The organism is Bacteroidota bacterium, from assembly GCA_016706255.1.
Classification (GTDB): domain Bacteria; phylum Bacteroidota; class Bacteroidia; order Chitinophagales; family BACL12; genus UBA7236.
The window spans coordinates 1-57,671 of record JADJJZ010000011.1; the positions used below are offsets into that span (position 1 = coordinate 1).

The following is a 57,671-nucleotide window of genomic DNA, read 5'->3' on the forward strand; positions in this document are numbered from 1 at the left end:
TTTATGGCAACCACAACATTAGTATTTCTCTAAAAACTGAAACAACTGTAATTCATCCACTTGCAGAGCAGGTTTTGAAGGAAGATGGCATTGATGCCTGGGGAGCGCATGCGGTTATTCCAAAATCGCATCAACAGCTAAAAGTATATCTGAATACCAAACATTCAGACAACAACAGCGTTTCTAGTCATCGCCACTATCATTTCGAAGATCCATTACAATTTGATGCTTACGATAAAATTCTCGCCACTTTCCGGAAAACAAGAGAAGCGATAAAAAAAGCCACTATTGAACTGGTTGGTGAAATTGTAGTGCAAAAAGATTAATCCGGCTAATATGTAAAAATGGATGCAATTAATTTATTGCATTTACAAAATGTTATCTCCCAATAAAATTTACATAAGGTAATTATTTGGATGTTAAAATAAAACGATGGCTTGTTGCTTTAATCTAAACTTTAAATTGATTAATTATTAATTGCAACAAAATAAGACGATTTATTTGTACAAACTTTACATTGTATACAAAAATCAAAAAAATGTAAATAACTACTTTACATTTTTGAACAAATAAAATCATTTTAACATAACCCTTTGTAAATCAGCCAATAATACTGTCCCTCTACTTTTGCATTTATTATTTTCTAACGCTAAATGCAATCAACAATGAAAAAATTTTTACTGGGTTGTCTTGTCGCTGCTCTCGGGTTTACGTCGGCACAAGCACAGGTAGTAACCGTAAGTGGTGAAATCACAACCAACACAACGTGGACCAAAAACAACATCTATTTATTAAATGGATTTGTTTATGTTGAAGATGGTGCAACACTCACCATTGAAGCTGGTACATTAATTAAAGGCGACAAAGCTTCTAAAGGTACTTTAATTATTACCAAAACAGGAACTATTCAGGCAGCAGGTACTGAATGTGAACCAATTGTATTTACTTCAAACGAACCTGCAGGTTCAAGAACTTATGGCGACTGGGGTGGTATCATCATTTTAGGTGAAGCACCAATTAACGTTCCGGGTGGTTCTGCTGTTATTGAAGGTGGTGTTGATACACCTGAAGGAGATGCTGCTTATGGTGGAGCTAATCCTGCAGACAACAGTGGTACATTAACTTATGTACGTATTGAATTTCCGGGTATTCCATTTTTACCGGGTAATGAAATTAACGGTTTAACAATGGGTGGTGTTGGTAGTGGAACAACTATCAATCACATTCAGATTTCTTATTCAGGTGATGATTCATTTGAATGGTTTGGTGGCCGCGTAAACACAAAATACTTAATTGCTTACCGTGGTTTTGATGATGATTTTGATACTGATTTTGGTTACAGAGGAAAAAACCAATTTGGTTATGCATTACGTGACCCTAACGTTGCTGACGTTTCAGGATCAAATGGTTTTGAACAAGATAATGATGCAACTGGTTCTACTAACTCACCTTTTTCAAAAGCAATTTTTACCAATTACACTATTGCCGGTCCTAAAGTAAATACAGGTGATGTAGTAAATATTAACTACAAAAGAGGAGCGCACGACAGAAGAAATACACAAGCTTCAATTTATAACTCAATTATTATGGGTTACCCTGAAACAGGTTTAAAAATTGAAGGAACTAACACTTCTCAAAATGCAATGAACGATAGCTTACAATTTAAAAACAATATTCTTTCAGGAAACGTTGACGATTATATTTGTACAACATGTGATGTTGGATTTAATATTGATACTTGGGCTGCTGCTAACAGCAACCAAACTTATTTAACTAATGCATTAGTTGGTTTAGTTGATCCGTTTAATTTATCAAACCCTGACCCACGTCCAACAGCCGGTTCAGCTCCAACAACAATTGGTACTTATTTTTCAGGTTTATTAAGTGATCCTTTCTTTACATCAACTTCTTATACAGGAGCATTTTCAACTTCTGATAACTGGACTGATGAATCATGGGTAAACTGGGATCCGCAAAATACACCATATACTACACCAGGTATTAATAATTATCCTGTAGTAACTGCAGTAGTTACCAGTTCAGGTTGTGCCGGAACAGGTGCTATTAACGTATCTGTATCAGGTGGTGCAGGTGTTTATACTTATGCTTGGAGCGATGGTCCAACAACTCAAGACCGTTCTTCTTTAAATGCAGGTTCATACACAGTAACTGTAACAAGCAATGGTTGTTCAACTGTTAAAACTTATACTGTTACTGATGTAACAGTTTCTAAACCAACAGGCTTAGCAACATCTTCAGTTACACATTGTTCTGCAAAATTATCATGGGGTGCTGTTGCCGGTGCTGCTTCTTATGAAGTTCGTTTCCGTATAACCGGTGGCACTTACTCTGCTCCGGTTAACGTTGGTGGTGCTTTAAACTATACATTTACAAGTTTAGCAGCTTCTACAAGCTACGATTTCCAGGTTCGTTCGGTATGTGCCGGTGGAACTGAAAAAAGTGCTTATACTAAGAAAACTGCTTCTACTGTAGCTTGTGGTGCTCCAACATCAATGACTGCTACAGGAATTACCAGCAGCTCAGCAATTATCAGCTGGACTAACGGTTGTTCTGTTACAAACTATACTTTACAATACAGAAAAACTGGAACTAAACCTTGGACTTCTGTAACTGTAACACCTGCTACTTATACATTAACAGGCTTGTTACCAAGTCAGTCATACGATTACCGTGTGAGCAGCAATTGTGCAGGTGGTGCCGTTTCTACTTACTTACCTTACCAGGCGTTCACAACTTTACCATTGCGTTTAGATGGTTCTTATACAACCGACGAAAATGCATTAATGGTTAGTCCAAACCCTGCTAGCGATAATGTTGTAATAGCAATTACCGCTAATGAAAACGTAAACGTTGTAATTACCAATATGGTAGGTCAAATTGTTTATGTAAACAATAATGTTACTGTTAACGGAATCGAAGAAATTAGCCTTTCTTTAGAAGGTTTCGAAACCGGTATTTACATGGTAACTGTTAAAGGTGACAATACCAATGTTACCAAACAGTTAGTAGTAAGTAAATAAATTTTTAATTGCAGTTTAATATAGGGCTCCCTGAGTAACATCAGGGGGCTTTTTTGTTTACATTGGTTTGAAGTTAAACTAATGTTACAATAATCATTAGGTAACATTGCAAGGTGACCTTTGCATATAAATTCTTACAATATGCAACGGCTTACTTATTTATTTCTTTTTTTAATTTCTTCAGCATTTTCGGTCAATGCGTTAGCCCAGTCGGGGTCAATTGCCGGCGTGGTTATAGACGGTTCTAACACCGAAACATTAGTGGGTGCTACCGTTTTGGTTGAAAATTTACCGGGTAAAGGTGCAAGTACTGATATTGATGGCAGATATCGTATCGACGATTTACCGGAAGGAACTTACACAATTAAAATAAGCTATATCTCCTTTAAGCAAAAAACCATTTCCGGAATTGTGGTTAAGGCAGGTGCAGTTACTACAGTTGATATTGCCATGGAAACTGATTTTCAAAATGCACTTGGTGATACAGGAATTGTAATAATTAGAGGTGTTGTTAGCCAGGAAACTACTAATACCGTTCAAGCCTTTCAAAAAAACAATATAGCACCTTCAGAAGTAATTTCACAAGCAATTATTAGTAAAGGACCTGATAAAACTACAGGCGAAGTTTTAAAACGTTTAAGCGGTACAACTATAACTGATGGAAAATTCGCAGTAATCAGAGGTTTGAGCGACAGATATAATATTGCTTTAATTAATGGTAATATTTTACCAAGCTCAGAACCGGACAGAAAAACATTTGCTTTCGATTTATTTCCGTCTTCTATGCTGGCGAATTTAATTGTGGTAAAAGCAGCACAACCTAATTTACCCGGCGATTTTGCAGGTGGTATTATTATGGTAAATACCCGCGATATTCCTGATGAAAATTTTATTTCTGTTGCGGTTGGCGCAGGCTATAATTCTATTTCTACTTTTAAAGAATATTACTCTTATACCGGTGGTTCAAAAGACTGGTTGGGTATCGATGATGGCACGCGTCAATTACCATCTGCATTTCCGGCAAACAGAAATGAGTTTTTAGATTTAACACCAACAGAAAAAGCAAATCTCGGCAAAACTTTTGCGCCTTGGGGCACATTCAGCAACCCATCTACGCCGCTTGATCAAAGTTATCAGATAACAGGTGGTATCGTTAAAAAAGTTGGGAAAATTGGCGAATTCGGTGCTATTGGTGCAATTACTTATAGTAATGCCAATGTTACAAATTTTATCGAGCGCAACGATTATGATAATGAAATTACCCCTTTATATGAATATACTGACAATCAATATAAAAATAATATTTTATGGGGTGGATTATTGAACCTGAGTTATAAGTTAAACGACAATAATAAATTCAGTTTTAAAAATTCTTATTCAGTAAATTCATCTGATATCACCACTTTACGCAGTGGTTTAAATTATTCACGTGCAGTTGATGTGAAAAATGAATATTACGAATTTAGTTCTAACCAATTACAATCATCAACACTAGGAGGGGACCACTTTTTTTCTGCATCCAAAACAAAATTAAAATGGTCGGCAGGGTTAAATACTTTAAAACGTGATCAGCCTAATTACAGAACAGTAAATTATTTTAAAAATATAACGCCTGCGTTTGACGGCGATACTGTTTATCAAATGTCACCTTCTCCGTTTGCCTCACCTGATAACTTAGGTATTTTTTATTCTTATATGGATGAAAAAACGTATACCGCAAGTGCAGATGTTACTATTCCATTTTTAATAAACGATAGCAAACAATCATTTGGTTTTGGGGGAAGTTATTTAACAAAAGACCGCACCTTTAATGCACGCATCATGGGAGTTGCAGCATCAAATGATATTTATTTTAATCCGAATTATTATGAAATTGTTGTGCTGCCTGTAGGTGATTTATTAAGCCCTGATAATTTTGCGGACAGTTTATTTTATATCGATGAAATTACCAACCCGAGTGATTACTACGCTGCAACACAGGAAAATAAAGCAGTATATGCAATGTTCGATAATAAAGCAGGTAATAAACTGCGTATTGTTTGGGGAGCAAGAGCTGAATTTTTTGCACAAACAATAAGCTCGTTTGAATACGGTGGAGCAACTGAGCCAATTCCTTTAGAAGTAGATACGAAAGAAACCGATAGTGTAGGATTAAAATTCGATTTATTACCATCAATTAATATTACTTATTCACTAACTGAAAGAACGAACTTACGATTGTCTGTTTATAAAACAGTTGCCCGCCCTGAGTTACGTGAATTAGCACCATTTGGATATTATGATATCGAAACAAATTCAAGTATTACCGGTAACCCAAGTTTATTGGCAACCAATATTTATAACGCTGATGTAAAAGCTGAAAAATTTATGGGTGCAGGCCAGGTAATTTCTGCCAGTGTGTTCTACAAAAAATTCTATGACCCTATTGGTCAGCGTTTTTATTTCGGAACCGTACGCGAATTAAAACCAATTAACGATTCGCTCGCAACCGTTTATGGTGCCGAATTTGAATTGAGAAAAAATTTAGGATTTATTGCCCGTGATAAACAATGGTTGGAACGTTTCACATTTAACACCAACCTTGCATTAATTCGTTCAAATACATTATTACATGTTGCGGACACTGCTATTGCAGGTGCTGCTGAACGCCAGTTACAAGGACAAAGCGACTATGTTATCAATTTCGGATTCACTTATATTGAACCGGAAAAAGGTATGTCGTTTACCTTATTATTTAATCAAATTGGCCGACGCATTTCTGAATACGGTAATGCACAATACGATGACATTTACGAAAACCCGCGCCCATTAGTGGATGGACAAATTTCAATTCCATTTAACGGTACAAAAGGAACTGTGAAATTAAACTTTACTGACATTTTAAGTAAGGATGCAATTTTTTATCAGGACCTTGATGCTGATGGTGGTTACGATGAAACTATCGATAATACCATCCGCAAAATTGATACCGGTGCGAAGCTTTCATTATCAGTTAACTATAAATTTTAAAAACAATAATTATGAAAAATCTGCAATTAACTTTAACAATTTTAATCACGCTGGGCTTATCTACAATAGCCCATGCACAATTGCCGACTGCAACATTGTCGGGCGAAATTTCAGGAGGCACGCGCAACCTCGTAAAAGACACAGTTTATATTTTAAACGGATTTGTTTATGTTGAAGATGGCGCAATTTTAAATATTCAGGCCGGAACAATTATTCGTGGTGATAAAGACACTAAAGGTTCTTTAATTATTACCAGAGGTTCAAAAATTAACGCAACCGGAACACCGGATCAACCAATTGTATTTACCAGTAATCAGGCTGAAGGTGCCCGTAATTATGGCGACTGGGGTGGTGTTATTATTTTAGGTAAAGCACCTATTAACGTTCCAGGCGGTACTGCTGTAATTGAAGGTGGTGTTGATACACCGGAAGGCGATGCTGTATATGGTGGTGTTGATGCTGCAGATAATTCAGGTGTTATGACTTATGTGCGTATTGAATATCCGGGTATTGCCTTTGTTCCGGGAAATGAAATTAATGGATTAACATGTGGTGGTGTAGGTTCAGGAACTGTACTTGATCACATCATGGTAAGCCGCTCAGGTGATGATGCTTTTGAATTTTTTGGCGGAACAGTTAATGCTAAATATTTAATTGCACACAATACTTTAGATGATGACCTGGATACAGATTTTGGTTTTTCAGGTAAAATTCAGTTTGCTGTTGTAAAACGTGACCCAAACTTTGCTGATGCTTCAGGTTCAAATGGTTTTGAAAGTGATAACGATGCAACAGGTAGCACCAATTCACCACAAACAAATGCAACATTCAGCAATATTACTGTTGTTGGTCCTATTCAAAATACAGGTGATTTAATCAATGTAAATTATAAAAGAGGTGCTCAAATTCGCAGAAACTCATCTGCTGATATTTTTAATTCTGTAATTATTGGTTACCCAAGCGGAATTATGATTGATGGTGCGTTATGTGAAGCAAGTGCTTTAGCTAACACATTAAAAGTTCAAAATACAGTTATTGCAGGTCATAATAATGATTTTGAAGTAGCAGTAGGAAGTACTTTTGATGCTAATGCATGGTTTACTACAGGTGCTTATGCAAATACAATTTATGATTTAAGCAGTGATGTAATGTTAACCGATGCATATAATGTTACTTCACCAAACTTTTTACCAGCAGCTGCATCTCCAATTTTAACCGGTGCTTCTTTTGTCGAAGCAGAATTAGTTGGTTTAACACCAACAAATTATCGTGGTGCATTTGGTAATTTAGATTGGACATCATGTTGGGCAAACTGGGATCCGCAAAATACCAATTACGGTGAAGTTCCCGGAACAATTGCACAGGCAATTGCTTCATTTACTGTTTCAAATGAAGATTTAATGGTAACATTTAGTAATACTTCATCTAATGCAGTTTCTTATACCTGGGATTTTGGTGATGAAACAACTTTATTGGATGTTAGTACTGAAGCAAATCCAACTTATACTTATCCTTCATTAGGTGTTTATGATGTTGTTTTAGTTGCAACAGGAACTTGTGCTGATCAAAATACAACTGATCAAACTTTAGATTTATCTGTAGCTATTACAGATTTAACTAACATCAACAATATTAGTTTATATCCAAACCCTGCTAATGAAAATGTTCAATTAGTAATTAATGCGAATGTAAATACAGATGCAATGGTTAATATCACTGATTTAACAGGAAGAAATGTAATTCCTGCTCAGTTTATCAACTTAGTAAATGGAAATAATACAATGCAATTAAACACTGCTGATTTAACAGCCGGTTTATACTTAGTAACTATTTCAAATGGCGTTGAACAAACAACAATGCAATTAATCATAGCTCAATAAGATTCATATTGTAAGAAAGGGGGTCGCCGCGAGGGGGCCCTTTTTTTTTGCCATTAGGTCTGCTAAATTTTAATCAATGCTTACAATAAAAATTACCTACTTTTACATGCATCACTAAAATTTCAGGCATGATACAAAGTGAACAACTCATTCATACTTTTTACACGGCATTTTTAGCCAGAGACTATAAAACGATGCAGAACTGCTACACCAACGACGCTACATTTAGCGACCCGGTGTTTCAAAATTTAAATGCCGCGGAGGTTAGGGGAATGTGGGAAATGTTTTGCAAACGGTCGAAAGACATGCACCTCACGTATTCCATCCAGGTTGCTGATGAAAATCATGTAGAGGCTACCTGGATTCCGGATTATACCTTTTCCGCAACAGGCAAACATGTAACCAACCACATTAAATCGCGATTTACAATTAAAGACAATAAAATAATTCGCCACCAGGATTATTTCAGTTTCTACAAATGGTCTAGTCAAGCCTTGGGACTACCGGGTATTTTATTAGGATGGACACCACTCATAAAAAACAAAATTCGCAAGGCAGCCAACAGCAACCTCCAAAAGTTTATGGCTTCGAATGAATTAGCAAATTAGCCGATTAGCTGATTAGCAAATGTGGGTTCGGAGTTGGAATGAAATTTTTGATCAAAATGCGGCTGTTTAATTTGCATCCGCCGCAACTTTGTGTTCTCTGCGGGCTGTTTCCTTTGGGTTTTCTCTGTGGTTTCGGCTGTTTAATTGGTGCGTTATACGTTACAGCGCAATGGGCAGACACATGGGTCTGCCCCTACATGTGCTCCGAATGAAATTCTAACTCAAAATCGGCTGTTTAATTGGTACATTGGTACATCAACACATTGGTACATTAACACATTGGTGCATTAAATTGGAGCATCACCATCCCCCTCCGTATCAAAATCGCTGCGGGCTTTTCGCTGCAACAAGCCATTAATTAAATTTTCAATCAAAACCGGCTATTCCATTGGTACATCGGTACATTCTCACATTGGTACATTAGCTTGTTTCCGCTACAATCCCGGCTAGGAGTTGCTGCATCGTTCTATTCAACAAAAAATTGGTGTGTCGTAAAATTGGGGTTTGCAGATTTTGTTTCACCCCGGATGGGGTTTGGTGAATCGTTTAAATTTCATTCTAAAAATATGCAACCCCTGCCTCGTCCGGCAGGTAAACCTAAAGGGGTTGGTGATTCGTAGCATTAGATTATAGTAATTAATTGGCACATCGATAAATTGGTACATCATCCGGCTGTTTAATTAACACATCAGCACATTACCACATTAATTATTTTTAAGCACAACCCCGATAGCTATCGGGGGCACAAAGAAACAACACACAAATTTCACAGAGAATTTTGTCTGAAATTGAAATTTCAACTATAAATTATCATTATTAAGAATAATTAAAATATTACTCTCTTTGTGGTCTCTGCGGGCTGTTTCCTTTGGGTTTTCTCTGTGGTTTCGGCTGTTTAATTGGTGCGTTATACGTTACAGCGCAATGGGCAGACATATGGGTCTACCCCTACATGAGCTCCGAATGGAATTTTTACTCAAAATTCGGGTGTTTAATTGGTGCATCATCACGGGTTAATATTGATTAACCCCTACGGGAGCTCCGATTGAAATTTTCACTCAGAATTCGGCTGTTCCATTGGTACATTGGTACATTGGTACATCCTCCTGCTGTTTAATTATATCATTATCAGGTAAGGTACAACCAGGCTTCCAAATTAAAATCCCACTCAAAACCGGCTGTTAATCAGCACATTACCACATCACTGGTGTCCGGTAAAAAATAATTATAAATAAAGGAGCTCGAAGAACTCCCAATAAGTGTTAGTTTTGATTTGCGACCAAAACTAAACTTATGCGCAAAGTCTTTTTACGGACAGCGGTATTCAATCAACTACTTTCTTTAATACCCGGGCACAAATCGAGCGTTTGTCTAAACTGCATAATGCAAATCGATATTGCAAGAAATTTATGGCATATGACCATTTGATCACGATGTTATATGGTGCTTTTCAATGCCACCAATTTGCGTGAAATCACTACAGGAATGCAGGGTTACGGCCTAAATAAACTCAATCATTTAGGGTTGCTGGATACACCAAAAATGCGTTATCAGAAGCAAATCAACGCCGTCCTGCCAAATTCTTCGAAAGTGTGTATCACATGCTTTATGATACCTATTTCGGTTTACGGACAGCCGCCGTCCATTAAATATCGATGATGACTTATTTATCATCGATTCAACAACATTTAGTCTCTTTAATTCAGTGATGCGCGGTGCCGGGACCGCTAAACAAAATGGAAAAAGAAGGGTGGTGTTAAAGCGCACATGATGATAAATGCCAAGCATGATTTACCTGCATTTGTTTTTATTAGTGAAGCAAAGAACATGATTTAACTTTCTTACACCAACTTAAAGTGCCTGATAACTCTACTGTGTTGTTTGATAAAGCCTACACCAATTACAAGCAGTTCGCTGAATGGGGTAATCACGGTATTAGATGGGTAAGCCGACTTAAAAGGGATGCTTCTGTAAAAGTGCTGGTGCACCGCCCTGTGTCGGAAGCAGCCTATGACTCAGGTGTCCGCTCTGATAATTATGTGGAATTAGGTCGGCCAAGTAATCGAAAAAAAATCCCCTTAATTAAAGCCCGAGTAGTTGAATTTTGGGATGAGGAAAAGCAACGCATGTTTCAATTTGTTTGTAATGATTACACTAGCGATCCGAAGTCATTGCAGACTTGTATAAGCGCAGATGGCAAATTGAAACATTATTCAAGCGCATAAAACAACGTTATCCATTAAAATATTTTTAGGCGATAATCCCAATGCAATAGAAATACAAATATGGGCAACTTTGATATGTGATTTATTAGTGAGAATAATACAAAAAACAGTTAACCAAACAGGAAATAAGCATTGGGCTTATTCTACAATATCAGGCATGATTAGGCAACATCTGATGAACTATTTTAACATCATTGATTTTTTAATCGACCCCGAAAAAATGCTTAGCATTTATAAACCACCATCACCACAACTGTCTTTTAACTTCCTAAGGGCTTCACCTTGAAAAAGCAACTATCTGCAACCTAAAACCACCGTAAATAAACAACTTCGTAAAATCATATGAGTTTTACCGGACAACAGTGATTACCACATTAGCACATTAGCACATCAATCCCCCTCTGCATCATTTAAAATCACCCCCGGAAGCGACTTCTTGCCCTGCACACCTAATCTTCTCAACTTCTCTGCCTGACCAATTAAATTGCCGGAGCCTTCTTTTAATTGTTTCATGGCTTCATCGTAACTTTTTTGAGAGTGGCCAATGCTGTCGCCGATGGATTGGAGGTTTTCTACAAAGCCGACAAATTTATCATATAATTGTGCACCACGATCAGCAATAGCGAGGGCGTTTTTATTTTGCTCATCTTTTTTCCATAATTCAGCTAGCAATTTTACCGCTGCAATTAAATTAGTTGGAGAAATTAATAATACTTTTTTACGATAAGCATAATTCCATAAATCGAGATCTTTTTGCATAGCAAGCATGTATGCCGGCTCAATCGGAATAAACATCATAACAAAATCCAGCGACTTCGAAAATTGCTGATAATTACGACGATATAATTCATCAATATGCTTTTTTACAGCATTTAAATGGGCCTCAAGTGCTACTTTTTGTTCAACTTCATCATCCGACGAGCTATATCTTTCATAAGCACTTAACGATACTTTACTATCGATAATAATTTCTCTTTTATCCGGATATTTAATCACAAAATCCGGCTGCATTTTCTGATTTTCATCGTTAAATAAGGTATTTCCGGCTTCATCCCGCAAAAACTCCTGCTTCACATATTCACGGCCTTCCGACAACCCCGACTGCTGTAAAATATTCTCCAAAATCATCTCTCCCCAATCACCCTGGGTTTTGCGCTGACCTTTTAATGCTTTGGTTAAGTTATTCGCCTCTTCACTAATTTGTTTATTCAGGCTTACTAAATCTTTTATTTTTTCTTCCAGTGAAAAACGTTGTTTATTTTCTTTTTCATAAGTTTCTTCTACTTTCTTTTTAAACTCTTTTAAATCAATGCCTAAAGGGTCGAGAATTAATCGAATATTTTTCTGATTTTCTTCTGTAAATCGTTTGCTTTTATCTTCAAGAATTTCGTTGGCAAGATTTTTAAATTGTGCTGTATATTTTTCACCTAAATCTTCAATTTCTTTTTTGATGGTATTATTTTTTTCTTTCAACACATCATTTTCACCGCGCACTTTTAAAATATATTCCTTGAGTTCAGTGTTTTGATTATTCTGTAATTCAAATTTCGATTTAACTTCTGTATAATCAATATCCAATTTATCCAAAGTAGTTTTTACGGACGATAAATTAATTTGTAAATGTTCTTTTTCTTCACTCAATTGTTTTACAACAGTTTCATTAGCATGTAATTGTTTTTTGCTGGTCTGCAATTTTTTCCTGTGCAAATTTTTGTGCTGCCACTACTTGCATGAGCTCATTTTCCAATTTAGCATAAGCATCACGTGCAACCATATTTTTTTCAACCAGCAATTTTCTGATAATCCAGGCAACCAATGCTCCGGCTACTACACCAATTATTAAAAAGAGGATATTTTCCATACCGTAAATTTACTCGACTATAATGATACAAAATCTGTCTGCCACAAAAAAGAAAAGCAACCGGTCCGGTTGCTTTTGTAGCGTGGGGGAGGCTCGAACTCTCGACCTCAGCATTATGAGTGCTGCGCTCTAGCCAGCTGAGCTACCACGCCATTGGGCGGCAAAGATACGCACTTGATTTTTGAAATTAAAATAACTGTGAAAAATTATCTCAGAATAAAGACCCCACGGGCAATTCGCTCAGGGCATAATAATTTTTAGGTCGAATACCTTTATCCGTTTTTTCAAGACTGCAACATTCGTTTAAACTATCGTGTTCGAAAAACAGAAAGTGTTTCTTCTCGCAGGCTTCCTTTAAAAAGGCTTCTTTTTCTTTAATGGTGATCAGCGGTCGCACATCATAACCCATCACATAGGGGAGGGGAATATGGGCCGCGCTAGGCAGTAAATCGGCGCAATACACCACCTTGCTGCCATTATATTTTATAACCGGCAACATCATCGCCTCTGTATGTCCGTATGTCCAGATGGTGCTGAAACCCGGAAATAAATCTTCATGCTCTTCTATAAAATGTAAAACACCATGTTGCTGGAGGGGAATAAAATTTTCCTTTAAAAAAGAGGCTTTTTCCCGGGCATTAGGGTTGTTGGCCCATTCCCAGTGACGTTCGTTCGTCCAATAGCGCGCATTTTCGTATGTAGGAATCAGTTTGCCTTTATCGGTTTTTGTAACAGCTCCTCCGCAATGGTCAAAATGTAAGTGGGTTAAAAACACATCGGTAATATCTGCAGGCACTAAACCCAATTGTTTTAAAGAAGCAGCAATACTGAAATCTCCATGTGGCTCATAATGGCCGAAAAACTTTTCATCCTGTTTATCGCCCATACCACAGTCAATCAGCACAACTTTTCCCTCTGCAATTACCAGCAAACAGCGCATCGCCCAGGTGCACAAATTGTTTTCATCTGCCGGAACCAGTTTATTCCAAATCTTTTTAGGCACAACACCAAACATGGCACCACCGTCCAGTTTAAATAGTCCTGCATTTATCGAATAGAGTTGCATAGGGCTAAAGTAATAATTATTGTGTTATGATTCAACTTTCAACTGAATGATTGATACCAGGGCATCCGTTTATTCCCTTTAACAGCCATGATTACCCCATAGTTGTTTTTGCCGTAAATCCAGCGGCGTTTGATGAGTGTATTGACAAAAAATCCCCACCAGATTAACTTATGAATTCTGCGAAAACGCACTTTAAATCCATAACTCAGTAATAATTGTTTGGTTACCTTAAAATCAGGTTCACCATTAATAAATCGCGATTCATCATAGCGGCCTGTGGTAACAGTGAGTGCAATATTTTCTGCTGTAGATAAAATGTGGTGCATACCTTTTAATGCACTGTATTCAGCACCATTAATGGTAACATTAATATGACCGATTTGCTGAATGGGAATATTATTTTCTGCAACAATATGATCCAGCGTATCCATTTCAACCTGTAATTCAACACCATTATATTTTACAGATGTATCTACCGGAATATTGCGCAACTGATTCCAACTGGCTTTTTTACCAAGTAATAAAGTCATAGTGCCAGGTTCACTGAATACTGCTTTATCAATTAATGTAACCGGAATATTTTTTTTAGATATAATTTCCGCAGCAATAATTTTATTATTCGGATCAGGATCTACACCATAAACCATTCCGTTTTTTCCAACGCGGTTTGCCATTAAAAATAAATCGGATGTAACCGGTGCACTCATGTCATAGCCAAGTTGAATACCAATATCACCCGGCTGCAATGCAGGAAATTTTAATCGCTGATCAATGGCGATAAATATTTTCCAAAATAATTTTTTCATATTACAAGTAAGCCAAAATTAAATCAGCTTTTCGCGTAAAGCAGCCATTTTTAATGCAGTGATTGCAGACTCATCACCTTTATTGCCATATTTTCCACCGGAGCGATCAATTGCCTGTTGCATATTTTCTGTAGTAAGTACACCAAATACAACCGGTGTTGAATAATCCATACCTAATTGCATAATACCATGTGCAACAGCAGAAGCAATATGCATATCGTGTGTAGTTTCACCTTTAATAATGCAGCCTAAACAAATTACGGCATCTAATTCCTGCGATTCAAGCAGTAGTTGTGCTGCCTGAGGTAATTCATAACTTCCCGGAACATAAACCGTAATAATATGCTCCGATTTTGTGTGATGTTTTAATAAGGTATTATAACATCCCTGATATAATTTTTCAGTAATATCAGTGTTCCATTCCGACACAACAATGCCGAGTCGGAATGAATCACCGTTTGGTACAGTTTCTTCCCTATACAATGAAAGATGCTGATGTTTTGAAGCCATTATTTCCCACCGAGTTTTGTTTCGGCGTAAGTGATATCGAGGTCAATATTTGAACCTTCCTGAGATAAAGGATACAATTGTTTTATTTTGCGATACATTTCTAATGCACCTTTAACATCGTTTTGTTCAGACATTAAATCGCCGGCATATTTATAATAAGTCGGACTTTGAATATTATTATCAGCAGATTCAGCAGCTTTTTTATACATGCCGATTGCTTTTTCATATTCTTTTTTATCAGCGTAAGCATGACCTAAAGAAACGTAAGTTAAACCTGCAAGTTCGTCAGTTGAAGGTTTGTATTTTTCGAGGTGTTTAATAGCATTATCCAAATCACCTTTTTTCATATAACAAATACCACAATAGTATTGCGCCATATTACCTGATGGCGTATTACCGTATTTTTCAGCAACAGCTAAAAAGCCTGATACTGCACCATCACCGTTTAAAGCTAAATCAAATGAATCTTTATTGAAATAAGCTTCTGCACCCCAGATACTGTCTTTTGCTGAAACAACACGTGGTTCTAAATACAATTGTTTATAAGCAAAATATCCGCCTATACCAACTACCAGTGCTGCTAAAACACCAAGAATCAGATTTCTGTTTTTAATAAAAAAATCTTCAAAATTTTTATATGAACCCTGATCTGTTTCAGCAGCATCAACTATTTGTTTTTTTTCTTCTGACATAATATTTATTGTTGTAATTAATCTTTTATAAATGGATAATCCTGTTGAACATAAATGTCTTCAAATACTGCTGAATCATCCGGATAAGGTGATTCTTCCGCAAAGCGAACACATTCTTCAATTTCTTTTTCAATACGCTCCTGAATTTCTTCAATTTCTTTCATGGTAGCATATTTTTTATCGAGTATCTTTTGCATGGTGGTTTCTACCGGGTCACGCATTTTATACTCTTCAACTTCTTCTTTTGTACGATATTTTGCCGGGTCACTCATTGAATGTCCGCGATAACGATAAGTCCTTATTTCCAGGAAGGTTGGCCCTTCATTATTTCTTGCTTTTTCTACAGCTTCATAAATTGCTGCATGTACTGTTTCCGGTTGCATTCCATCTACAGGATAAGAAGGCATATCGTAAGCAGCACCAATTTTATACATATCTAACTGATTGGTAGTGCGTTCGAGTGAAGTACCCATTGCATATCCATTGTTTTCACAGATAAATACAACAGGGATTTTCCAGAGCATCGCCATATTGAATGTTTCGTGTAATGAGCCCTGACGAACAGCACCATCTCCAAAATAGCAAATACAAACATTGCCGGTGCCCTTATATTTTTCAGCAAAACCAATACCTGCGCCCATAGGAATTTGTGCACCCACAATACCATGTCCGCCAAAAAAGTAGTTTTCTTTACTGAAAAAGTGCATCGAACCACCTTTACCCTTTGTGCATCCGGTAACTTTCCCAAATAACTCAGCCATAGCCGCATTACAGGAAATGCCCTTCGCAATTGCCAAACCGTGGTCGCGGTAAGCAGTAATTATCGGGTCAGTATGTCTTGTCGCACTAATCGTACCTGCAGCTATCGCTTCCTGTCCGATGTACAAATGGCAAAATCCTCTGATTTTTTGCATGCCATACATTTGGCCTGCCTTTTCCTCAAAGCGACGCATCTTATACATCATCTCATACCATTGCAGGTAGGTTTCTTTTGTTATTTTTGAGCGGTCCATGAATATCCTTCGAAAAATCGAAAGGCAAAATTAAGAAAAGAGGGTTACAATTTAAACTAACAGTGTTACTACGGCGCATCAATTTGCTCAATTACAAGAACTATGGCACCTTAAAGGTGGAGTTTGACCATAAATTTAACCTGATTAATGGGCTGAATGGCTCTGGTAAGACCAATCTAATAGACAGTATTCATTATTTGTGTTTGTGCAAAAGTTATTTTACCCGTTCCGATAATAATGTGGTAAAACACGGCAATTCTTATTTCCGTTTGGATGGTTTTTTTGATTTAGATGGAATTTCTACCCAAATAACATGCAAACTGACCGGGCTTGGGACTGGTGGCGTTAAAGGGGGCAAGAAGGAGTTTTTCAAAAATGATGAACCTTATGAGCGACTGGCAGACCATATCGGGTTAATTCCGGTTGTGATGATTGCACCGGATGATATCGGGATAATTAACGATGGAAGCGAGGAAAGGCGCAGGTTTCTGGACACTGCTATTGCTCAGGTAAGTCACGAATATCTTACCCGCCTCATGCATTACAATAAGCTGTTGCAACAGCGCAATGCCCTGCTGAAGCACAATCTGGCATATGGACACCTCGACAAAACACTACTCGATGTTTTAAATGCGCAGTTAGCCGTTGATGGCGATTACATCTTTGCCGAGCGAAAAGCTTATCTAGAGCAATTTAGTAAGGTTTTTGGCGAACACTACCATTTAATTTCCGGTGAAAACGAGGTTGGAGCCGTGCAATACCTGTCGCAGGCAGCCGAAAAGCAACATTTACAGCTGTTTCAAGACAATTTACGCGATGATCTTGCGGCGGGCAGAACAACAGCCGGCATTCATAAAGATGAGCTCGAATTAACTATAAATGGCTACCCTGTGCGCGAAACCGGAAGTCAGGGGCAAATAAAATCTTTCCTAATCGCCATGAAAATTGCCCAATGTATGCTGATGTTAGCTTTAAAAGGGAAAAAAAGTATCATGCTGCTGGATGATGTTTTTGAAAAACTGGACAAAAAACGATTGGAAATTGTTTTTTCCATTTTTAATCAACCGGCCTTTGAACAAGTTTTTATCACTGATGCAGATGAAAAAAGGAGCGCCGATTTTTGTTTAAATCAAATCGGGGCATTTGGTCATGTAATAATTGGTGACAATAATATTTGATAACTTTATACGATGAAAAAAAGTAATGAGCAGGGGATAGGTGATGCGCTGAAGCAATTATTTAAAAGTTATAAACTCGACGAAAAAGTTGCTGAAGTGCGTATTAAAGAATTATGGGGAGAAATAATGGGTGTAAGCATTAAAAATTACACCACCAATATGCACCTCAACAGAGGTGTGCTTACAATATACATCGAATCAGCACCATTAAAACAAGATTTGAAATTCTCAAAAGATGCAATCATAAAACGTATTAATGAAGAAATGAAAGAAATGGTTGTAAGAGAATTGGTAATTAGATAACAGGATGAGATCGATTTACTTAATTATATTATTTAATATAGTTACTGCGCACATTTATGCGCAAACCGTTAGAATTAATGAGAGCGAATTATTTGGCGTTTGGCAATATGGCATCGAATTTACAGACTTAGATACGGCAGCCAATCTTTATAATAACTCGGCCATTAGTGAATATACGTTTTTGCCATCAGGTCATTTTGAATTTAAATATTTCCGAATTACTCAAACGCATTTTGATACTTGCTTGATTTATACAACTCCGGGGAAATGGAAATTAAAAAACAATGTTTTGACCTTAACTTATAATACTAAAAAGTCGGTATTTATTGCCTCTGATCCAATGGAGCAGGAAGATAGGAGTGAAGAAGAAATCATAAAAGCAAACCAGGATAGTTTATTAGTATTTAATCCGGGATTTTATGATTTAGAAGGTTATCACAAACCAACTTATACTATTTACTACAAACGCTTAAGCGCGCCAATTCAAGCCACCGAAAATGGAAAAGACAGTTGCAACAATTTTTACACTTCGCAACCTGTTAATTTACAGCCGGTTATATTACAACCGGAAACCTTTGCCTATAAACCAAACTATAAATATTTAATTAATTCTTTGGATTCTACAAAAGTTGTAAGAATTCCTGAAGATAGAAACATTGATATTTATTACAAAGAGGAATTAAATGATTCCATATATAAATATAAATCCTTGAATGGTTTTGGGTATATCGATTCAATTTATGAGGATTCTATAATTGTTTCCTTATATGAAATGGATATTAATTTTTCGGATGAAAATGATTTCGAAAGCCTCTATACAGGAACATCAATTTATGGTGAAGCAACACCTTATATTATTACTACAATAGATTTAAACAACATGCCGGAAATTGGATTTTCAACCAATACTTCAGATGTACTTGAAAGTATATCAGCATTTGGGATGTCATTTGGTGTTTTTACAGCATTAATCGTTGCCCCATTAATCAGTATTAATTACAAATCCGGTGAATTTCGAGATCAGCGTTATTACAAAATAGCAGGTTATAGTTTAGGCGTTGCAGCAATAAGTCTGCCTTTGTTTTTATTTTCCGGATCAAAAAGTTATACAATAATCCCATCCGGTTCAGAACCTGCAGAAAATAAATGGTATTTGAGTTATTAAAAAATCAGCGCACTGCTTCCGTTTTAACCTGTGTCCTTTTCAAACACATCCCACAAAATAAGGGCGGATTCATCTAACACAAATAAATTACTCAGTTTTAATAAATCCAAATCAGCGACCAAAATATAAGCACACAACACACAAAACACATCCACAAAAAATCAGCGTCCCGCCTTCTCCATTTCAACTACATGTAAAAAATCGTTTAAATCCATCTAAAATCAGCGATCCGATTGCCGCTTCACACCGGCTTTACTCAGCATGTTGAATATCAAAATTTAATCTACCAAAAAATATCCGTTCAACCCACTCAAACCCGAATTCCTTTTCAAACACATCCCACAAAAAATCAGCGAGTATCATCCAACACAAATAAAAAAATCAGTTAACATCAGCCAAAATCAGCGACCCGCTTGCCGGGTTCAGCGTTCCCTTCTAAAATCCGTCCCATATCCGTTCAACCCGTTTAATCCGCGTTCCCTTTTCACACCCACCAAAAAATCAGTTTTAATCATTCCAAATCCGCGACCCGCTTGCCGGGTTCAGTGTTCCCATTAATGTGAGTCAATTGTTAATATAACCATCACAAAACCTTCATTTTTTCCAAAACCCATGCAACCATCCCCCAAACACCGTATATTAGCATAAATATTAGTGAAGAAATGGAAAACGGTCTCCTTACAGAAAAAATGGTCCAGGATTACACAGCTTACACACCCGAACACTTTAAAGTTTGGGAAATATTATTCGACAGACAAATGGCATTGCTTAAAGACAGAGCTGCAACCGTTTTTATGGAAGGAATTGACGCCATACACTTTACCGCAGGCGCAATACCAAAGTTCGATGAATTTAACATTCGCCTAGAAACCATTACCGGTTGGAATGCCGTGGTAGTGCCCGGATTAATTGGCAACAAAGAATTTTTCGAACTGCTAAAAAACCGAAAATTTCCTGCTTCAACCTGGTTGCGCACTATGGAACAACTCGATTATCTGGAAGAGCCCGATATGTTTCACGATGTATTTGCGCATCTGCCGCTGCTCACCAACAAAACCTATTGCGCATATTTATACGGTCTCAGTAAAATTGCACTCAGCTATATCGAAAATCCTATTGCAGTAGAATTAATTTCTCGCATTTACTGGTATACAGTCGAATTCGGTTTAATTCGCGATAACGGTCTGCTCCGCATTTACGGCTCAGGAATTTTATCCTCTCAGGGTGAAAGTATTTATTGCCTCAAATCCGGAATTCCTTCAAAACGTATCGATTATAATGTCGAAAAAATATTGGATACACCTTATATCAAAGACAAATTCCAACAACAATATTTTGTTATCGACACCTGCCTCGATTTATTTGAAAGTCTGCCCGATATCGAACAAGGTATCATAAAACGACTCGAAAATCCGGATCTGTTTGTCGCCGAATGATTTTAATATTGTTTTTACAATAAAAAATCACTGTTTATCGTTTTTCTGCTCAACATCCTGCTGAATGGATGTTATGAATAATATTATAGACAGTTGCGAAAAAGAATAGGGATTACTTATTGATAGATTACTACCTACTGAGCAGTATTGTTCTAATTTTGTTTTAGGACTTTTCTGATTTTTTATTTAAAATTTAACACGATCATTTTATGATAGGATTTTTGTTGCAAATTACAGCTCCGGTTACAACTACACCTGCTACAACAGTACCTGAAGTAGCAGACCAGAAATTATATGTTTTCGACCTTTTATTAAAAGGCGGACCTATTATGATTCCAATTGCTATTTTATTGGCAATTACAATTTATTTATGGGTTTATAAGGCAATAAAAATTAGTCAGGCCGCTAAAATCGATGAACGTATGATTCCTGCCATTAAAGACCATTTAACCAGTGGTAATATTCAATCGGCAGAAGCTTATTTACGCAATGTAAACACCGCTCAGGGACGCGTTGTTGATTCAGGTATTTCAACACTCGGACGTTCAATGCGCGAAATTGAATCTAACCTCGAAACCGCTTCCAATATTGAAATTATGGAAATGGAGAAACACCTCGGTTATATGGGTATTATCGCCGGTATTGCACCAATGTTGGGTTTCATCGGAACCATCGCAGGGGTTATTAAAATCTTTTATAATATTTCGGTTTCAAACGATATTTCTATCAGCATCATTTCTTCAGGTTTATATGAAAAAATGATTACCAGTGGTTCCGGTTTGTTAACGGGAATTATTGCTTATGGCGGTTACCATTTATTAAATATGAAAATTGACCGCACAGCACTCAAATTGCAAAAAAATGCATTTGAATTTATTCGTATCATCAATAAACCGGAATAATGAAAATAGGAAGAAAACGACATTTTGAAGCGGAAGTGTTTTCAGCATCCATGAACGATATCATGTTCTTTTTGATGCTGTTTTTCCTGATTATTTCGACATTAGCAAATCCGAATGTAATCAGAATTATGCTCCCACAAAGTAGATACTGCCGAAACAACGTATAATAAACAGGAAGTTTCATTGACTGTAACTGCCGATAAACAATATAGTATAAATGATGAAGCAGTGCCTTTCGATCAGTTGGAATCTGCTTTAGTTACTGCTACGGCATCTTCTACCGATAAATTAGTTTTATTACGTGCTGATGCTACACTTACCATTCAGGATTTAGTGGATGTATTAGAAATTGGTGCAAAAAATGATTTGCACATGGTAATGAACACCGAAAAAGGCGGCAAATAATTTATTATTACTGCATTTAATGCAATTGCCATTTAATTTATTCTAAATAGCATGTACCTTTGTGTAAATGCTTTTCGATACCTTACCATTAGCTGAACGCCTTCGTCCCCGTAACCTGGACGAATATATTGGTCAACAACATTTGGTTGGTGAAGGGCAGGTTTTACGCCGCATGATTACTACCGGCAAGCTGGTTTCCATGATTTTTTGGGGACCACCCGGCATCGGTAAAACTACACTCGCTAATATCATTGCCAATGCGGCCAACTTGCCATTTTTTTCACTCAGCGCTGTTGCTTCCGGTGTTAAAGATGTGAAAGAAGTAATAGAAAAAGCGAAAAATTCCGGCAAAATTGTTTTGTTTATCGATGAAATTCATCGCTTTAATAAAGCACAACAAGATTCATTATTAGGTGCCGTTGAAAAAGGACTCATTATATTAATTGGTGCCACTACCGAAAATCCTTCCTTCGAAGTAATTAATGCATTATTGTCGCGCTGTCAGGTTTATGTGTTGCAGGAATTTACCAAAGAAGATTTAGAGCAATTAATTGAACGCGCAATATCTAAAGATGTAATTCTTTCCAAACGAAAAATTATCGTCAAAGAAAAAGAAGCATTAATAAAATTAAGTGGGGGAGATGCACGCAAATTATTAAATCTCCTCGAATTAGTTGAAGAAACAATTCCCGAAGATCCGATTGAAATTACCGATGCCCTGATGACAAATCTGGCGCATAAAAAAACGGCCTCTTACGATAAAAATGGCGAACAACATTACGATATCATTTCTGCATTTATAAAAAGTATGCGCGGTAGCGATCCCAATGCAGCAATGTATTATTTAGTGCGTATGATTGAAGGGGGAGAAGACCCGAAATTTATTGCACGGCGTATGTTAATTCTCGCAAGTGAAGACATCGGCAATGCCAATCCCAATGCGCTTTTGCTGGCAACCAGTTGTTTTCAGGCCGTCACCATGTTGGGTTATCCTGAATGTAGTATTCCGTTGTCGCAAACCGTAATTTATTTAGCTACTTCTCCAAAAAGTAATGCCTCGTATGTTGCTCTACAAAACACCTATGAACTCGTCCGCAACACCGGCGATTTACCCGTGCCACTCGCCATCCGCAACGCCCCGACAAAATTGATGAAACAACTTAATTACGGAAAAGATTATCAGTATGCACACAACAGTCCCGGCAATTTCGCCGACATGGAATTTTTACCCGAAGAAATAAAAGGAAAAAAAGTTTACGAACCCGGCAACAACACCAAAGAAAATGAAATGCGAAAATTCTTACGCGATCGTTGGAAGGAAAAATATGGGTATTAATGATGTTAGCGCTAAAAATATTATTTCAATAAAAAATTAATCTCCAAAAAAACTGACTGCAAAAATTAGCATTAAAACCATCATAAAAAATTGTATTAATTGGAGCATCACCATCCCCCACACCATCAAAATCGTTGCCGGCTTTTCGCTACAACAAGCAGCTACTTCCAATTTCACTCAAAACCGGCTGTTCCATTGGTACATCGGTACATTAACACATTAGCACATTAGCTTGTTTTCGCTTCAATCCGGGCTAGGATAAACCGTATCCTATCTAAAAATATGTAACCCCTAAAGGGGTTAGATCTGCGTAAACTAGTCATGTTGTTATAGTTAGGTAAACTCTGATTAATCAAGTAAGTAAACCTAACACTGTCAGGTGTAGGTAGCAGTTGTGCTTACAACAGGTAATTTTCAACATCGTTGAAAATTACCTGTTGATGTTGTCGTGGAGTCTCCCGACTCCAGACGCCACACCGGTCTCCGACCGAAACGATAAATTTGAATAGAATGAAACAGGTAAATTATTAGCATCAAACCCTAAAATTAAAATCAATGCTGCACCACCAACTCATTAATCATTTTCGAAGCACCCGTATTTATCTCCACAAAATAAATTCCATCATCACAATGTAATTGCAGTGGAATGGTTTGAGCAGTATAATTTGAGAATGTTTGATGTTCAATAATTTTTCCTAATGCATCAAAAATAGTTATTTCGAAATCGGAATTAATTACTTCCGATAATTTAATTACAACAGTATTTGTTGCAGGATTCGGAAATAATAAAAAGGTATTTGGTTCGGCGATTATAATTCTTCCTTTGCGTAAGGTGTCAATCGGACAAGCGGACCACAATGGACCATCCTGATGCCAGATTTTGGCGACAGCATCTGTTGTAAAAAAATCTTTTAGCATTTGTGCTTCAATGCCTAAAGCATCTGTGGAGTCTTGTAAATGAAATCCGCCACCTGTTTCATCATCACGATATTGGTCGCAGGTCCATGATAAACCGTCATAAATACGCGGATTTTTTCCATCTGCCCAAAAATTTGGCCCCCAGCTAATCCAGGCTGCATTGGGTGAAGCACCTTTGTATTTTAATGCAGGGTCACCCATAATTTGATGTGCAATTATTTCTTTAATTACAATATTTCCCCAGTAACCATGTGGCTCAACAAAGGCATCATAGCGGAAATGATTCGGGTCCATATAACCCATGTAATGTACACCACTTAAATACACTTGTTTTAAATTTGGGAAGGTATCTTTTAATACCTGCATCAACGTAACATATTTGTTAAATACACTACTGTAATAAGTATTAAAATCAGCCGAGGTGTCTTCAAAACTTTGTTGCAGCAACCAAATTGCTTGCACCTGCTCATAACTGTCACCACGATCTTCCATTTTGCCGCGTACACTTTCCCAGTAACTGTTATCTTCAAAATCAATCATTTGGTCCAAATCTTTTCCCCCAAAAAACATCCCTTTAACATCAAGGCAATTATTCATGCCTTCGAAGTCGTAAATTTTAATGGAATCGATATATGCATTAAACGCATTTGAAGCAAGCGATGCACCCATTCCCAGAAAAATAATTCGTCCGTTATCGTAATCAATATTGCCTAAAGAATCGAGTGGTTTTATCGATTCGTTGGAGAATTTAACTCCTCGTTTGCGATGGTATAGCGGAATGTTATTTGTGCCACCCGGAAATAATCCCCCCTGATGTCCTGCATAATAACCTGTTCCTAAATCTACTAATGGAATAAGACCTGTAGAATCATTGTCACATTGAGGTTGTGCAAATAGGGTTAACCCTGCCATGCAGAGCATAACAATTAAAAGTGTGCGCATAGGTTGTGTGTGTTTGTTTTTCTTGGTTGTCTGAAAAGGATAAAAAAAAGTTGCTTGTAATGCAATATTACTGTTTAACTTTTCATTAAACAGCCTCAGTTTTCAACTTTTCTTACTTTTTATACTAACGGCCTCATTAGCAGGAATTTCGGTTGGTTTGGGTATTGACAAAATGTCGTATTTACCGAAATGGCAGTTTATTGGGCTTCTTAAGCCTTTAAAATGCCCTAAACTGCCAAAATAACCCTTTAATTACGCCAAAATTTCGGTTTAAGGGCTGAGGCACAGTTTATGACAGGGGCGGTTGACAAATCATCATAAACGATTAAACAGATTTTATATGGCAAAAAGTAAATTGACTATTCAACCCCTTGCTGATCGCGTATTAGTGCAGGCAGCAACTCCCGAAACTGTTACCAAAGGCGGAATTATTATTCCCGACACAGCTAAAGAAAAACCACAAAAAGGAACTGTAGTAGCAGCAGGCCCCGGCAAAAAGATGAACCGGTTACCGTTAAAGTTGGTGATACTGTATTATACGGTAAATATGCAGGAACTGAAATCACTGTTGATGGTCAGGAATACCTCATCATGCGTGAGTCTGACATATTCGCAATCATTTAATAACACACAACTCACTTCTAATCGAAGTAATCACTTAATCAACAATAAATATTAAAAAATCATATTATGGCAAAAATTATAAAATTTGATGTAGAAGCACGCGAAAAATTAAAAGCGGGTGTAGATGCATTAGCGAATGCAGTTAAAGTAACGCTTGGACCAAAAGGTCGTAACGTAGTTATTGAAAAAAAATACGGTGCACCTAATGTTACTAAAGATGGTGTATCTGTTGCAAAAGAAATTGAATTGGAAGACCCAATCGAAAACATGGGTGCCCAAATGGTGAAAGAAGTAGCAAGCAAAACCAGCGACGTTGCAGGTGATGGAACTACAACTGCTACTGTATTAGCACAAGCTATTGTTACTGCAGGTTTAAAAAATGTTGCTGCAGGTGCAAATCCTATGGATTTAAAACGTGGTATCGACAAAGCTGTTGAAGCGGTTGTAATTGAATTAAAAAAACAAGCTCAACAAGTTGGTAACGACAATAAAAAAATTGAACAGGTTGCAGCAATTTCAGCGAACAACGATGCTGAAATCGGTAAATTAATTGCTACTGCAATGCAAAAAGTTTCTAAAGATGGTGTTATTACTGTAGAAGAGGCAAAAGGTACTGATACTTACAGTGATGTAGTTGAAGGTATGCAATTCGACAGAGGTTATTTATCTGCATATTTCATTACCAATGGTGATGATATGGAGGCAGAAATGGAACGTCCTTACATCCTGATTTACGATAAAAAAATCAGCACGATGAAAGACCTGTTACCTATTTTAGAAAAAGTAGCGCAACAAGGTGCTCAATTATTAATTATTGCTGAAGATGTTGACAGCGAAGCGCTTACTACTTTAGTAGTAAATAAATTACGCGGAACCATTAAAGTATGTGCTGTTAAAGCTCCTGGTTTTGGCGACAGAAGAAAAGAAATGTTACAAGACATCGCTATTCTTACCGGTGGAACAATGATTAGCGAAGAGCAAGGTAAAATGTTAGAAAGTGTTGAATTAGGTGACCTTGGTCGTGCTGAAAAAGTTACTGTAGACAAAGACAATACAACTATTGTTGGCGGAAAAGGTAAAAAAGATGATATTAAAATTCGTGTAAACACAATTAAATCGCAAATAGAAACTACAACTTCTGATTACGATCGTGAAAAATTACAGGAACGTTTAGCAAAATTAAGTGGTGGTGTTGCGGTATTATATATCGGTGCTGCTACTGAAGTTGCCATGAAAGAGAAAAAAGATCGTGTTGACGATGCTTTACACGCTACACGCGCTGCAGTTGCAGAAGGTATTGTTGCAGGTGGTGGTGTTGCTTATATCCGTGCAATTGATGTATTGGAAAAATTGAAAGTGGCTAACGAAGATGAAAAAATCGGCGTTGATATTATCAAACGTGCATTAGAAGCACCAATCAGAACTATCGTTGCCAATGCCGGTATTGAAGGTTCAATTGTTGTTCAAAAAGTACGCGAAGGCAAAGCTGATTTCGGATTTAATGCAAGAACAGAAAAATATGAAAATCTGTTAAAAGCAGGTGTTATCGATCCGGTTAAAGTTACACGTGTTGCTCTTGAAAATGCGGCTTCAATCGCAGGTTTATTATTAACCACTGAGTGCACAATTGTAGACAAACCAGAGAAAAAAGACATGCCAATGGGCGGCGGAATGCCGGGTGGTATGGATGGTATGATGTAATCATATCATTTAATCTGATACAGAAAGAAGTGAAATATAAAATCCCTGTTGCTGCGGTAACAGGGATTTTTTTGTATATTAGTCGTTCATTAAACTTTGAAACGATATGCGCTGTTTTCTCCTCCTGCTAATATCGGTTTTAGGGCAACAAATCATTGCTCAAACCTATTGCCGTTCGTTTGGTGATACCGGAACCGAATATTCCGGAAAAAGTATCCAGACTTCTGATGACGGCTTTTTAATTACCGGAAATTCCAATTCCTGGTCCGGCGATTTTTTTGATTTTATATCGTTAAAACTGACTCTGCTGCAAACCAAATTTGGAGCACTGTAGTCTACACCGAAATGGAAGATGTTGCCAAAGCTGCTGTTGAATTAAATGATGGCTCGTTTTTAATTGCAGGCAGCACTTACACCGAAGTTGGTGGTTATGATGTGGCATTAGTGCAATTAAATGCTGCAGGCGAATTAATTACTGCAAAATTTATTGGCGATGTAACTAATAATATCGGCAATCAGTTAATTAAAACAATTGATGGTGGTTTTGTTGTGGTTGGTTATACCGATACGGTTGGTGCCGCACTTATTACCTATCAACCCATGATTATTAAATTAAATGCTGCACTGGAAGTGGAATGGAGTCGCCGTTTTACAGTTTGTGGAACCTGCAGTGGTGAAGCTGTTGATGTTGTGCAATTACAAGATGGAAACCTGATTGTGACCGGTTATATCCATACCGGATTTCCCGTTACCACAGGCGATATGTTCGTCGCGAAATTTACACCCACAGGCACTTTGAGCTGGTTCAACAAATCAGGTAAAACCGACAAATTTGAATCAGGACGCAGTATTGTTGCCGTTAATAGTGATAAGTTTATTATTGCCGGTTCATCTTATGATGATAATTATGATATTTATTTAAGTGAAGTGGATGGAGACGGAAATACGATATGGCAAAAAATAATTAATTCAGGCACTGCAGAAACGGCGGCACAAATTATTCGCACCAACGACAATCAGTTTGCAATAGCAGGCTCAAGAAATTCAGCAAACGACGATTATTATCTGATTAAACTCGATACAGCGATGCAAATCGTTTTTTCAGCATTTGCCGGTGACTTTGAAATTGAAAATGCAAGCGGATTGCTTCAAACCAATACAAATAACTTCTTGCTGACCGGTCATGGTGTTCCTGAAGGTGAATTGTTCGATGAAATTTTTGTGCTTCAATTCGACAGTGCTGGTAATAATTGCAGCAAAAATGATTCAGGTGGAACGGTTGAACCCTATGAAGGCACTTTTTCGCTGGCCGGTTTTGCAATGCCTGTTACATTTACTACCGATACCGGAGCAATCTGGTTTACCGGAGCCGGCTTCAATACCATTTGCGCTGATACGGCAACCGAAGACACGTCAACCATTAGTTTAGAGAAAATTAAAACCCTTGGCTAATTGCAGCCTGTATCCCAATCCTGCAGACGCTTCCGTGGAAATCAAAAATGCAAACGCCGGACTATTCACAACAGGAATATCAATGTTCAACAGCAACGGTCAATTGGTGTATGAAACAGTAATTCCAAAAGGCCAAACCACTTGTTCTATAAACGTTTCCGGGCTGCCTGAGGGTTTGTATCTGGTCAATATGTTTAATGGTAACACGTATAAAGTGTTTCAATTGGTAGTCACTCACCCGTAAACAGGTGTATTTAATGTGATTAACATTTTTAATCCGGTGTAATCAGATAGTATAAAATTTATTATAATTGCATTATAAAATTTAACTACCATGGCAAAAGGAAAAAATGCAGTAAAAGAAACTAAAAAGAAACCTGAAAAAACCAAAAAGGAAAAAAAGGCTGAAAAAATAGCCAAAAAAAATTCTAAATCTTAAAGCAAATAAAAACCGGTAATCTTTCGATGCCGGTTTTTATTTTTATACCCCTAAAACAGACTTTAATTTGCTGTATCCGCTTTTACTCACCTGCACTTTTGCTCCGGTGGTTAATATTGCTACGTGCGAATCTTTTTCATACACTTCCAAGCGGTTAATTAATTGCACATTTACAATAAAACTGCGGTGACAACGCACATAAATATTTTTATCTAAAGCATTTTCAAAAAAGGTCATGGTTTTGTGTTTCATATATCGGCCTTCAGATGTATGTATAAACACATAATCTTCCGCAGCTTCAATATAAATGATATCACTGAACGGAATAATTTTTATTTTATTATTTAATTTTATTACAACACGTTGTGGTTGTTGTTCTTGTTCTGCAATGGTTTCCAGTAGGGCAGGAGTATTGCTGCTGCGCGGCGGTTGCAGGGCTTTCCAGCGACTTACAGCTTTGTCGAAACGTTCTTTGTTAAAAGGTTTTAGGAGATAATCAATTGCGTGAATTTCAAATGCTTTTAATGCATACTCATCAAATGCTGTAGTGAAAATTACCAAAGGCATTTTATCCAGTAATTCCAACATTTCAAAACCATTTATTTTTGGCATCTGAATGTCGAAAAAAATTAAATCGGGCTCAAATTGTGTTATTGCTTTTACACCTTCAAATCCATCTCCACACTCTGCTACCACTTCAATATCATTGTATTGTGTAATATACTCTCTCACAATACTTCTTGCCAATGGCTCATCATCAATAATAATTACTTTTATCATAAATTGGGTTGTGGTATTTTAATTGTTGTAATAAATTGATTCTCTGTTTGAGCAGTTTGTAATAAATCGTTTCTTGAAAATAATAAATATAACCTGCGCTGCACAGAACTTAATCCGAATCCCGTCCCTTTTTTAGGGGGAGATGATGTTATATCGTAAGGGTTACTGACTGCTATGTGCAGGTAATTTTCCTCATATTTTGCAACTATGCTGATGGTTACCTCTTCCAATGTATCATACAAACCAAATTTGATGGCATTTTCTAAAATGGGTTGCAATAATAAGGATGGAATTTTTTTAGCACTACAAATTTCATCACAAATAATTTCAGTCGCTAAACGGTGACCAAAACGCACTTTTTCAATTTCGAGATATAAATTGACATGATGTAGTTCTTCTTTTAAGGAAACTAACTGTGCATCATCTTTTTTAATAGTGCCGCGTAAGAAATCCGATAATTGCTGAATCATTTTCCGCGCTTCTTCCGGGCGACTGCCGGCTAATGCACTAATGGAGTTTAAACTGTTAAATAAAAAGTGGGGTTGTAACTGACTTCTTAAATTATATAATTCTGCTTCCTTCGAAAGTTGTTCAGCCTCAAACCTGCGCTGTGTATTGTTTTTCTGCTCTTCTACACCTTTCACCAACATACTGATCATATTAATTATAGCAGAAAAAAGAAATGCAACGCCAATTCTAACCGGTACCGATTTATTTAAAAATGCGTAGTAATCTAAATCGCTAAATCGATACAATCCAATTATAAAATTGCTTAAAAAAGTTACTCCGGTTGCAACTATAACACCAACTAGAATGATGTAAGCTGATTTATCTTTTTTGGGCTGATAAAATTGTGTAATAAATAAATGCGCCACACAAAAATCGGCAAGAATAAAATTAAAGGTTAAACTATCGGCAATTGCTATTTTAATATCGTAACCAAGCCAATAAATAAAGCAGGCATGAAAAGCCGACCATACGAATAAACTCAGTAAGGCCGGACGAATATATTTACTGCTGAAAATCGGATTGGTGGCCACAGAAATAATTAATAGCTTTTAATTTCAATACCGCCGAATATAGAAGTTCCTCTTAACAGCACAACTTTTTTAGGGTCAGTAACCACATTGGCTGTCGGGCGATTATCTTCAGTTCCGCCAAATATAGAAACCAGTTCCGATTTAAGATCCCAGTGTGGTGGCATGATGAGTGTACATCCCCCAAAAATTTGTGTTAAATCTAAAATCACTTTCCCTTCAAAATCGGCTCCCATCAAATTTAATTCTGTGCCGCCAAAAATACTTACGGCTTCTCCGCCTTTAAATTGTTTAGTGGTAACTTTTTTCTGCACGCCGCCAAACACTGAAACAATATCTACATAATCGTCAGACATTGCATTTTCGCTTGCAAATCCTTTTTCAACGGTGTTGCGATGGTAATCATATTTGCCTTGAAATTTATTCCGCGGTCTTCTAGGTCGGAATGTTCTTGGTCCGGCCAAAAAATATAATCCCAAAATAATTAATATCGCCGGTCCAAAATAAAAATGTAAATTAATATCAGGGAAAAAATCATCCATCAAAAAATAAGCACCGATTGCAATACATGCAAGCCAGCTAAATCCGGTGAAACGACTTTTTTCACCAATATAAATACCTGCAATAATGAGTATAAATTCCCAACTGAATAATGGAAACGGAATATCATAATCTGTAGACCTGTCTACCAAAAATAAAACACCTGCCGCCAGCAGCGCCAAACCGGTCAGGTAAAACCTGCGTTGCTCCAATGGTCTTCTTTCCTCTTGCTTTACTTCATTCGGCTTATTCGGATCTTCTATTATTGTCATTTGTTTAATTTTTAACAAAAGTATACTGCTTTATACCTGCTACAATGCTAAAAGTTGCGATTAGCGCCGTTTTTTCGGTAAACAGCACCTAAATGCCGATGAATACAGCCCAAACCATATCATAATTCTCAATATCTTTGCCCTTATTATCATTTTATGAAAAAATTCATCCTTCCTGCTTTTGTCATGTTGATTATAACCGGTTTTGTATCCTGTAAAGACGAGCCGAAAACGCCACCGCGTCCCGCAACCCTTACCGACGGACAGCCAAAATTTGTGAAAGAAGGTGAACTGGATTTCCTGAAACCTGACGGCAGCAAAATTGTACATATCAATATTGAAGTTGCTGATGATGAAAGTCAGCGCATGCAGGGTTTGATGAATCGCTCCTTTATGAGTAATGATCAGGGTATGTTATTCATTTTTGATGTAGAAGAACCACAAGGGTTTTGGATGAAAAATACCATTATCCCACTCGATATTATTTATGTGAATGCCAAAAAAGAAATTGTATCGATAGCTGAAGATACACAGCCATTTTCGGAACAATCGCTGCCATCAAAAGGTCCTGCAATTTATGTAGTTGAAGTTAATGGTGGATTTTGTGCCCAATATGGTATTACTGCAGGTTATAAAATTGATTTTTCCCGCAATTAATTATTGTTAAGAAAACGTTTGCACACCATTTTAGCCGTATTTTAGCTGAATGAAATGGATGTGTACACTGATAATTTGTTTTTGGTTGACCAATAGCCAGGCGCAATCGGTTGAATACAAAACATTTGCAGCAGTGGATAGTTTTTTGGATAACAGAAATGATACCCTCTACATTGTAAATTTCTGGGCAACCTGGTGTAAACCATGTATTGAAGAATTGCCTTTATTTGATTCTGTTACCGCTCAAAATAAAAATGCACCCATAAAAGTGATTTTAATTTCACTGGATGCACAAATACGCTGGGAAGATAATCTTGTGCCATTTCTGAATAATCACGCAATACAGAGCACCGTATGGGCAATTTATAAGGAAAGGCCGACCGATTGGATAGATTTAGTGGATACGAGATGGCAGGGAACAATTCCGGCAACGTTGATGTTTAACAATGCCAGACAAATTAATTATTTCCATGAAACAACTTTTACCGAAGCAACTTTAAACGAAAAAATAAAAACATTAACTCACCAATAAAATTTATAACTATGTTATCCATATTAGCGCCTGCATTAGCAGCTTTATTATCACTCACCACACCTGCTCCAACCGGTTATGCTGTTGGCGATGAAGTGAAAAACTTTACATTAAATAATATCGATGGTAAATCGGTTTCATTAAGCGATTATGCATCAAAAGAAGGTGTAATTGTTGTGTTTACCTGCAACCATTGTCCTTATGCAAAAGCATACGAATCGCGGGTTATGGATTTAGATAAAAACTTTGCTGCTAAAGGATATCCGGTATTGGCAATTAATCCGAATGATCCTGTAAGCGTGCCTGATGATTCCCCGGAAAATATGAAAAAACGTTCAACAGAAATGGGTTATACCTTCCCGTATTTATTTGATGCTACACAACAGGTTGCCAAAGATTTTGGTGCCAGCAGAACACCACATGTATTTCTGTTAAAAAATACCAATGGCAAATTTACTGTTGAATATATTGGTGCAATTGATGATAATACCGATGAACCCGCAGCTGTAAAAACAAAATATGTGGAAGATGCAATCGGTTCATTAAAAAAAGGTGAAAAACCGGCAGTTAATTTTACGAAAGCAATCGGTTGTACTATTAAATGGAAAAGCTAAAATAATTTGAAATAATTGGAAGTTGGAATGAAGTAAAATTTATTCCAACTTTTTTTTTATATAAATTCAACATCCATACTCATACGGTATTTCATCAGGTATTCGATACCGGCATGCACATTTAATTCATCAAAAATGCCTTGAGCAAGTGTTTTTATAATCGGGCAATTTACTTTGTAATAATTTGCAAGTCCGTTTGCAATACGAATGGTGTTAATACCTTCTGCAACTTCTTCCATCGAATTTTTAATATCGCTGATGGTTTCACCTTTTGCGAGTCGATAACCAACTGAATAGTTGCGACTGTTAGGAGAGGAGCAGGTTGCAATAATATCACCGATGCCTGCCAAACCTAAAAACGATTTAACATCTGCCCCTAATGCTTCACTCAGTTTTATAATTTCTGCCCAGCCTTTGTGATGAGCAGGGCACGTGCGTTTTCACCTAAATTTAATCCGCTGACAATACCACTGCCAATAGCGAGAATGTTTTTTAATACGCCGGCTAATTCAACACCAACAATATCATAACTGCCGTAAACCTGGAAGCGCGGACTTTTTAGCGCCATCTGACCTTCGTGAATTACTTCATCGAACCGACTGGCAATAACGGTAGCAGCTGGTAAACCCTGAGCAATTTCTTTTGCAAGATTCGGACCAGCCATACAGCCAACACGCACTACCACACTTTCCGCACGAATTAATTCGCTCATGGTGAGCACATTTTTTCCTGCAATTCGAGCGCGTTGTTTTAATTTTTCAAGTCCCTTTTTTTTGACTGCCAAACCTTTGGTGCCATGAATTAAAATATGATCCGGACGCAGAAAAGGCGCCATGGTTCGAATCATATCTTTAAACCCGTCGCTGGAAACAATGGGAAATATTAAATAACATTCGCGGGTTAATAATCCGATATCATTTGTGGGTGTGATATTTTCATGTAAAGGCTGATTAGAAGATTTTTTACTGCGGATTAATTCTTCCACATTTTCTAAGCGGCGTGAATACAAATACACATGATTATTTTCTGCCAATAAATTAGCAACGGCAGTACCAAAACTACCTGCACCAACTACGCCAACACTAATTTTTTTAGACATGTTTTTCTAATCCGTAACCTTCCAGTCGGTTATGATAAAATAGCAGCAATTTCATATCCTGACATTTTATCATTCCATTTTTTTATTTTTGAGCAGCGGCCTTTTTGCGTGATATACACCCAGTTTTTTAATTGCATAATCAATCACTTCATCCAAATCTTCAGCCTTCACAATCGGGTCTACACGAATTTCTTCTTTGTGTTCCAGTTTGGTAAGTTCTTTTACCACTTTTCGCACAGCAGTTTTTAATTCTTCATGCGTTAATTCACGGAATTCTTCCGGCATGCGCAATACGGAATATAAATCGCTGGTATGATGTTTCGATTGAAATAATTTGAAGGCTGCGTAAGCAATTACATGCTCAGGAAGTGCTACGTTATTGCGTTTGAAGGCTTTAACGATACTTTCACTCAGCATTTTAGTATAAACAGCATCACGTTGCGTATCGTGTTTTAATTCGCCATGTGATTTAAAATAATCGCGGATATCGATATGATTGCCATTTTGATCTAAACTGTTTCCATTGTCATCAACAGGATTTCCGAAAATATCCATACAACGACCAAAAGCAATGGTAAAATCGGCATCTGCTGTTACAAAGCGATATAAAAATTTTAATATTTTGTAAGATGAAGAATATTTATCGGAAGGAACGAAATAACGTTCTTTTCCAACATTACGCAAATGTTCATCAATTAATTCAGGTGCTTCCAATACAAAACCATAATTGAGTGTAACAGGAACCACATAAACTTTTTTGAAGCCGTTGCCATTGGTATCTAAAATTTGTCTGCGTTGCGCTTCCAGAGCGGTTCCCAGCAAGCCTAATTTTAATTGTGATTCAACAACGTTGCTGCGTGAACGTGTTCCGCCCGGAAAAAATAAACTATGTCCGCCCTGATAAATTGTTTGTGTGCTATACGTTTTTAAAGCCTCTAGATAAATCGCATTTTTTTTGCGTCTGTCCACACGATAAGCGCCTAAACGATTCATAAAATAGGCGAGAAAACGCACAGAAAATAAATTTAATCCGGCACCATAAAAACAAGCCGGTAAACCGATAGCAGAAATACCCCATCCAACAGTAATGGAATCGATATTACTGGTATGTGTTGGCACAACAACTACGATTCCGTCTTTGGCTAAATTCCTTAGTTGTTCAATTTCACCAATTACGTGAATACTTTTGAGTAAGTCTTTTTTATTGCCGAATAAGCGAATAAATGCTCTGCTGTGCGATGCATTGAGTAAACGATTGAATGCAAATGGCACAAACCGTTCAGAAAACTGATAGGTGCCTTTATCAAAATTTCCAACAATTTCAGTTACATATCGTGTAATTATTTTGCGGAGAATTTCTTTTTCAGCTTCAATTTGTCCGTCAGGTGCACTTTCAAATTCAACGAGTTTATTTTTTACTTCTGTCCAGAATTTTTTATCGTCAGGTGGATCAGTTTTCCAGGGGCGTTCTACGCGAATTTTTTCGAGGTAAATGGCTTTTGCCAGTTCGTTATGAACGTCTTTTTCCGTTGCGTTTTTATTGATAATATTTTGAAGTGTTTCCTCTACAACGCCATGAATAACCTGCTCGCGGTTTTTGCTGATGCGATAAATCGGCCAGTCCTCTATGTTAGGAATAATCCTTTTATAGGGGCTGGTTGCACTTTGAGTTGAATCCTGCTGCTCTGCCATTATATGCAAATATATAAGTTTAGCTTTCAAATTGAACTTTTAGGGTTAGTTTTGCATTGAATGTGACAGGGTTTGCAGATGCCCAAAACGGGTAAAAGCTAACTATTCTGCCCACATTATTGGGGGTTGACAGGAATCGACAGCATCGTTCATTGACAGGTAAGCATGCAGTGCATTGTAGATTTGGCGCTTTAATCTTAAACTACGAAACAATTTTTACACGGCGAGTCTAACTACGCCATGGCAGCTTAATTCAGAGAATTAAGTAGCCTTCGTTCCCGATGTTGGTTGTCCGGTACAACTTCGGTGAACGTCATCTCATCGGGCTGGCTTTACTAATTTCCGGAGTAAAGTGAGAAAAAGGAAATAAGGAGGTTCTCAGGTTCGATGTTTCACCCTGAACTTCCCGACAAACAAGAAACATCTAAGCATGTAGAAAGCTTGCTAATGCTTTGTCTGGACGTGGGTTCAAATCCCACCAACTCCACGAAGACGATCTTAACGCTATAGCGTTAAGATCGTTATTTTTCATCATAACTTTGCTTTGATGAAGCACACTCGTTTATTTCTCAATCAATTTCAGTAAATTTTATCTGTCTTGAAAAGACAAATTTTGACATTCATTTTATCATCTTTGACGATTTTGATATTTAGAAAATACCGGATTAGATCCAATAATCACCAAATATCAGTGGTAATTATCATTACTTGTTTAGGTGTGAAAATTACATTACCTTTGAATATAAGAAGAAATGGCTAAAAATTATACAATTGATCAAAGTGCCACTACAGGCTTTTGGTATTGGCAATGCAAGGATGGCAGCTCTGAAGGGTATGCAGGTACGAAAAGCGAAGCGAAAGCAGCGGCACAAAGCGCTTGTTCTGCTGGATATGTTATCACGCCACCTAAGGTAGATGCAACTGTTATTTCTGGATATTTGGCTACATTTTCGGCAAAGGATTTAAATAATCAAATAAACACTTTTAGTGTCGGAGAAATTTCTGAAAACTCTTTTTGTGGTTTTTTTGGACTTGACTGCTTTGAAAATTCGCAATCAAGTGATGTCCTAAAAGCTACTACAATTTTGAAAATTTGGGGAATTTACAGAGGTGGAATTACTTCAACACAAATTAAAACCTTGCATTATTTAAATAATACAGAATTCAATAAACTAATTGCTCGTCAATATTTTGGCTTAGAAATTACAATTAATGATAATGGCACAATTTCTTGGAGTTTTCCTTCTTAATTATTATTTTTTGTTTCCAATTGGGAATAATCCTACTGGGACTATTGCAGGTCCCGGAAAAGAATTTTATGTAGATGAATATGAAATAACTAATTTAGCTTGGAGAGAATTTTTATTTTTTATGGAAGAAAAAGATTCCAATAATTTAAGTAAGCTAGTACCTGATTCTGCAAGTTGGTATAAAGTTTATTCTGGTAATTATTTAAAACCAAATGATTTTGACAATTACCCAGTTGTAGGGATTGATTTTTTTCAAGTAAGTCTTTTTTGTGAATGGAGAAGTGAAGTTGTAAGCAAACGAACTGGGAAGGAAATTATTTATTATTTGCCTTCTAAAGAGGAGTTTAATTTAGCAGTTGATTTTTTTAATAAAAATGAATTCACTGCAAAACTTTCAGATGTTCATATAATTGATAAAAAAAGTAAGGTGAAAGGCCTTTGTTCAAATGTTTCGGAAATGACCAATGTCGAAGGTTTTGCTATAGGCGCAAATTGGAATAGTGAATCAGCCAGTTGTTATTTACAATCAACTTATACTGAAAATTCTGAATATGTAGGATTTCGATGTTTTGCCAAGTTTGTTAAATAAATATAATCAATCTTGATCGTCGGAGTAATGGGATGGACGTAATCCTGTTATAATTTTACTTTGGGTATTTAAGTATATGGCAAGAACAAAAGCTTATTGTATTTTTATACAATTCCTTCATTTTCAATATTATCGGGTTCGATAACGGTACCCTCAACTCCACCTAAAGTAGATAAACCACTGCGAAGCGAACGTTGTTCGAACTTCTTGGTGGTTTTTCACTTTAGGGGAGATTTTATGATTGATCAAAATTTGTTGATTGAACAAAATTGGGATTTTGAGGATTGGTTGATTTGCAGTCGCCAATTTTGATGGGAAGGATAATTTATGGTTGATTAAAATTAAAAGATTGCTGCGGGTTGAAACCGCACCTAAAGACTTGCAGCTTGATAAAACTAAGGCCCCAACTTTAAATATTTTATCGCATAAATTGAGCTTTCAAATTACTGTAAAATTATTACCTCACCAGAACCATCACTATTCATTAGGACAATTTCTGAAGTTTGCCATATAGTTAGTCCATCGAAAGTATTATTCACTTTTTCGGCAACCATTTTATTGCCATCAGCGGAAAGGGAGAATTTGTTATACCATCGTGAATCGCATGATTCTAATACAATAGAAGTTGTATTGGAAGCTAAATTATATTTGTAAAGATTTCCATACCATTGGCTGAAAAAAATATCCTGTCCGTTTGGGTGCCACTGAATGCAACAAATTGATTTATTTTCAACATTCGGCAGTTGAACCGAATTAATTATAATTTTATTTTTAATATCAATGAGATCCAAAGTAAATTCCCCATTACCATTTAAATTCTGAATACAAGCGAACAACCTATTTGTATTATTATATGTTCCCAATGGCAACCCATAACTTCCGCCATTATAAGTAATTGTAAAACTGTCTATTAATGTGCCTTCTGCACTTAAACTGGTTTCATACATATGTTCAATGTCGCCATGATATTGGTTTCCCGGTTCAAGCCAATAATTTGTAAATACTAGTGTAGAATCAGCATTTATCCATTCCGGATAGCAGCTCCTATAATCATTGTCAAGCTGCCGGAGGTCGGATCCTTCACTGCTAATCCAATAAATCTGGTTTGCTTTGTTAAATGCAATTTTATTATTTATTCCCCAATTAGGTTGCGAAACATCCCAAACATCATTTTCCAATAAAACCTTTTTCTCTCCGGTTGAATAGTTATATATTTCCAATGAACTCATTTCAGTTATTTTGTCATAAAAAATATAAACAAATTCAGAATCGTTGTTAGGGTTAATAAATGGGGCTTTAAATTGAATCTCCGTTTCTCCATAAAGTGGCCCTATGACAGAAGGTTGAATGTCAAATTCAGCACAATCTGTATAATCTTGCAGATTATCATAACGACAAGCAATAATGTTTAAAATAAATATTAAAAATATGGTGGGTTTTATACCCATTTATAATCTTCAGGAGGTTAGAAGTTCTACATTTTATAGTTTTAGGTAAACTTATAGATTTTAAAGATAATCCATATTATCTAATTCTCGGGCGTTGTCAGGTGGATTTTTCGCCTGACCGCCTGATAAGGTTGTTGGGAACCCGTCTCTCATCTCTTACAAACATTCCCACTGCGGGTTTGCGAACAATATTTTATTGTTTCCATCGTTTTACGATTGTTAAAATTACCCCAGCATTTGCGTATTTTATACGCAAATGTATTTATTTTATCAAATCATAAAACACATAAACCATGAAATTTGTATTAGGATTTATTTTATTTTGCAAATGTATTATTTTGCAAGGGCAGGTTTTTACTGAAGTGGATTATATTGGATCTACTTATAGTAATAATATTGGAATTACTGTTGGCAAACAATATAATGCCCATGAAATTTCATTTGGGTTGCGCATAAATGACCCGAAATCTTCTACGGAACCTTTGGAGAATATTAATGTGCATCCGACAAAATTTGATGAATATTTCGGACTGAAAATTAATTACCGATATTATTTTAGTACAAATTTGAAAATTGAACCTTATCTGATGTTATCCGGAGAATACAGCCACAGTCCGCTGCGCGCTGATTACCTCTCTGAATTATCAAGAGATAAAATAATTGAGCCGAATGATAATTATTCCTATTATATTGGATTTGTGCACCTCACCGGTGCCTACCATGTTTTAGATACAAGAATTGCATTGGGTTTTAAAACCGATATAACCGATAATTTATTTTTTACCATTTACGGCGGCTCCGGTTTAACATGGATGAAATACGACGAGGGGAATATTATAATTAATATGCCCGGTCCGGCAGTTAATAATTTTTTTGGAATGGGTTTGGGGTATAGGTTTTGAGGGGTTTTTTGATTGCTCAAAACTGTGTATATTAGTGCTACCAAATCAACATGAACCTAAACTTAATTTTTGGTGGTCAATTTCGTCCGGCCTCAGGTGGTCAATTTCAACCGGCCTTAGTTGGTCAGCTTAAATCGGCGCGAGGTGGTCAATTTCACCGATTTTTGCACCCGAAGATTCATCTTTTAGCCGAAATTACCTCATTAAAATGACGACTTGGTTTGCATTTGAACTTTTAAGTGAGATACCAAAAAATGATTTGAAATTATTGCAGACAAATTACACAATCGGAAGTAAGTCTGTGAATGTTCAGCCGACAGTTTTCATCAACCCTGAACAGAATTTCCTCTACATTTATTTTAGTAATATTAGAGACACGACACAGCTATACACGATCAATACTTCGGGCACGTTTGGGGTATATGTTGATGGAGGGAAAATTCAAGTTGTAGATACTGCAGAAATTTTTTGTATTGATGCATTAAAACCATATTCGACTTCAGGAAAAGGGAACGGAACGCTTTATAAATTGAATGAAACATATGCACTCGCAGCTGACACAACATGTTCCGAACCATATCCGTGGGAAATAAGGAAAATAGATACGCTTATTAATGAACCTTGGGGAGATTCTTTACTAACGCTGACAGCTCCTGCCTACACCTTTGGCTACTTTAGAATTCCTATTCGTGCGTATTACCCCCTCAAGCTTGATGAAGTGGATAGTCATTATGATTTGAAGGTGTATCCAAATCCGACAAATAATGCAGTAACACTTATAGGATTACAGGACAATTCCGTTATTCAAGGTAAATTACAAGTCAAGGTTATTACTATTACCGGTAGCATTTGTTTGGAAACAGAGGCTTTAAGCGGGCAAAGGCTTGACATTTCTAGTCTGAGTTATGGGGTCTATCAAATAATCATTAAATTTGAAGACGGCAATGTAGCCGTTGGAAAGCTAATTAAACAGTAAGTTGAAAAATTCAAAATTTCATATTAAGGAATATTCCCTGTTTGCGGCAAGCTTTTTACTCATTAAAAATGATATAGGAGCGGAAGTTATTTACGGAGATATTATACCTGACACATTGATTAATGAAGAATGGGAAACATACACTATTGATTTAAACTATGACGGTGTGTCAGATTTCAGATTTCTAAAGAGATCCTTCTGGTTTATGCCCACCTCATCAAGCACCTCGCATTTTAATGCAATATATGCGGGTCCACTTGTCTTTGGAAATTTAATAGCAGGAAATCCTCATGTTATATTTCCATCATATGGTGGATCAACTGTGTACCACCCATACGCGCTTGCAGAAGGCGCCATAATTGATCAGAATAGCCTTGATTTTCAAAATGCAGGATATCAAGAATTGGCGTATCGATTCCTGGGGGAGAATAGCACTTACTGGCCGAATGGAGGGCATTGGTATCCTGAGGTAGTAGATAGATATTTAGGAGTGTATTTTAAGGATACAGCAAATTGTTATCACTATGGATGGATTCGGCTGGATGTAAAAGACTTTGGACGTGAGCTTGTTATAAAAGATTTTGCATACGAAACCGAGTGCAATCATCCAATAGTAGCGGGTGATACAATCAGTTATGTTGATGTCGCAGAGGAAAATAAATTAGATGCAGTAATCTATAGCTACGGCAATACGATTTATGTTACCTTGAACGAACAATACAATGATGTGCAACTGTCTGTTGCTGATATAACCGGAAAAGAAATCTATTCAAACCAGATCACAGAAAAGTTTACGGATATACCTTTGAATGAACCCAAAGGTATTTATATTGTTACTATTATTTCGGGAAAAAATAAGTATTCAAAGAAAGTGATTATCAACTAACAGCAGAAGTGTTTTTTTAAATAAATGCCTTTTTCATGCTAACTTGTTCTATTTGAGGTTAATATGAACGATTTTAACTCAAAAAGATGTTTTAGTTCAAGTCTCAATTGGTTCGATAACGGTACCCTCAACTCCACCTAAAGTAGAAAAACCACTGCGAAGCGAACGTTGTTCGAACTTCTTGGTGGTTTTTCACTTTAGGGGAGATTTTATGATTGATCAAAATTTGTTGATTGAACAAAATTGGGATTTTGAGGATTGGTTGATTTGCAGTCGCCAATTTTGATGGGAAGGATAATTTATGGTTGATTAAAATTAAAGATTGCTGCGGGTTGAAACCGCACCTAAAGACTTGCAGCTTGATAAAACTAAGGCCCCAACTTTAAATATTTTATCGCATAAATTGAGCTTTCAAATTACTGTAAAATTATTACCTCACCAGAACCATCAATATTCATTAGGACAATTTCTGAAGTTTGCCAGATTGTTAATCCATCGAATGTGTTATTCACTTTTTCTGCAATTATTTTGCTGCCATCTGAAGAAAAAGAAAATTTGTCATACCATCTTGAATCGCAAGATTCAATAACAACAGAAGTTATTCCTGAAGCTAAATTGAATTTATAAAGATTTCCATACCATTGACTAAAAATAAATCCTGTCCATTGGGGTGCCACTGAACACAGCTGATTGTTTTATTTTCAACATTTGGTATTTCAATGGTCTCTACGATAATTTTATTTTTAATATCAATAAGATCCATTCTAAAATTGTTATCATCATCTGTATTATAGATTCTTGCAAACAACATTGAAAGGTTATCAAATGAACCGAGTGATAAACCACTCATAGTTTCATCTGGGGATATAATTGTAAAACTATCTATCAATGCCCCATTAGAACTAAAAATTGATTCATACATATGCTCTTCTTCCCCATGATATTGATTTGCTGCTTCTAACCAATAATTTGCAAATATTAATGAAGAATCTTGATTAATCCATTCAGGTGATGTGCTACGGTAATCATTACCAAGTTGCAACAATTAAGATCCATCACTTAAAATCCAATAAATTTGGTTATAATTATTAAATGCAATTTTATTATAAATTCCCCAATTTGGTTGAGAAATATCCGATACGCCATCATCAATTAAAACTTTTTCTCGTTAGTAGAATAATTAAACACTTCTAATGAACTTTTTACCTGATATGTTGTCATAAAATATATAGACAAATTCTAAATCATTATTGGGATTAAAAATGGAGCTTTATACTGATAATCTGTTTCGCAGTACAGAGGCCCAATATTCAGAGGGGGGAATATCAAATTCAGCACAATCTGAATAATCTTGCAGGTTGTCATAACGACAAGCAATAACGTTTAAAATAAATATTAAAAATATGAGTGGTTTTATACGCATTTATAATCTTAAGGAGGTTAGCAGTTTTACATTTTATAGTCTTAGGTCAACTTATAGATTTTAAAGATAATCCATATTATCTAATTCTCGGGCGTTGTCATGTGGATTTTTCGCCTGACCGCCTGATAAGGTTGTTGGAAACCCGTCTCTCATCTCTGACAAACCTTCCCCCTGCGGGTTTGCGAACAATATTTTAGTATTTCCAGCGTTTTACGATTGTTAAAATTATCCATGCATTTGCGTATTTTATACGCAAATGTATTTATTTTATCAAATCATAAAACACATAAACCATGAAATTTGTATTAGGATTTATTTTATTTTGCAATTGCATTATTTTGCAAGGGCAGGTTTTTACTGAAGTGGATTATATTGGATCTACTTATAGTAATAATATTGGAATTACTGTTGGCAAACAATATAATGCCCATGAAATTTCATTTGGGTTGCGCATAAATGACCCGAAATCTTCTACGGGAATGTTATTTTTTGATTGATCAAAATTTGTTGATTGAACAAAATTGAAAACACCAAATACCCAAAATTGGAACCACCCTATATTTTTTTATATTGGTTACTAATTCAAAAACACCGTTTTTTCAAATGAATAATCCTCGGATTTTAATTTGACCAAATATAATCCGGGGCTTGTATTCAGTAGTAATTTCGTGTTTAGGTTAGTAAGGGTTTTTGTTAATATCAGTTTTCCTGAAATGTCAAATACCTCGGCAATAGTATTTGGATTTATGACATCTAATTGGATAAATATATTATTTGCATTGGAATAAATATTCGTTGATATAGTATTTACTTCCCCAATATTTGACATTAGGGTGTCGCCGGCTATAATGGGTTTATTTGGTGTGGTTTCATAGGCATAATCTTTTATGATCAATATTTGGCCATCGCCGGTAATGTCGCATCTAATCCATCCATAATGTAAAGAATCCTGGTCGTCGTTAAATCTGATGCCAACAAAATGATTTGTAGTTTCCGGATCCCAGTTACCGCCTTCGGCTATAACAATGCTCCAATCGAATATAGCTGATTGGTAAATTAATTTTTGATCATTTCCGTTTTGCCACATCATAAATGGTTCTACGAAATTGCCGGATATCAAAGCAAAAGGAAAATAGTAAAAATCTGAAAATGAATAGGTATTTGACTTACTGCCTGCAACACTTCCACCTGCAAATGGTGTAATAAAAATTTCCTGTTTAAAATGTGGTGGATAATAATTACTACTATAAGTATAAAACCCTGGTGATGAGATATTGTTGTTAAAAAACGTAAAATCTACATCTGCATCAGCGTCGATATCGAGCTGATAAATACCGTTGTTGTTAAATAGTGTAGTATCCGGATCAATATTGGTATATACAACACCTGCGTTTATATCATTATTCAACAACAAAAAATGCCGGCCATAGCGGCATAATCTGATTTGTTAAATTTATGGTTTTTCATTTTACACCAATTTTATTATTTATATTGGATTAGCGTAAATTTAGGGTTTTTCATATGAAACGGGGTTTCAATGTGAAATTACAATAAAAATCTGATTCGAATAATGATTTTGAGTGAAATCTACTTTTTAAAGGGTGAAATGATGTTTTAACTTAGTTAAGGCATTTTATTATTTAACAAACCTACTAATTTTAGAATATAACGAATCGTTGCGAAATTATTTTTTGATCGAACAAAATTTGTTAATTAAATCAAAATTGAAAATCAGGTTTTTTAAGAAATGGTTATTCAATTTTGTTTCAATTTTGTTCTCCCGATAGCTATCGGGATTGTTCAATCTTGTTTCAATCAATCAATTTTCTCCCAAAGGCTGTTTCAATTTTTATTTAATTTAGAATTGATTAAGTTCACCTAGCCCCGATTGAGCGGAAACCCCTTTGTCCGCATCGGAAAAGGGGTTGCAGCGAAAAGCGGGAAGTGAAGTATACTGCGAAGCGAGATGTTGATGCTCCAAATAAATCACGTTAAGCTTTCAATTTATTTTTTCGAAACGCAATACCTTCAAACTATTTGTTACCACGAAATATAATCCTGTTGAAAATATGCTCATGTCGATAATATTTTCGCCGGCGTTGAGTTGACCTTTGTGGATGCATTCGCCTGTGATGGTGATGATGTAATAATTTATATTTTCTGTTCCGTGGTAATTAATTTGAAGGTTGTTGGTGACAGGATTATTAATTTGTATAAGTGCATCGGGTGATAGTTGATTAATTGCTACGCCTTCATCAATTAATTCATCACAATTATCATCTAAACCATTTAATATTTCAATTGCACCTGGATAAATTGCTGCATTAGTGTCATCACAATCGGTGTTGTTGGGAACGTAACCTGTAGGTGTGGTGCAGGATACAGAATCAATTGCAGCATCGCCATAGGTATCGGAATCGGCATCGAGATAATAGGTGAGTATCGGTAAATTTTCATCAGTAAATCCATCACAATCATCATCTAATGCATTACAAATTTCATCTGCAGCAGGATTAATATCCGGATTGGAATCATCACAATCGCTGGAATTAATTACGTAACCAGTAAGTGCTGCATAACAAGATGTAATGGTAACATCAGCATTTCCAAAAGTATCACTATCTGCATCGGCAAATAATGTAAATTCCGGCAAACCTTCATCGGTGAGCGCGTTGCAATTGTCGTCTACATCGTTACATATTTCTATTGCATCAGGATGTATTGTTGCATTTGCATCGTTGCAATCGGTATTATTTAAAACATATCCAACAATAATATTGCAAGCAGTTGTATCCATATCGGTGTCGCCAAAACCATCATCATCGTTATCAAAATAATAAGTGGTAAACACAACATCTTCATCAATAAATCCATCACAATCGTCGTCTAGTGCATTACAAATATCTGTGTTACCCGGAAAAATAGCAGCGTTCGCATCATTACAGTCATCGGCATTTGCAACATAACCAACCGGCATATCACATGCAGTTAATGTACTTAATGCATTGCCGAAACCATCGTTATCTGCATCGGCATACCACGTTAATTCTTCACAGGTATTACTCAGTTTTACGATCCAGAAATCGAAAATAAAAATATGGTCTGTAACATCACCGTTTGCCGAACCGGACCATCCTGCTAAAATATAACCATTATCAGGTGTTTGCTGAATGGAATAAATTTCATCGGTTGAAGTGCCACCTAAAGAAAGTTGCCAAATAATATTTTGACTTGCATCTAATTCAAATATCCAATAATCGCCGGAATAAGCTGCGCCATGGTGGCCGGTAACATCACCATCATTATTGCTTGTTGATATTCCTGCTAAAACATAATTTCCGTTGTTATTAATAATAACATCTGTTCCGGTTTCATCTGCGGTACCGCCAAAACATTTTTTCCAAATAATATCACCATCGCCATTAATTTCCATTGCCCAAATATCACTTGCAAATGCACCGTGTAAACCTGTAACATCACCATCAACAGAATTTGATATTCCGTTTATAATAAAACTGCCACTCGAATTTTCTTTTATTGCATAAGCAATATCACTATTTGTTCCACCATAGGTTTTATTCCAGATAATATCACCATCGGCAGATAATTTCATTAATCGATAATCGCCGGCACCTGCAATATGCCATGATAAAATAAATTCGCCTGTGGTAGTTTGTAAAAGTGCATCACCAAAATTTTCGTCTGCATCTCCGTACGATTTTTCCCAAATTATATTTCCGGCAGGATTAATTTTCACCATCCATAAATCAGCCCCACCAAAACTTGTAGTTTTATCGCCATCAGTAGAGGAGGAGTGACCATAAATTACATAATTACCATCATTAGTAGCAACAATTGCTTTCGCCTGTTCAAAATTAGAGCCGCCATAACTTTTTTTCCAAACAGTATTTCCATCGCTGTCGACACAAACCGCAAAATAATCATCAAATCCATGATTGTCGGTTGCATCACCATCATTTGATTGCGATTTACCAACTAAAATGCATCCGCCCTCCCCGGTTAAAACTGCACTTAATGCATAATCATAATTTGAACCACCGTAAGTGTTTTCCCAAACAATATCGCCAAGGTTATTCAGTTTAATTATCCAATAATCCATTGAACCATGGTTAACGCCAACGTCGCCGGAATTTGAACCCGTATATCCAACTACATAATATCCGCCATCCGCTGTGAGCAATACTTTTTGAGCAACTTCTGAATCGTTGCCACCATAACTTTTGGCCCATTCAATTTCAGGAACTTGTGCATTAAGTTGCAAGCCGCTTGTAAAAGAAAAAGTTGCCAGCAATAAATATTGGAAAAAATTAAGTTTAACGAAAATGGAAAATTGGGATAAAGCCGGGGCAGATTTAGTAAATGTGTAGTGCATGTTTGAGCATTTTATTTATTAAAAATAAAGTTTAGATGGGATAACAAAGTTATAGCGACATAGCTTGGATAAGGATATGCGCTTGTTTTACAAATCATTTACAATTGAGTTTATGCAAAGCAGTTCACGTTGCATCTCAATGACAAACAATCAAATATACTTAAACCAATTATTATGCCACGAACCTTATTTTTATACATGCTGGTGTTAAGCCTGGGGCTTACTGCATGTGATCAGAAACGTGATTTTGCGGACAGCGCCTTGGAAAACAAAGCAATGTCCGGTGAAAATGACCAAAAGAGTATGTTGGTCTCAGCACAGCAAACGCCATTAAAAATTTCTGCTGAAAACAACAATTATGCGTTAGAACGAAAGGTGATTAAAAAAGGGGATATCAGCTTTTCGTCGGAAAACCTGGATGCCACTGAAGTAGTTATTAAAACTGCCCTTTCGGCAAATGGGGGATATATTTCAGAGGAGACTGCAAACGAAGATAACTACCAGTCATCGCGCAAACTGGTGGTTAGAATTCCTGCAACACAATTTGATTTTTTTTTAAAAGATATTTCCGACAAAGCAGGTAAACTGGAATCGAAAAACATTACCACTGAAGATGTAACTACTGAGTTTTTAGATTTAACTGCACATATTCGAATTAAAAAAGCATTGGAGGAACGCTATTATGAATTATTACAGCAATGCAAAACCATGGATGCTATTATTCAAATGGAAAAACAACTGAATGAAGTGCGCAATGATATAGAAACTGCTCAGGGTAGACTCAATTACTTGTCGGGATTAACTTCCTATTCAACATTGACCATTACATTTTATGCGCCCGATGCACAACCTGTAATTGCAAAAAATGGATTTTTTACAAAAGTTGGAAAATCATTTGCATCAGGATGGAATTTTATTTTAAACTTTATTATTGGTCTTGTTCGCATTTGGCCACTTTTTGTATTTATTGTTTGCGGATATTTTATTTATAAAAAATTGAAAAGCCAGGTGCGATTTTTGAAAATTTAAATTAAAAATTAATTATTACATCAAAAGTGTATTGTAAACCGCAATACACTTTTTTATGCAACGTAACCAAAGTCACCAACTACAGTAACCCACGCTCATACCTTTGCTAAAAATTAAAGAAAATGACACTGGAAACAATTTTGAAAGAACCAACAGTAAGTATTGTTGACGTTAGAACGCCTGCTGAATTTATGGGCGGACATGTTGCAGACTCAGTAAACATTCCATTAAATGAGGTGCCACAAAATTTAGAAGCATTTAAAACAATGGCAAAACCGATAGTGTTGATTTGTGCATCGGGCATGCGCAGTGCACAGGCTACGCAATATCTCGCCGCACAAGGTATTGAACAATGTTATAACGGTGGTAGCTGGTTAGTTGTTAATGGGTTAGTTTAAAATAATAGTATGTTAGATTTTATAAAAAAATTATTTGGAGGCAATGCTGTTAATTACAGTGAACTCTTAGCAAATGGCGCCGTAATTGTTGATGTGCGCACGCCGGGTGAATTTGTTTCAGGACATATTCGCGGTTCATTAAATATCCCTTTAGATCAGTTAAAAGGTAACTTGAAAAAAATTAAAAAAGACAAACCCGTTATTGTTTGTTGTGCATCTGGCATGCGCAGTGCGGCTGCAAAAGGTGTATTAAAAAGTAACGGATTTAATGATGTACATAATGCGGGCAGTTGGACTAAATTGAGAAAATATGTCAGCTAAATCATTTTTCGATAACTGGAAATATTTTTTGTTGTTTAGTGTAACGCTCGGATTGGCTCCCTTTTCGCCGGAACCGCATATTGTGGGAAAAATACGTTGGATAGCGGGCGGCGCTGTGGGCATGCAGGGTATTGACTGGTTCGATGTTTTTTTACACGGCACACCTTGGATTTTGCTGATAATTAGTGGGAGTGGGGCACTTTACCTGCACTTTAAAGGCAAGACAAAAAATGACTAAATTCTCTTAATTTTGTCTGCATGGATGAAATTTCAGCAGCACTCTTAAAAAGTTTCCCGGACTTTGAACCGCAATTAATTGAAAAAATAGCTGAAGCCAGCACTCTCAGAACGTTTTATCGCGATGAGGTGATTATGCATGCAGGTGGTTATTTTAAATCGACCATACTGGTTGTTGATGGTTTGGTGAAATTATACCGCGAAAATGAGGATGGCGGTGAGTATTTTATGTATTACCTGGAAGGTGGTGAAGGATGTGCGCTCAGCATGATTTGTGCTGCCAGAAATAAGGCTAGTGAAGTTACCGGTGTAGCTGTTGAAGATACCATTGCCATTCAGATTCCACTCGAATTAATGGATATTTTAATGCGCGATTACAAAAGCTGGTATTATTTTGTTGTACAAACTTACCGCTCGCGTTTCGAAGACTTACTGAATGTGATTGATCAAATTGCATTCAAAAATATGGATGAACGTTTGATGCATTATCTCGACGGACAATTTGCTGAATTAAATACCAACTTATTACAAATTACACATCAGCAAATTGCCAGCGATTTAAATTCAACGCGTGAAGTAATTTCGCGATTGCTTAAAAAGATGGAACAAAATGGTGTTTTAAAATTGCACAGAAATGCGATTGAAAAAATTTAAACTATGACAGACTTTTTATCAGAATCTTATTGGCAGGAAAGATATGATTTGCATGATACCGGCTGGGATATGGGTACGGTTTCACCGCCGCTGAAAGCTTATGTTGATCAGTTAACGGATAAAAATCTTGCAATCTTAATTCCGGGTTGTGGAAATTCATACGAGGCAGAATATCTTGTGTCGCAGGGTTTCACAAATATTACGGTTATTGATATTGCTCAGGGCCCCGTAGACAGGCTGAATAAGGTGTTGGGAGAAACGGGAAGGCAATTTTGTAATGTGGTTAAAGCAGACTTTTTTACGCATAAGGGACAGTATGATTTAATCATTGAACAAACCTTTTTCTGCGCCTTAAATCCTGATTTGCGTAAAAAATACGCAAATCACATGTTAGAACTACTGAAACCGGGCGGAAAAATAGCCGGTGTCTTATTTAAAGTGATATTCGAAAAACCGGGTCCGCCATTTGGAGGAACAATTGCGGAATACAAAAATATATTTGAACCGGGATTTAATATTTTGAAGATGGAAGATTGTTACAATTCGCATGAAAAACGTGCGGGTAATGAAGCATTTATTATCATGCAAAAACCCAAGTGACAAATGTCACAATTTACTACAAAACGAATTGGCAATTTTGAATGTTGATTTGATATGACACAAAAAGCCGGTTTTAATGAGATAATTCAATCGGAACAACCTGTTTTGATTGATTTTTTTGCGGAATGGTGCGGACCATGCAAAACACTTGCACCCATATTAAAACAATTTGCGGGAATTTATACCGATAAAGTTCGGGTAATTAAAGTGGATGTAGATAAAAATCCTGCAATTGCGCAGCAATATCAAATTCAAGGTGTACCCACTGTAATGTTATTTAAGCAGGGTAAATTGCTTTGGCGACAGTCAGGTGTTATGCCTTTGCCCGTTTTGAAACAGGAAATTGAAAAATATATTTAAAAAATAAATACGATGGTAATTTTACTTGTAACATTAGGTGGTGCTTTGGCAGGATACATTTATTGGAGAACAATAGGCTGTAGTTCAGGTGTTTGCGTTATTGGCAGTAATAAATACATGAGCACACTAGTTGGTGCTTTGTTGGGTTTATTGATAATTACCTCCGAAAGTTGTTCTGCTCAAACGGATAATCAACAGACTACAGGTGATACGGCAACTATACAAGCAACGCACGTTAATGAAGAAGTAACGCCCGAAGTGTTCTTATCAAAAATAGGCACAGAAAATACGGTTTTAATTGATGTGCGCACGCCGGAGGAATTTGGTGGCGGACATATTCCGAACGCTGTAAATATTAATTTTAATGCGCCTGATTTTTCTGCACAAATTGAAAAATTAGATAAATCGAAAACCTATTTGGTTTATTGCAGAAGTGGTGCCAGAAGCGGCAGAGCTGCGACAAGTATGTCGGAAATGGGTTTTCAAACGATTTATACTTTAAAGGCGGAATTCTTGGTTGGAAAATCGCTTGTTCAATAAAAAGCAACGGATTTTTCTCATGTAATAAATTAAACGCCCAGTTTCAGTTTTAAAAATGCAAGCGACTTAGTATAAGCATCGGTTGCAGCTTCTACATTATATTTCGGATTACTCGGATTGGCAAATGCATGGTCGGCATTATATTCTTCAACCTGCAAATTTTTGCCTAAAGCAGCCATATTTGCTTTGAATTTATCTACCACTTCTTTATTAATATATTTATCCTGGTTCGGCCACATCATTAATACATCGGCAGTTAGTGTTTTTAACTTTTCCGTATCTGATTCCGGCATGCCGTAATACATAATACAACCAACTGATTTTTGCGTAGCTAATAAAGTACTTTGCAGCGAATAAGTGCCACCCATACACCAGCCAATTGTCGCAATTTGTGCATTTTCACCTGTAGTGGAAATAAATGCATTAATAATAGTTTGTGCGCGGGTGGTAGTTAAGGCCGACATATATGTTTTAGCACTATCGCGATCGGCAGCAACTTTGCCATCGTATAAATCAATTGCAATAATGTTTACATTGCCACCCAAATCGGTATGTAATTGTTCGGCCATTTTGCGGATGTAATCATTTAATCCCCACCATTCGTGATAAACAAATACATATTTATTGCTGGCAGTTGTTGCCGGAATACCATAACCTTTTGCTGTGCTGCCATCGCTGCAGGTAACGGTTATTTCTTTTCCTTTATCTGCGATAAAACTAAATGGTATTGGTTCTTCATGTTTATTTACAAAAGCAGCATCTTTTGCAAAAGCTGCAAATTGGTCAGGTGCTGAACAGCAGGAATTTGTTTGTGCAGTAACAATTAAATTACTAAGTAATAAAAGTGTTAAAGCGAAAAAAGATAAACGGAATTTATTTTTCATCGTAATAAATTTTGCAAGATAAAATTAAAAATTGTTGTTCAATTAGTAAACCTTTCTGAAAGGCTTATAACACCTGTAACACCAAACCTTTTAAATAGTTCGTTTCCTCAACACCCCACACAATAGGGTGGTCGTACGACTGGGTTAAAAATTTCACTTCTCTGATGGTGCGTTTTGCGTCGGTTGCTGCAGAAGCAATGGTATCGTAAAATAAATTGATATCCATAAAATGCGAGCAACTATAGGTAACTAAAAAGCCACCGGGTTTCACCATTTTCATGCCGCGTAAGTTTATTTCTTTATATCCTTTAACTGCATTTTCTATGCCTTTGCGGTTTTTGGTAAATGCGGGTGGATCTAATATTACTACATCAAATTGTTTGCCTTCTTTTGCCCAAACCGGTAAAACATCAAATGCATTAGCACAAATACTTTCAATCTGATTAAACTGATTTAATGTTATATTTTTATTTGCCTGTTGAATAGCATCTGCAGAAATATCTAATGCCGTAACATGCGCTGCACCGTAATGTGCAGCAAAAAGTGCAAATGAACCGGTATAGGTAAAACAATCTAAAACCGTTTTGCCTTTTACAATTTGTTCAATTGCTTTTCTGTTTTCTTTTTGGTCTAAAAAAAATCCGGTTTTTTGTCCGTTTTCTATATCAACATGAAATTGAACACCACACTCATCCATTATAAATTGTGTAGCAACAGGTGCTGTTAAAAACCCTTTTATTTCTTCCAGCCCTTCCAATTTGCGTACAGGAACATCGTTACGCTCATAAACAGCATCTGCATGAAAATCTTCCATTAAAATTTCGGTAATTATGGATTTCCATTTATCCATACCGGCACTTAATGTTTGAATAACGTATACCGAATTAAATTTATCTATTACCAAAGCAGGAAGAAAATCAGCTTCACCAAATACGAGTCGGTAGTTTTGTGTATATCCTAAGGTTTCGCGATACGCTTTACATTGCAATAATTTATTTCTGAAAAAAGATTTATCTATTACCTCATCTTTATTTCTGGTAAGCAAACGCACCGTAATTTGCGACTGCTCGTTAATGTATCCTTTTCCGATAAATTCGTTGCGAAAATTATATACTTCAACAATATCTGCAGTTTGCGGATTTCCCTTAATATGTTCAATTTCATTGCCGTATACCCACGGATGCCCTTGCTCAACCCGTCTGCCTTTGCCTCTTTGTAGAATTACCTGCACCTTTTAATTAATTTTGGGTGAAAATACGCAAAATCCTGAAGCAATATCTTCAAAATATCGTTAACTGGTTGTTATACAGCAATTTATACATTGGTATTTGCGCCATGGCATTTACTTATCAGGGTTATTATTTATTACATCTTGCCCCACAATTAAATTTAGTTATTGTTTTAAGTGGTGTGGCAACCATGTTTGTTTATTTGTTGATTCGAGTGGTTGCAACTAAACGCATTAACGAATATGCTCCTGAAGACCGTTGGGATTTTTTTAAACGAAACTTACGTGCCATGCAGGTGCTTACGGTTGTTTCATTAATTGCCTGTATTATTTTGTATTTTTTAGTTCCCACAAATGTTCAACTCATTTTATTAATTCCGGGAATAATTTCAGTGATGTACGGAATTCCAATTCGATTTAAAAAAGGTGTTTTCCGTTTGCGGGATATCGGTATTTCGAAAATATTTATGATATCGTTTGTATGGGGGTTTATCGGTAGTTTTTTACCGGGCAGCGTTTCGGGGTTAGATGTTTATTCAGAAGCAATTTATATACTTTTTATTGCCAATTTTTTATTTACGTTTGCTATTACCATTCCGTTCGATATCAAAGATTTGCAAATAGATGCACAACATCATGTTAAAACCATTCCGGCAATTATTGGTAAAGAAAAGAGTTATATACTTGCTTTTACAGCACTGCTACTGAGTGGTATATTTCATATTTATTTGCAGAATAATTATTTGCAAGAAGTAAGTTACAGCATCCCAATTGCTTTATCCATCCTCATTTCAGCCGGATGCATTTATTTAACTAAAGTAAAAACAAACAATTTAATGTTTTTCGGAATATTAGATGGGATGTTGATTTTACAGGCAGTATTAATTGTTTGTTGGAATACAATTTCAAGATGAAAATCCGATTAACAATCGCAATTCGCTTCCGTTAATTTTAAATCGTGTAAATTATTGCCATCTTCACCCGCATCAATTTTAAAACTAACTGCTTTGCCGGTTTGTGTTTTGCCTTCTAAAGTATAAGAAGTTACATGGCAATTTCCGGCTTCACATTTTTCATAATTTACATTATTGATATTGAGTAAACTCCGCAAATCATTTTCTTGTATTTCGGCACATTCCATTAAACATTTTGTGCGGTCGTCGATGCTGATTTCCTGTTGTTGCAGGTCTACCAATAATTTGGCATCTAATTGTTGAATTTCCGGTGACGGGCTGTTTTTCCCTTCTTTAGTATTGTTATTTATCGCCGCCGCTCCCAGAAATACAAGGGTAGCTATTCCAAGTATTTGCTCTATCCTTATCTTCCTGTTAAAAACCATACTACCATTATTTGCTCCAAAATTACGACTTTTGCCCAAAATTAAGTCAATGGAAATGATACGTAACGACTGGACGAAAGACGAAGTTGCAGAAATTTTTAATTTGCCGATTATGGAGCTTATGTATCGTGCAAGTGTTGTACACCGAAAGTTTCAGGCGACAGGAGAGGTGCAGGTTTGTACATTATTATCGGTTAAAACAGGTGGTTGCCCCGAAGATTGTGCCTATTGTCCGCAAGCTTCACGTTACCATACAGAGGTGGAAAAACACAATTTGCTGGAATATGATGAAGTGCTTACCAAAGCCTTAATAGCTAAAGAAAACGGCTCAACCCGCTTTTGTATGGGTGCAGCCTGGAGAAATATCAAGGATAATCAGGATTTTGATAATGTGCTGGAAATGGTGAAAGGTGTTTCCAATATTGGTCTTGAGGTATGTTGTACATTGGGCATGTTAACTGAAAATCAGGCGAAAAAATTAAAAGATGCCGGTTTATACGCTTACAACCACAATTTAGATACCGGAGAAGAATTTTATGAAGAAATAATTTCTACCCGCAATTATGGCGACCGCCTTAAAACGATAGAAAATGTTTCGAATGCGGAAATTTCTGTCTGCAGCGGCGGAATTATCGGTTTAGGTGAAAGTTTGGCAGACCGAGTTGATATGTTACACACATTGGCAACCATGAAAAAACATCCTGAATCGGTGCCTGTTAATGCATTGGTTCCGGTTAAAGGAACCCCACTTGAAAATAATACACGTGTTAGTGTTTGGGAGATGATCAGAATGATTGCCACAGCACGTATTATTATGCCAAAAGCAATGGTACGTTTAAGCGCAGGTCGTAATGAGATGAGTGTGGAAGAACAGGCATTGTGTTTTATGGCCGGTGCAAATTCAATTTTTGCAGGTGAAAAATTATTAACTACTCCGAATCCGGATGTGAATGAAGATAAAGCCATGTTCGAATTATTAGGATTAAAACCACGAGCTGCATACAAAGAAGAATTAGTATAATTCGTTGATCGGTGTTAATTTACATGCCATGTTTATCAACGAACGACTAAACGAAGCACTTAAAAAACGGGAAGCTGAAGATGCATTGCGCCAATTACGGGTGAGCAATGGTTTAGTCGATTTTTGTTCCAACGATTATCTTGGTTTTGCTCAAAACGAGCAGATAAAAAATTATTTAGCCGAACAACTTCCGGGTCTTCGTAAAATTGGTTCTACAGGTTCGCGTTTATTAAAAGGCAATTATTCGCTCATTGAGCAGGTGGAAAATCAACTAGCGCAATTTCATGATGCACCGGCAGCTTTATTTTTTAATAGTGGATATGAAGCAAATTCCGGATTAATTGCATCCGTTGTTTCCCGTCACGATACCATTATTTATGATGAATTATGTCATGCCTCATTACGGGAAGGTATTCGTTTATCTGCTGCAACGGCTTATTCATTTTTACATAATGATA

General features: G+C 36.5%; 57 protein-coding genes, 1 tRNA gene, 1 other RNA gene and 3 pseudogenes (1 of these 62 running past the window's edge). 40 read left to right on the forward strand and 22 right to left on the reverse strand.

From position 1 onward, the window contains the following. The 7 genes from IPI65_14470 to IPI65_14500 form a co-directional block, all read left to right on the forward strand. On the forward strand, positions 1-326 hold a 326-nt coding region (locus tag IPI65_14470), incomplete at its 5' end, for a hypothetical protein (protein MBK7442680.1). 339 nt (positions 327-665) lie between these two features. Beyond that, on the forward strand, positions 666-3,041 hold the full coding sequence (locus IPI65_14475; GenBank protein ID MBK7442681.1) for a fibronectin type III domain-containing protein: 2,376 nt from the start codon (positions 666-668) through the stop codon (positions 3,039-3,041). 141 nt (positions 3,042-3,182) lie between these two features. Next, positions 3,183-6,050: a carboxypeptidase-like regulatory domain-containing protein gene (locus tag IPI65_14480; GenBank protein MBK7442682.1), complete on the forward strand. Its 2,868-nt coding sequence runs from the start codon at positions 3,183-3,185 to the stop codon at positions 6,048-6,050. Between the two features lie 11 nt (positions 6,051-6,061). Continuing rightward, the gene (locus IPI65_14485; protein ID MBK7442683.1) at positions 6,062-7,930 is read left to right on the forward strand and encodes a T9SS type A sorting domain-containing protein; all 1,869 of its coding nucleotides are present in this window, start codon (positions 6,062-6,064) and stop codon (positions 7,928-7,930) included. A gap of 128 nt (positions 7,931-8,058) precedes the next feature. Next, positions 8,059-8,538 (forward strand): nuclear transport factor 2 family protein, encoded by a 480-nt coding sequence (locus IPI65_14490; GenBank protein ID MBK7442684.1) that lies wholly within the window; start codon positions 8,059-8,061, stop codon positions 8,536-8,538. 1,367 nt (positions 8,539-9,905) lie between these two features. Beyond that, entirely contained in the window at positions 9,906-10,010 is a 105-nt protein-coding gene (locus tag IPI65_14495) for a DUF4372 domain-containing protein (GenBank protein MBK7442685.1), read from the forward strand. Positions 10,011-10,394: 384 nt separating this feature from the next. Next, positions 10,395-10,763, forward strand: a complete 369-nt coding sequence (locus tag IPI65_14500) for a hypothetical protein (GenBank protein MBK7442686.1) — start codon at positions 10,395-10,397, stop codon at positions 10,761-10,763. Positions 10,764-11,153: 390 nt separating this feature from the next. Here the strand turns inward: IPI65_14500 and rmuC are convergent, their stop codons facing one another. From rmuC to pdhA, 8 genes are all read right to left on the reverse strand, one after another. Beyond that, positions 11,154-12,404: a DNA recombination protein RmuC gene (rmuC, locus tag IPI65_14505; protein MBK7442687.1), complete on the reverse strand. Its 1,251-nt coding sequence runs from the start codon at positions 12,402-12,404 to the stop codon at positions 11,154-11,156. Between the two features lie 19 nt (positions 12,405-12,423). Beyond that, positions 12,424-12,624, reverse strand: coding sequence for a hypothetical protein (locus tag IPI65_14510; protein MBK7442688.1), 201 nt, complete (start codon positions 12,622-12,624; stop codon positions 12,424-12,426). 78 nt (positions 12,625-12,702) lie between these two features. Then, positions 12,703-12,776, reverse strand: a tRNA-Met gene (locus IPI65_14515). A gap of 59 nt (positions 12,777-12,835) precedes the next feature. Beyond that, positions 12,836-13,690, reverse strand: a complete 855-nt coding sequence (locus tag IPI65_14520) for an MBL fold metallo-hydrolase (GenBank protein ID MBK7442689.1) — start codon at positions 13,688-13,690, stop codon at positions 12,836-12,838. Positions 13,691-13,728: 38 nt separating this feature from the next. Beyond that, on the reverse strand, positions 13,729-14,496 hold the full coding sequence (locus IPI65_14525; GenBank protein ID MBK7442690.1) for an FkbM family methyltransferase: 768 nt from the start codon (positions 14,494-14,496) through the stop codon (positions 13,729-13,731). An 18-nt stretch (positions 14,497-14,514) separates the two neighbouring features. Next, on the reverse strand, positions 14,515-15,006 hold the full coding sequence (locus IPI65_14530) for a 6,7-dimethyl-8-ribityllumazine synthase (GenBank protein ID MBK7442691.1): 492 nt from the start codon (positions 15,004-15,006) through the stop codon (positions 14,515-14,517). Next, positions 15,006-15,698 (reverse strand): tetratricopeptide repeat protein, encoded by a 693-nt coding sequence (locus tag IPI65_14535; protein ID MBK7442692.1) that lies wholly within the window; start codon positions 15,696-15,698, stop codon positions 15,006-15,008. The genes IPI65_14530 and IPI65_14535 overlap by 1 nt, the downstream gene beginning before the upstream one ends. A 17-nt stretch (positions 15,699-15,715) precedes the next feature. Then, positions 15,716-16,711 carry a pyruvate dehydrogenase (acetyl-transferring) E1 component subunit alpha gene (pdhA, locus tag IPI65_14540; protein MBK7442693.1) on the reverse strand — a complete coding sequence of 332 codons (996 nt, stop codon included), beginning with the start codon at positions 16,709-16,711 and terminating at the stop codon, positions 15,716-15,718. Positions 16,712-16,794: 83 nt separating this feature from the next. Here pdhA and recF point away from each other — a divergent pair, with 83 nt between their 5' ends. The 7 genes and pseudogenes from recF to IPI65_14575 all read left to right on the forward strand — a co-directional run bounded on the left by recF (position 16,795) and on the right by IPI65_14575 (position 23,436). Then, positions 16,795-17,889 carry a DNA replication and repair protein RecF gene (recF, locus tag IPI65_14545; protein ID MBK7442694.1) on the forward strand — a complete coding sequence of 365 codons (1,095 nt, stop codon included), beginning with the start codon at positions 16,795-16,797 and terminating at the stop codon, positions 17,887-17,889. 12 nt (positions 17,890-17,901) lie between these two features. Continuing rightward, positions 17,902-18,192, forward strand: coding sequence for a DUF721 domain-containing protein (locus tag IPI65_14550; GenBank protein ID MBK7442695.1), 291 nt, complete (start codon positions 17,902-17,904; stop codon positions 18,190-18,192). 4 nt (positions 18,193-18,196) lie between these two features. Further along, positions 18,197-19,357, forward strand: coding sequence for a hypothetical protein (locus IPI65_14555; GenBank protein ID MBK7442696.1), 1,161 nt, complete (start codon positions 18,197-18,199; stop codon positions 19,355-19,357). 689 nt (positions 19,358-20,046) lie between these two features. Then, positions 20,047-20,793 carry a phenylalanine 4-monooxygenase gene (locus IPI65_14560; protein MBK7442697.1) on the forward strand — a complete coding sequence of 249 codons (747 nt, stop codon included), beginning with the start codon at positions 20,047-20,049 and terminating at the stop codon, positions 20,791-20,793. Positions 20,794-21,002: 209 nt separating this feature from the next. Next, positions 21,003-21,695, forward strand: coding sequence for a MotA/TolQ/ExbB proton channel family protein (locus IPI65_14565; GenBank protein ID MBK7442698.1), 693 nt, complete (start codon positions 21,003-21,005; stop codon positions 21,693-21,695). Further along, a pseudogene (locus tag IPI65_14570) lies at positions 21,695-22,100 on the forward strand (biopolymer transporter ExbD). Before IPI65_14565 ends, IPI65_14570 begins: the two are co-directional and overlap by 1 nt. A 67-nt stretch (positions 22,101-22,167) precedes the next feature. After that, positions 22,168-23,436, forward strand: a complete 1,269-nt coding sequence (locus tag IPI65_14575; GenBank protein MBK7442699.1) for a replication-associated recombination protein A — start codon at positions 22,168-22,170, stop codon at positions 23,434-23,436. A 552-nt stretch (positions 23,437-23,988) separates the two neighbouring features. Here IPI65_14575 and IPI65_14580 read toward each other — a convergent pair. Beyond that, a complete protein-coding gene (locus IPI65_14580; protein MBK7442700.1) occupies positions 23,989-25,296 on the reverse strand; it encodes a T9SS type A sorting domain-containing protein in 1,308 nt (435 codons plus the stop codon). A gap of 340 nt (positions 25,297-25,636) precedes the next feature. Here IPI65_14580 and IPI65_14585 point away from each other — a divergent pair. The 5 genes and pseudogenes from IPI65_14585 to IPI65_14605 all read left to right on the forward strand — a co-directional run bounded on the left by IPI65_14585 (position 25,637) and on the right by IPI65_14605 (position 29,317). After that, positions 25,637-25,920, forward strand: a pseudogene (locus IPI65_14585) (co-chaperone GroES). 66 nt (positions 25,921-25,986) lie between these two features. Then, complete coding sequence (gene groL, locus IPI65_14590) at positions 25,987-27,621, forward strand: chaperonin GroEL (protein ID MBK7442701.1); 1,635 nt, start codon at positions 25,987-25,989, stop codon at positions 27,619-27,621. Between the two features lie 106 nt (positions 27,622-27,727). Next, positions 27,728-27,955, forward strand: coding sequence for a hypothetical protein (locus tag IPI65_14595; GenBank protein ID MBK7442702.1), 228 nt, complete (start codon positions 27,728-27,730; stop codon positions 27,953-27,955). Positions 27,956-27,966: 11 nt separating this feature from the next. After that, positions 27,967-29,073 carry a delta-60 repeat domain-containing protein gene (locus IPI65_14600; protein ID MBK7442703.1) on the forward strand — a complete coding sequence of 369 codons (1,107 nt, stop codon included), beginning with the start codon at positions 27,967-27,969 and terminating at the stop codon, positions 29,071-29,073. A gap of 34 nt (positions 29,074-29,107) precedes the next feature. Next, entirely contained in the window at positions 29,108-29,317 is a 210-nt protein-coding gene (locus IPI65_14605; protein ID MBK7442704.1) for a T9SS type A sorting domain-containing protein, read from the forward strand. Between the two features lie 237 nt (positions 29,318-29,554). On the opposite strand, the gene IPI65_14610 is transcribed toward IPI65_14605, so the two are convergent. Genes IPI65_14610 through IPI65_14620 form a run of 3 tightly spaced genes read right to left on the reverse strand, consistent with a single transcriptional unit; the run spans position 29,555 to position 32,141 of the window. Further along, on the reverse strand, positions 29,555-30,292 hold the full coding sequence (locus IPI65_14610) for a response regulator (protein MBK7442705.1): 738 nt from the start codon (positions 30,290-30,292) through the stop codon (positions 29,555-29,557). Then, positions 30,289-31,332, reverse strand: coding sequence for a histidine kinase (locus IPI65_14615; GenBank protein ID MBK7442706.1), 1,044 nt, complete (start codon positions 31,330-31,332; stop codon positions 30,289-30,291). The genes IPI65_14610 and IPI65_14615 overlap by 4 nt, the downstream gene beginning before the upstream one ends. A gap of 8 nt (positions 31,333-31,340) precedes the next feature. Further along, a complete protein-coding gene (locus IPI65_14620) occupies positions 31,341-32,141 on the reverse strand; it encodes a hypothetical protein (GenBank protein ID MBK7442707.1) in 801 nt (266 codons plus the stop codon). Between the two features lie 156 nt (positions 32,142-32,297). On the opposite strand from IPI65_14620, the gene IPI65_14625 reads away from it, so the two are divergent. From IPI65_14625 to IPI65_14635, 3 genes are read left to right on the forward strand one after another with little or no spacing between them, the layout of a single operon-like run. Further along, positions 32,298-32,798 carry a DUF192 domain-containing protein gene (locus IPI65_14625; GenBank protein ID MBK7442708.1) on the forward strand — a complete coding sequence of 167 codons (501 nt, stop codon included), beginning with the start codon at positions 32,298-32,300 and terminating at the stop codon, positions 32,796-32,798. Between the two features lie 58 nt (positions 32,799-32,856). After that, positions 32,857-33,330: a TlpA family protein disulfide reductase gene (locus IPI65_14630; protein ID MBK7442709.1), complete on the forward strand. Its 474-nt coding sequence runs from the start codon at positions 32,857-32,859 to the stop codon at positions 33,328-33,330. Between the two features lie 11 nt (positions 33,331-33,341). After that, a complete protein-coding gene (locus tag IPI65_14635) occupies positions 33,342-33,944 on the forward strand; it encodes a thioredoxin family protein (GenBank protein MBK7442710.1) in 603 nt (200 codons plus the stop codon). 56 nt (positions 33,945-34,000) lie between these two features. On the opposite strand, the pseudogene IPI65_14640 reads toward IPI65_14635, so the two are convergent. Continuing rightward, positions 34,001-35,043 (reverse strand): annotated as a pseudogene (locus IPI65_14640) (NAD(P)-dependent glycerol-3-phosphate dehydrogenase). 69 nt (positions 35,044-35,112) lie between these two features. Beyond that, positions 35,113-36,765: a 1-acyl-sn-glycerol-3-phosphate acyltransferase gene (locus IPI65_14645; GenBank protein MBK7442711.1), complete on the reverse strand. Its 1,653-nt coding sequence runs from the start codon at positions 36,763-36,765 to the stop codon at positions 35,113-35,115. Positions 36,766-36,857: 92 nt separating this feature from the next. On the opposite strand from IPI65_14645, the gene ssrA reads away from it, so the two are divergent. The 3 genes from ssrA to IPI65_14660 all read left to right on the forward strand — a co-directional run bounded on the left by ssrA (position 36,858) and on the right by IPI65_14660 (position 38,574). Next, positions 36,858-37,225: a transfer-messenger RNA gene (ssrA, locus tag IPI65_14650) on the forward strand. 262 nt (positions 37,226-37,487) lie between these two features. Then, the gene (locus IPI65_14655) at positions 37,488-37,985 is read left to right on the forward strand and encodes a hypothetical protein (protein ID MBK7442712.1); all 498 of its coding nucleotides are present in this window, start codon (positions 37,488-37,490) and stop codon (positions 37,983-37,985) included. Beyond that, positions 37,954-38,574 carry an SUMF1/EgtB/PvdO family nonheme iron enzyme gene (locus IPI65_14660; protein ID MBK7442713.1) on the forward strand — a complete coding sequence of 207 codons (621 nt, stop codon included), beginning with the start codon at positions 37,954-37,956 and terminating at the stop codon, positions 38,572-38,574. The genes IPI65_14655 and IPI65_14660 overlap by 32 nt, the downstream gene beginning before the upstream one ends. Positions 38,575-39,017: 443 nt before the next feature. On the opposite strand, the gene IPI65_14665 is transcribed toward IPI65_14660, so the two are convergent. Continuing rightward, the gene (locus tag IPI65_14665) at positions 39,018-40,022 is read right to left on the reverse strand and encodes a hypothetical protein (GenBank protein MBK7442714.1); all 1,005 of its coding nucleotides are present in this window, start codon (positions 40,020-40,022) and stop codon (positions 39,018-39,020) included. Between the two features lie 293 nt (positions 40,023-40,315). Here IPI65_14665 and IPI65_14670 point away from each other — a divergent pair, with 293 nt between their 5' ends. The 3 genes from IPI65_14670 (at position 40,316) to IPI65_14680 (ending at position 42,786) form a co-directional block, all read left to right on the forward strand. After that, entirely contained in the window at positions 40,316-40,924 is a 609-nt protein-coding gene (locus IPI65_14670; protein MBK7442715.1) for a hypothetical protein, read from the forward strand. A 208-nt stretch (positions 40,925-41,132) separates the two neighbouring features. After that, a complete protein-coding gene (locus IPI65_14675) occupies positions 41,133-41,900 on the forward strand; it encodes a T9SS type A sorting domain-containing protein (GenBank protein MBK7442716.1) in 768 nt (255 codons plus the stop codon). A gap of 1 nt (position 41,901) precedes the next feature. Next, positions 41,902-42,786 carry a T9SS type A sorting domain-containing protein gene (locus IPI65_14680; GenBank protein ID MBK7442717.1) on the forward strand — a complete coding sequence of 295 codons (885 nt, stop codon included), beginning with the start codon at positions 41,902-41,904 and terminating at the stop codon, positions 42,784-42,786. A 416-nt stretch (positions 42,787-43,202) separates the two neighbouring features. Here IPI65_14680 and IPI65_14685 read toward each other — a convergent pair whose 3' ends face one another. Together IPI65_14685 and IPI65_14690 are read right to left on the reverse strand one after the other, a co-directional pair. Beyond that, positions 43,203-43,463 (reverse strand): hypothetical protein, encoded by a 261-nt coding sequence (locus tag IPI65_14685; GenBank protein MBK7442718.1) that lies wholly within the window; start codon positions 43,461-43,463, stop codon positions 43,203-43,205. Continuing rightward, positions 43,397-43,828, reverse strand: coding sequence for a hypothetical protein (locus IPI65_14690; protein MBK7442719.1), 432 nt, complete (start codon positions 43,826-43,828; stop codon positions 43,397-43,399). The genes IPI65_14685 and IPI65_14690 overlap by 67 nt, the downstream gene beginning before the upstream one ends. 674 nt (positions 43,829-44,502) lie before the next feature. Between IPI65_14690 and IPI65_14695 the strand changes: the two genes are divergently transcribed. Further along, positions 44,503-44,706, forward strand: coding sequence for a hypothetical protein (locus IPI65_14695; protein ID MBK7442720.1), 204 nt, complete (start codon positions 44,503-44,505; stop codon positions 44,704-44,706). Between the two features lie 80 nt (positions 44,707-44,786). On the opposite strand, the gene IPI65_14700 is transcribed toward IPI65_14695, so the two are convergent. Continuing rightward, positions 44,787-45,617, reverse strand: a complete 831-nt coding sequence (locus IPI65_14700) for a T9SS type A sorting domain-containing protein (protein ID MBK7442721.1) — start codon at positions 45,615-45,617, stop codon at positions 44,787-44,789. 591 nt (positions 45,618-46,208) lie between these two features. Beyond that, positions 46,209-48,602 (reverse strand): hypothetical protein, encoded by a 2,394-nt coding sequence (locus tag IPI65_14705; GenBank protein MBK7442722.1) that lies wholly within the window; start codon positions 48,600-48,602, stop codon positions 46,209-46,211. 174 nt (positions 48,603-48,776) lie between these two features. On the opposite strand from IPI65_14705, the gene IPI65_14710 reads away from it, so the two are divergent. The 8 genes from IPI65_14710 (at position 48,777) to IPI65_14745 (ending at position 52,741) form a co-directional block, all read left to right on the forward strand. After that, positions 48,777-49,631: a DUF4349 domain-containing protein gene (locus tag IPI65_14710; protein ID MBK7442723.1), complete on the forward strand. Its 855-nt coding sequence runs from the start codon at positions 48,777-48,779 to the stop codon at positions 49,629-49,631. Between the two features lie 122 nt (positions 49,632-49,753). Further along, positions 49,754-50,029 (forward strand): rhodanese-like domain-containing protein, encoded by a 276-nt coding sequence (locus tag IPI65_14715; protein MBK7442724.1) that lies wholly within the window; start codon positions 49,754-49,756, stop codon positions 50,027-50,029. 9 nt (positions 50,030-50,038) lie between these two features. Next, the gene (locus tag IPI65_14720; protein MBK7442725.1) at positions 50,039-50,350 is read left to right on the forward strand and encodes a rhodanese-like domain-containing protein; all 312 of its coding nucleotides are present in this window, start codon (positions 50,039-50,041) and stop codon (positions 50,348-50,350) included. Then, entirely contained in the window at positions 50,340-50,588 is a 249-nt protein-coding gene (locus tag IPI65_14725; protein MBK7442726.1) for a hypothetical protein, read from the forward strand. Before IPI65_14720 ends, IPI65_14725 begins: the two co-directional genes overlap by 11 nt. A gap of 20 nt (positions 50,589-50,608) precedes the next feature. After that, positions 50,609-51,241 (forward strand): Crp/Fnr family transcriptional regulator, encoded by a 633-nt coding sequence (locus IPI65_14730; protein MBK7442727.1) that lies wholly within the window; start codon positions 50,609-50,611, stop codon positions 51,239-51,241. Between the two features lie 3 nt (positions 51,242-51,244). Next, positions 51,245-51,841 carry a methyltransferase gene (locus IPI65_14735; protein ID MBK7442728.1) on the forward strand — a complete coding sequence of 199 codons (597 nt, stop codon included), beginning with the start codon at positions 51,245-51,247 and terminating at the stop codon, positions 51,839-51,841. Between the two features lie 54 nt (positions 51,842-51,895). Next, the gene (trxA, locus tag IPI65_14740) at positions 51,896-52,201 is read left to right on the forward strand and encodes a thioredoxin (GenBank protein MBK7442729.1); all 306 of its coding nucleotides are present in this window, start codon (positions 51,896-51,898) and stop codon (positions 52,199-52,201) included. 117 nt (positions 52,202-52,318) lie between these two features. Continuing rightward, entirely contained in the window at positions 52,319-52,741 is a 423-nt protein-coding gene (locus IPI65_14745; protein MBK7442730.1) for a rhodanese-like domain-containing protein, read from the forward strand. A 29-nt stretch (positions 52,742-52,770) separates the two neighbouring features. On the opposite strand, the gene IPI65_14750 is transcribed toward IPI65_14745, so the two are convergent. Further along, positions 52,771-53,625: a dienelactone hydrolase family protein gene (locus IPI65_14750; protein MBK7442731.1), complete on the reverse strand. Its 855-nt coding sequence runs from the start codon at positions 53,623-53,625 to the stop codon at positions 52,771-52,773. Between the two features lie 64 nt (positions 53,626-53,689). Continuing rightward, positions 53,690-54,856, reverse strand: a complete 1,167-nt coding sequence (locus IPI65_14755) for a class I SAM-dependent rRNA methyltransferase (protein MBK7442732.1) — start codon at positions 54,854-54,856, stop codon at positions 53,690-53,692. A gap of 17 nt (positions 54,857-54,873) precedes the next feature. On the opposite strand from IPI65_14755, the gene IPI65_14760 reads away from it, so the two are divergent. Beyond that, entirely contained in the window at positions 54,874-55,767 is an 894-nt protein-coding gene (locus tag IPI65_14760) for a UbiA family prenyltransferase (protein MBK7442733.1), read from the forward strand. Positions 55,768-55,775: 8 nt separating this feature from the next. On the opposite strand, the gene IPI65_14765 is transcribed toward IPI65_14760, so the two are convergent. After that, a complete protein-coding gene (locus tag IPI65_14765; GenBank protein ID MBK7442734.1) occupies positions 55,776-56,231 on the reverse strand; it encodes a hypothetical protein in 456 nt (151 codons plus the stop codon). 10 nt (positions 56,232-56,241) lie between these two features. Here IPI65_14765 and bioB point away from each other — a divergent pair, with 10 nt between their 5' ends. Both bioB and IPI65_14775 read left to right on the forward strand, forming a co-directional pair. Next, positions 56,242-57,213 (forward strand): biotin synthase BioB, encoded by a 972-nt coding sequence (gene bioB / locus IPI65_14770; protein MBK7442735.1) that lies wholly within the window; start codon positions 56,242-56,244, stop codon positions 57,211-57,213. A gap of 28 nt (positions 57,214-57,241) precedes the next feature. Next, positions 57,242-57,671 carry the start of an 8-amino-7-oxononanoate synthase gene (locus IPI65_14775; protein ID MBK7442736.1) on the forward strand. It continues 725 nt past the right edge of the window, so 430 of the gene's 1,155 nt are visible here — the first part of the coding sequence; the start codon lies at positions 57,242-57,244; its stop codon lies beyond the right edge, outside the window.

Coding starts and splice junctions, on each gene's coding strand:
- IPI65_14745 (MBK7442730.1), top strand. CDS start 52,319: ATGAGCACACTAGTTGGTGCTTTGTTGGGTTTATTGATAATTACCTCC.
- IPI65_14665 (MBK7442714.1), bottom strand. CDS start 40,022: ATGGGTATAAAACCCACCATATTTTTAATATTTATTTTAAACATTATT.
- IPI65_14510 (MBK7442688.1), bottom strand. CDS start 12,624: ATGGAAAATATCCTCTTTTTAATAATTGGTGTAGTAGCCGGAGCATTG.
- IPI65_14610 (MBK7442705.1), bottom strand. CDS start 30,292: ATGATAAAAGTAATTATTATTGATGATGAGCCATTGGCAAGAAGTATT.
- IPI65_14670 (MBK7442715.1), top strand. CDS start 40,316: ATGAAATTTGTATTAGGATTTATTTTATTTTGCAAATGTATTATTTTG.
- IPI65_14730 (MBK7442727.1), top strand. CDS start 50,609: ATGGATGAAATTTCAGCAGCACTCTTAAAAAGTTTCCCGGACTTTGAA.
- IPI65_14625 (MBK7442708.1), top strand. CDS start 32,298: ATGAAAAAATTCATCCTTCCTGCTTTTGTCATGTTGATTATAACCGGT.
- IPI65_14705 (MBK7442722.1), bottom strand. CDS start 48,602: ATGCACTACACATTTACTAAATCTGCCCCGGCTTTATCCCAATTTTCC.
- IPI65_14520 (MBK7442689.1), bottom strand. CDS start 13,690: ATGCAACTCTATTCGATAAATGCAGGACTATTTAAACTGGACGGTGGT.
- IPI65_14475 (MBK7442681.1), top strand. CDS start 666: ATGAAAAAATTTTTACTGGGTTGTCTTGTCGCTGCTCTCGGGTTTACG.
- groL (MBK7442701.1), top strand. CDS start 25,987: ATGGCAAAAATTATAAAATTTGATGTAGAAGCACGCGAAAAATTAAAA.
- IPI65_14535 (MBK7442692.1), bottom strand. CDS start 15,698: ATGTCAGAAGAAAAAAAACAAATAGTTGATGCTGCTGAAACAGATCAG.
- IPI65_14530 (MBK7442691.1), bottom strand. CDS start 15,006: ATGGCTTCAAAACATCAGCATCTTTCATTGTATAGGGAAGAAACTGTA.
- IPI65_14635 (MBK7442710.1), top strand. CDS start 33,342: ATGTTATCCATATTAGCGCCTGCATTAGCAGCTTTATTATCACTCACC.
- IPI65_14580 (MBK7442700.1), bottom strand. CDS start 25,296: ATGCGCACACTTTTAATTGTTATGCTCTGCATGGCAGGGTTAACCCTA.
- IPI65_14710 (MBK7442723.1), top strand. CDS start 48,777: ATGCCACGAACCTTATTTTTATACATGCTGGTGTTAAGCCTGGGGCTT.
- pdhA (MBK7442693.1), bottom strand. CDS start 16,711: ATGGACCGCTCAAAAATAACAAAAGAAACCTACCTGCAATGGTATGAG.
- IPI65_14660 (MBK7442713.1), top strand. CDS start 37,954: ATGGCACAATTTCTTGGAGTTTTCCTTCTTAATTATTATTTTTTGTTT.
- bioB (MBK7442735.1), top strand. CDS start 56,242: ATGGAAATGATACGTAACGACTGGACGAAAGACGAAGTTGCAGAAATT.
- IPI65_14565 (MBK7442698.1), top strand. CDS start 21,003: ATGATAGGATTTTTGTTGCAAATTACAGCTCCGGTTACAACTACACCT.
- IPI65_14595 (MBK7442702.1), top strand. CDS start 27,728: ATGCGCTGTTTTCTCCTCCTGCTAATATCGGTTTTAGGGCAACAAATC.
- IPI65_14560 (MBK7442697.1), top strand. CDS start 20,047: ATGGTCCAGGATTACACAGCTTACACACCCGAACACTTTAAAGTTTGG.
- IPI65_14695 (MBK7442720.1), top strand. CDS start 44,503: ATGAAATTTGTATTAGGATTTATTTTATTTTGCAATTGCATTATTTTG.
- IPI65_14490 (MBK7442684.1), top strand. CDS start 8,059: ATGATACAAAGTGAACAACTCATTCATACTTTTTACACGGCATTTTTA.
- IPI65_14485 (MBK7442683.1), top strand. CDS start 6,062: ATGAAAAATCTGCAATTAACTTTAACAATTTTAATCACGCTGGGCTTA.
- IPI65_14525 (MBK7442690.1), bottom strand. CDS start 14,496: ATGAAAAAATTATTTTGGAAAATATTTATCGCCATTGATCAGCGATTA.
- IPI65_14555 (MBK7442696.1), top strand. CDS start 18,197: ATGAGATCGATTTACTTAATTATATTATTTAATATAGTTACTGCGCAC.
- IPI65_14750 (MBK7442731.1), bottom strand. CDS start 53,625: ATGAAAAATAAATTCCGTTTATCTTTTTTCGCTTTAACACTTTTATTA.
- IPI65_14575 (MBK7442699.1), top strand. CDS start 22,168: ATGCTTTTCGATACCTTACCATTAGCTGAACGCCTTCGTCCCCGTAAC.
- IPI65_14725 (MBK7442726.1), top strand. CDS start 50,340: ATGTCAGCTAAATCATTTTTCGATAACTGGAAATATTTTTTGTTGTTT.
- IPI65_14620 (MBK7442707.1), bottom strand. CDS start 32,141: ATGACAATAATAGAAGATCCGAATAAGCCGAATGAAGTAAAGCAAGAG.
- IPI65_14735 (MBK7442728.1), top strand. CDS start 51,245: ATGACAGACTTTTTATCAGAATCTTATTGGCAGGAAAGATATGATTTG.
- IPI65_14480 (MBK7442682.1), top strand. CDS start 3,183: ATGCAACGGCTTACTTATTTATTTCTTTTTTTAATTTCTTCAGCATTT.
- IPI65_14720 (MBK7442725.1), top strand. CDS start 50,039: ATGTTAGATTTTATAAAAAAATTATTTGGAGGCAATGCTGTTAATTAC.
- IPI65_14675 (MBK7442716.1), top strand. CDS start 41,133: ATGACGACTTGGTTTGCATTTGAACTTTTAAGTGAGATACCAAAAAAT.
- IPI65_14550 (MBK7442695.1), top strand. CDS start 17,902: ATGAAAAAAAGTAATGAGCAGGGGATAGGTGATGCGCTGAAGCAATTA.
- IPI65_14600 (MBK7442703.1), top strand. CDS start 27,967: ATGGAAGATGTTGCCAAAGCTGCTGTTGAATTAAATGATGGCTCGTTT.
- IPI65_14655 (MBK7442712.1), top strand. CDS start 37,488: ATGGCTAAAAATTATACAATTGATCAAAGTGCCACTACAGGCTTTTGG.
- IPI65_14630 (MBK7442709.1), top strand. CDS start 32,857: ATGTGTACACTGATAATTTGTTTTTGGTTGACCAATAGCCAGGCGCAA.
- trxA (MBK7442729.1), top strand. CDS start 51,896: ATGACACAAAAAGCCGGTTTTAATGAGATAATTCAATCGGAACAACCT.
- IPI65_14715 (MBK7442724.1), top strand. CDS start 49,754: ATGACACTGGAAACAATTTTGAAAGAACCAACAGTAAGTATTGTTGAC.